Source organism: Lachnospiraceae bacterium JLR.KK002, assembly GCA_036941025.1.
In the GTDB taxonomy this organism is placed as follows: Bacteria; Bacillota; Clostridia; order Lachnospirales; family Lachnospiraceae; genus Petralouisia.
This window is the reverse complement of the sequence record JAYMNP010000001.1, coordinates 2,862,402-2,920,072: the sequence shown is the minus strand read 5'-3', so window position 1 is coordinate 2,920,072 and position 57,671 is coordinate 2,862,402. Positions and strand designations below refer to the sequence as shown.

The window sequence follows — 57,671 nt, the reverse complement described above, 5'->3', positions numbered from 1 at the left end:
CAGAGACATCTGTACCGGTTCCGGCTCTGTGGTCAGCCGGGAGGTACGCACACCAAGAAGACGGACAGGTTCTCCGTTCCACAGCTCGTCAAACAGAAGACAGGCATGATGGTACAGAATCTGTTCGTTGTCTGTGCTGACAGGAAGCTGCATCTGATGGGATACCCGGATAAAGGAGGCATAGCGGATTTCCGTACTGACCATGCCTGCGAGCTGGCCATAGCGTTTCAGCCGTCCGGAAACCTGATGGCAGAGGCTCTGTAGTACTTTTCTGGCGTCTGCGGAGGTTTCGGCGTCTCTGGCCAGGGTGGTGGAGTTCCCCACGCCTTTCAGTTCGCTTTCTTCTGTCTGTACAGGAGATTCGTCCAGCCCGTTGGCGAATTCCCAGATTAAACGCCCGTGGCTTTTCAGATGGCTTTCCAGAATGGAGACGTCAGTTCTGGCCAGGTCCCCGATGGTACGGATTTCCAGTTTGCTCAGAGCAGCGGCGGAGGATTTTCCTACCATAAATAAATCCCGCACGGGAAGGGGCCACATTCTGGCAGGGATTTCCTCCGGGAACAATGTGTGCACCTTATCCGGTTTCTGGAAATCAGAAGCCATTTTTGCCAGCAGTTTATTGGTGGAAATGCCGATATTAACGGTAAAACCAAAGGTATCCCGCACCGTGTCTTTGATTTGGACTGCGGCGGCCACAGGGCTTTCATAATTTTTCCGATAATCAGTAAAATCCATATAACATTCGTCAATACTGACCTGTTCAATGGCCGGGCAGAACGTTACCAGGAGTTCCATCAGCCTCTGGCTGCAGGCGGCATACAGGTTGTGATCCGGCGGCTCCAGCAGAAGGCCGGGGCATTTCCGGAGCGCGTAAGCCACAGGTTCCCCTGTGGAAATACCGTATGCTTTTGCAGGAATGGATTTTGCCAGAACCACTCCGTGGCGGCTGGCCATGTCGCCGCCGATAATGGCAGGAATTTCCCGCAAATCCAGCGGAGAGCCATTCTTTAACTTTTCCACCGCCGACCAGGAAAGGTAAGCGGAATTTACATCAATATGAAAAATAAGTCTCTGTTCCATAAATATTCCTCCTGAGGGGCCGGGCCCCTCCTGTCAAGCCTTCAGGACTCCTCCCGGCAGGCCGGGCCCCTCCTCAAGGCCAATTATACCAAATATATGTTCTGATGAAAAGATAAATCAGGAATTCCCGGAAATTGTCGAAATCCAGGCTATATTTCCCTTTGACAATATTTTAACATAGTGATATACTAAACAAGTGTACCATAGAAGAGACAGGTTCCTGCCTGGCTCAGTGTCCATGGGAATAAACAGAATAGAGGTGGAAAGAATGGCAGTACAACAGGCAGATATTAACAAAGTTCGTGCATCTGTTTCAGGACAGTTGGGTAACAAGGTCATGATTCAGTTGGACAGAGGCCGAAACCGGGTTGACATTCAGGAAGGTGTGATCAAAGGAGCGTATCCTTCTGTTTTTACCATACTGGTTGACGATGAAAATGAGAAAAATCCACCCCAGTTACTTTCTTTCAGCTATGCGGATGTCCTGACAAGAGACATAAGAATGAAATTGTGTTAATACAAGGAAAATGAATAAAACTCTTCAATTCGGAATAAAATGTACAAATATTCAGGATTGGAGAGTTTTTATTGTGGAATTATCAAAAAAATATATACATATGAATCGGGAAAAAGGAAAAGCTGCCACACAGATTACCCTGGATGATGATTTCAATGTGCCGGACACAAAACCGGATCTGATACGGATTATTCTGGATAAGGGAGAAATCCGGCTGGATGAAACCACCATCACCCAGGACCATGTGTGGCTGAAAGGCGTTCTGAAATTTTCCCTGTTATACCGAAGCGACCAGGAAGAAGGCCGGATTAACAGTATGAGCGGGGAAATTCCATTTCAGGAGAGCCTTGCCATTGACGGGGCCAACGAGTATGATACAGCCAAAATGCGGTGGGAAATGGAAGATTTGTCCATTGGCATTATCAATTCCAGAAAGCTCAGCGTAAAGGCGCTGGTGGCGCTGGAGGCGGAAATTGATGAGATTTACGATGAGGAAATTATAACAGGAGCAGAACGGGAAGGCGGCATCCAGCTTCTGGAACAGACCCTTTCGGCCATGGAACTGTTTCTGGCCAAAAAGGATACCTGGCGCTTTAAAGAAGAAATTCTGCTGCCCTCCAACAAGCCGAATATCCGGCAGGTTTTGTGGAAAAGCGTCCAGCTCCGCAGTGTGGAAATGCGCCTGATGGACAGTCAGCTTAACATTAAGGGAGAGGCCCTTGTATTTGTCTTATATGAAGGGGAGGAGGAAGAAGAACATTTACAGTGGATAGAGACAGCCCTTCCGTTTAACGGGATGATTGACTGCAATGGCTGCAGCGACGACATGGTATGTGATGTGTCGTACGATATTGCAGGAATTGAGCTGGAGGCGAAGCCCGATTATGACGGAGAAGAACGTATGCTCCATCTGGAACTGGTGATGGATCTGGAAATACAGGTATTTACCGAAGGCGAAGACCAGGTAGTGGCAGATTTGTATGCGGTAAATGAGAAACTGACTCCCGTTTATCAGGAGGCAGTCTTTGAAAAGCTGCTGCTGCGCAACGCTTCCAAATGTAAAATTGCAGAAAAAATGAGTCTGGACAAAAATCAGGAGCCCATACTGCAAATCTGTGCCAGCGAAGGGACTGCGGTGGTGGAACAGACAGAAATTGTGGAAGGAGGCATTCAGGTAGAAGGGACCCTTCAGATTAATATACTGTATGTGACAGCAGACGACCGGATGCCGGTGGCTTCCATGAAGGACATTCTGCCCTTCCATTATCTGATTGAGGTGCCGGAAATCAACCGGTCCTGCCGTTATCATTTGCAGACAGGAATCGACCAGCTTACCACGGTGATGACAGACAGCAGCCAGGTGGAAGTAAAAGCAGTGCTGAACCTGAACTGCATTGTGTTTGAGCAGCAGAATATTCATAAGATAAAAGAAGTGGAGGAAGAACCTCTGAATATGGAAGAACTTCAGGAAAGTCCCGGCATTATCGGCTATATTGCCAAAGAAGGCGACCAGCTCTGGAATATTGCCAGGGAAAATTATACCACCATTTCAGAAATTGTGAAAACCAACCAGTTGCCTTCCGAGCAGATAAAAGGAGGGGATAAAATACTGATTATCAAAACAGTGGGATAGGAAAAGGCCGAAAAAGGCAGCAAAAGCATGAAAAACTTTTGCTGCCTTTTTTGATACAAACGTTCTCCGGTTGCTATCATGGGAAGATGATGTTATAATCACTTTGTACAAAAAAATCATGACCAGTCGGCAGGCTGAGCGTGATGAGTTTACTCAGAAAGGAGATTTGCATGAAGTCAAAGAAGCTGGTGGCAGTATTGCTGGTAATTGTCATGGGAATTTCACAGTTTTCCATAGCGCTGGCGGACAAGAAGTCAGATGCGGAACAGAAGAAAAAGGAAGCGGAAGCGAATTTAAAGTCAAAACAGAATGAGATAAATCAGATAGAAAAACAGCAGCAGGAGCTGCGGGGCGAAATCGACAGGCTGGATGCGGAACTGGTTAATGTTATGATAGAGCTGTCCACGCTGGAAGAAGAACTGGCAGTGAAACAGGACGAGCTGGAACAGACAAAAGCAGACCTGGAGCAGGCCAAAGTGGATGAAAAGAACCAGTACGAGGCCATGAAGCTGCGGATTCGCTTTATGTATGAAAAGGGAAATTCCACCATGCTCACCAGTATTCTGGAATCCGGCAGCATTGCGGACCTGCTGAACCGGGTGGAATATGTCAACGAAGTTTACAAATATGACAGAGAACTGCTGACAGAGTATCAGAACACCAAAGACCAGGTGGCCATGTTAGAACAGCAGCAGGAGGAAGAGATTCAGGCACTGGAAGTAAAGCAGCAGGAATTTCAGGTGGCAAAGGAGAATTTCGAGACTACCATTGCCCAGAAAGAACATGAAGTGGATAATTTCAGCGGCATGATGGAGGAGGCCCGGACGCTGGCAGCAAAATATCAGGACACCATCAATGCCCAGAATACCATTATTGCTCAGGAAAATGAACGGATTGAGCGGGAACGTCGCGAAGCGGAAGAAGCTGCGGCAGCGGCAGCAGCGGCGGCCGCCAACAGGAACAGCAATACTTCCGGCAATTCCGGAAACAGCGGCGGCGGAAGTACGGCTGATAATACGGGAGGCGGCGGAAATAAAAATCCGGCTTTCAGCACCGGAGTAAGCGGAAGCGCTGTGGTGAACTATGCGTTATCCTTTGTGGGAAATCCCTATGTGTGGGGCGGGAAAGACCCTAACACAGGAGCGGACTGCAGCGGGTTTACCAGCTATGTCTATGGCCATTTTGGAATCAGCATCCCAAGCTATTCCTATTCCCAGCGTTCCGTGGGAAAAGAAGTGAGCTATGCCAATGCTCAGGCAGGGGATTTAATCTGCTATGCAGGACATGTGGCTATTTATATGGGAAACGGACAGATTGTCCACGCCAAAGGAACTGCGTACGGAATCGTAGGGTATGACAACGCAACTTACCGCCCGATTATTACTGTGCGGAGAGTTTTATAGAGACAGGAGGAATGACAGATGGAAATAAAAACATTGCAGAGTGATATGATAGCAGCCATGAAGGCGAAGGAGAAGGGGCGCAAAGACGCCATTTCCGCGCTGGTTTCCGCAGTAAAAAAGGCGGCCATCGACGAGGGATGCCGGGATGCCATTCCGGAAGCTCTGGTGGACCGGGTGATTTTAAAGGAACTGAAAACAGCAAAAGAGCAGCTGGATACCTGCCCTCCGGAGCGGACGGATTTGCTGGCGGAATATCAGCTCCGGTATGATGTGATTCAGGAATATGCGCCTGCTCTTATGTCAGAAGATGAGGTACGGACTTACATTACGGAGAAATTTGCGGAGATTGTGGCAACCGGGAATAAAGGCCAGATTATGAAAGCAGTAATGGCCGAGCTGAAGGGTAAGGCAGACGGAAAAGTGATCAGTCAGGTAGTGGCAGGTTTGTGCAAATAGGAGACGGAGAATGACAATACAGTTACCCGGAAAAGTGAAGTTTATTATTGATACCCTGACAGACGCAGGATGGGAGGCCTGGGCAGTGGGAGGCTGCGTGCGGGATTCTGTTCTGGGGCGGGTTCCGGGAGACTGGGATATTACCACCTCTGCTTCTCCTGAGCAGGTGAAACAGTTGTTTCCCAAAACCGTGGATACGGGCATTCAGCATGGAACCGTAACGGTTCTGGAAGGAAGAGAAGGGTTTGAGGTGACTACCTATCGGATAGACGGAGAATATCAGGACAGGCGCCATCCCAGTGAAGTAATCTTCACCTCAGATTTAATTGAAGATCTGAAACGGAGGGATTTTACCATCAACGCCATGGCCTATAACGAACGGGAAGGGCTGATTGACGTATTTGACGGTATCAGAGATTTGCAGGAAGGGAAAATCCGCTGTGTGGGGAATCCCGAAGACCGGTTCAGGGAGGACGCTCTGCGGATGATGCGGGCAGTAAGGTTTGCGGCCCAGCTTGGATTTACCATAGAGGACAGGACCAGGCAGGCGATTACCTCCCTGGCGGAGAATCTTGGAGCCATCAGCCCCGAACGAATCCAGACGGAGCTGGTGAAACTGCTGGTATCCGACCATCCGGAAGAAATGCGGACACTTTACGAGACCGGTATGACCGCCGTATTTCTGCCGGAATTTGACGCCATGATGGACACGCCCCAGAATAACCGCCATCACTGTTATAATGTGGGGGACCACACCATTGCGGCTCTTCAGAATATCCGGCCGGACAAGGTGCTCCGGCTGACCATGCTGTTTCATGATGTGGCGAAGCCGGTGTGTAAGTCCCAGGATGAGGGAGGCACCTATCATTTTTACGGCCATCCGAATATAGGCTCACGTATGGCAGGAGAGATTCTCAGGAGGCTGAAATTTGACAATGATACCATAGACAGAGTGACAGCTCTGATTGCCTGGCATGATCACAGGCCCCAGCTGAAGGAAGCAGCAGTCCGGCGGGCCATGCACCGGGTTGGGCTTCGCCAGTATCCGGATTTATTTGAGGTAAAGCTGGCGGATACCCTGGCAAAAAACCGCTACAAGCGGAAGGAGAAGCTGGATTATCTGGAAGAATACCGCCGGATTTATCAGGAAATTCTGGATAAAAACCAGTGCCTGACATTAAGGGAACTGGCCGTGGACGGGAAAGATCTGATTCAGGAGGGCATGGAGCCGGGAAAAGAGATGGGAGATGTTCTGGAACATCTGCTGGATCACGTGCTGGAGGTCCCGGAGGACAATACCAGAGAAAAATTGCTGGAATTGCTGAAAACTGAAAGAAAAGCTGAATAGAATCCGACCCTTTCACATATGATAGAAAGACACAGGAAATAAGCCTGTGAATATCATGGTGGAGGGGTTTATGTGTATAATCGAGAAAATCTGATTTTGGAACAGTATCCGTTTGAAGTAAAGCAGACGTCCAAAGGCAGAGGAGCATGGATCTGCGATACGAATCAGGGGTTGAAAATTTTAAAAGAATACAGAGGCTCCGAAGGAAGGGCAGATTTCCTGTGCGGTCTGTTAGAATTTTTAAAGGAACATGGACAAGAACGGATTGACTGTGTGGTCAGGACAGGAGAGGGCAAAACCATAGTGCGGGACGTGGACGGTACCGTCTATATGGTGCGGGACTGGTACGAAGGCAGAGAATGCGATACGAAGAGCAGAGACGATATTTTAAAGGCAATCCGGCAGCTTGCCGATATACATAATATTCTGAGAACATTTCCGGAAGAAATACCGGGCTATCTTCAAATCCGGAAAGATACTCTGTTAGAGGAAAATGAGCGCCATACCAGAGAACTGAAAAAAGTGCGTAATTTCATTTCCTCCCGGAAAAAGAAAAATGATTTTGAGATGGCATTTCTGAAAAGTTTCGACATGTTTTTCGGGGAAGCGCTGGAGGTGACCAGCATCCAGAAACAGGAACTGGAGAAAGAGAGCGGGGCCGGAGCAGGGATTTACGGTATCTGTCACGGGGATTACAATCAGCACAATGTACTGTTCACCAGGCAGGGAATTGCAGTATTGAATTTTGAAAAGGCCACCTATGATATTCAGGTGTCGGATTTGGGGAATTTCATGCGTAAAATTCTGGAAAAGCACAACTGGAATATGGGACTGGGCATGGATATGCTGAGCGCCTACCATAAGATACGGGCGCTGAGCCAGCAGGAAATGCGGCAGCTTTACATCCGCCTTGCCTATCCGGAGAAATTCTGGAAGATAGCAAACCATTACTTTAATACCAGCAAAGCCTGGGTATGCGGAAGAAATCTGGAGAAGCTGGATAAATTTATTTCCCAGAATGAAGCCAGGGAGAGTTTTCTGCACCTGATTGGAGATTTGCCCTGAGAAAAGGGAATGAATCGCGGGGCCGGACTTTCGGGGATATAAGGAGGAATAAGCGTGCAAAAGAAAAAAATATACCGGATAAGCTGGATTCTGCTGTTGCTTTTTATACTGGCAGGCTGCGGAACCGGCCAGAAGAAAATCACGGACGGAAGCGAAATCTATACCGGGAGACGGGATAACGAGGATCTTGGCCTTGAGGAAGTGGAGGTCCCCAAAGACGACGGCAAGCTGTATATTGTGACAGCCGTTGATTCGGAACGGAAAATCATGACGCTGCAGGACCGGGATACCACCCGTGAGAAACCTTTTAATTATACGGGGGCAACCTATATCAAAGGAAAATACGGGGATAATCTGACCATTGACCAGATTTCAGCGGGAGAACTGGTAACTATTGAGCGGAGAGGGGAGACCCTGACCAATGTGCAGATTTCCAGCACGGTATTTTCCTATGATGACCTGCATAATTTCACCCTGGATAAAGAAATGCAGACCGTGAGCGTGGGCGGCACCACATATTTCTTTGATGACAATGTGGGAATTTTTCACAATAACAGCAGGATTGCCCTTTCAGACATCAGCGAACAGGATACCATATGCCTGAAAGGCCTGGACAAACAGATTTATACCATTCAGGTCATGGCAGGCCACGGAACCGTAGCTCTGCAGAATACGGAAGTATTTCAGGGCGGTTATATTACCATCGGAAATCTCCTTTCCATGAAGATTACGCCTCAGATGCGGATTGAGGTGCCGGAGGGAAGTTATCTTCTTTCGGTTGCCAATGACGGATATGGAGGGAGCCGGGAAATTCAGGTGGAGGCCAATCAGGAGACTCTGGTAAATCTGGATGAACTGAAAGGCGAGGGGCCGAAATTCTGCCAGATTCGCTTTAAAGTGGAGCCGGAGAATGCGAAAGTATATCTGGACGGGAACCTGACAGATATCAGCAAGGCAGTGGAGGTGCGTTACGGAACCCACCGTCTGACTGCAGAGGCCGACGGTTATGAGAAATGGAGCAGAATTCTGATTGTCAATTCCAAAACTGCGGAGCTGACCATTAAGCTCAGTGATAAAAGTTCGGATGAGACCATCGCAACATCCAACAGCAATAACAATAATAACAATAATAACAATAATAACAATAATAACAATAATAACAATAATAACAACAATAACAATAATAGCAATAATAGCAACAATAACAACAATAACAACAGAAACAATGTAACGCCCGATAATGCTTCAGGCACCGGGAATTAGGAGACGGAACAATGTAACAGAGAAGCCGCAGGCTGAACTGTCTGTAACGATTCAGCCTGCGGCTTCATAGTTACTGAATCCGGCCTGTTCCAGTCTGCCTTCGGCAAAGAGGCCGGATTCTTCTCAACCATTACACATTCTCACAGACTTTGCAGCAGGCGCAAAGTCCTGGGCTGAACTGTTACCCTGAACTGTCAGTTTTTTCAAAAAACAGTTGAGAAATATCATTCCATGAAGTATGATAAAAGTAGCTTGATTCCGGAGAAAGGAAAAGCTGCAGAAAGGAAAACGAGGAGGATTAACATGGATCACAAGGAAATGTACCAGGAGTGGTTGAACAACCCATATTTTGACGAAGGGACCAAAGCGGAATTACAGAGAATCGCCGAGGATGAAAAGGAAATAGAAGAACGTTTTTACATGGATCTGGAATTTGGAACAGCAGGCCTTCGCGGCGTAATCGGCGCCGGTACCAACCGTATGAACATTTATACGGTGCGCAAAGCAACTCAGGGCCTTGCGAATTATATTGCCTCTGTAAACGGACAGGCCAAAGGTGTGGCAATCGCATACGATTCCCGGAGAATGTCACCGGAATTTGCAGATGAAGCGGCATTGTGCCTGGCTGCAAACGGAATCAAAGCATATGTATTCGAGTCTTTAAGACCTACGCCGGAACTGTCCTATGCAGTGCGCCGGCTGGGCTGTATTGCAGGTATCAACATTACTGCAAGCCATAATCCTCCGGAATATAACGGATACAAAGTGTACTGGGAGGACGGCGCCCAGATTACACCGCCCCACGACAAAGGTATTATGGATGAGGTAAAGAAAGTGACCGATTATGCCACAGTAAAGACCATGGACAAGGATGAGGCACAGAAGGCGGGACTTTACGTCACCATTGGAAAAGATATTGACGATCCCTATATTGAAGAGTTAAAGAGTCTGGTTCTGCGGCAGGACTGCATTGACGCAGTGGCAAAGGATATGAAGATTGTATATTCCCCTCTCCATGGAACCGGAAATATCCCGGTGCGCCGTGTGCTGAAGGAGCTGGGCTTTGAGCATGTATATGTAGTGCCGGAGCAGGAGCTGCCCGATGGAGAATTTCCCACAGTCAGCTATCCCAATCCGGAATCGGAAGAAGCCTTCCAGCTGGGCTTAAAGCTGGGAAAAGAAGTAGATGCAGATCTGATTCTGGCCACAGACCCGGATGCAGACCGCCTCGGAGTATATGTAAAGGACTCCAAAACCGGAGAATACCACAGCCTTACCGGAAATATGTCCGGCTGCCTGATTGGAGATTACGTGATCAGCCAGAGAAAGGAACAGGGAGGGCTTCCTGCAGACGGAGCTTTTATCAAATCTATTGTATCCACCAATATGGCGGACGCTATTGCGAAATACTATGGAATTGCTCTGGTGGAAGTGCTTACCGGATTCAAGTTTATCGGCCAGAAGATTCTGGAATTTGAAAATACCGGAAACGGAACCTACCTGTTCGGTATGGAAGAAAGCTATGGCTGCCTGACCGGAACTTACGCGAGAGACAAGGATGCGGTAGTGGCTTCCATGACATTGTGCGAAGCGGCCGCTTACTATAAAACCAGAAATATGACCCTCTGGGACGCTATGATTGCCATGTATGAACGTTATGGTTACTACAAAGACGATGTAAAGGCCATCACCCTGAAAGGAATCGAAGGGCTGGAGAAGATTCAGGAAATCATGAATACCTTAAGGGAAAACACCCCGGCGGAAATCGGCGGATACCAGGTTGTTTCCGCAAGAGATTATAAGAAAGGCACCATCCGGAATCTGGCAGAGGGACAGGAAGCGCCCACCGGACTTCCTTCCTCCAATGTGCTCTATTATGATCTGACAGACGACGCATGGGTGTGCGTCAGACCTTCCGGCACCGAGCCCAAGGTGAAATTCTATTATGGCGTAAAAGGCGCTTCCCTTGCCGAGGCAGATGAGAAATCAGAGAAACTGGGAAAAGAAGTGCTGGCCATGATTGATAAAATGCTGTAAATCCTCTGAAATGTGGAATTTTTCTTGACAAACAATATAAAAACAAGTATAAATATGTGTGTGGGTAATCCTGAAAAGGTATTTCATCCTGAAAGTGGGATAATTTTGCCCGTATCGGGCGGTAAAACAAATTCATTTTAAATCGGAAAAGAGAAAGCGCGATGTGTACCTGGACAGACCCGAACCATAATAAACAAGTAAGAATCCAGAGGAGGAATATTGTCATGAACAAAGCAGAACTGATAGCAGCCATGTCTGAAAAAGCGGAGTTGTCCAGAAAGGACGCAGAGAAAGCATTAAAGGCATTCACTGACGTAGTTACGGAAGAACTGCAAAAGGGAGAAAAAATTCAGTTAGTTGGATTCGGTACCTTTGAGGTTTCCGAAAGAGCAGCAAGAACCGGAAGGAATCCTCAGAGCGGTGCGGAAATGGTTATCCCGGCTTCCAAAGCACCCAAGTTTAAGGCAGGCAAGGCTTTAAAAGATATGATTAACGCATAATTAAGTTTATGACATTACGGAGGGCTTTCTCAGGAAAGCCCTTTTATTATTCTATAGGAAAGCCCTTGTCACGCTAACGCGTGAAAGTGCCTTTCTATAGAATAATAATTAAGATACGCACGCAAATGCAAAGGAAAGATATCGCCAGGGCGATACATTTGCGGCGCAGAATTTCGTAAAACGAAATTCGTTTTCTTTTACAGGAAATATTGTGTCACTGTGAAGTGTTAAAGTTCATGGATTTCCTATGAGATAAAGTCCCTCCGGGCCAGATGCCGTTACTGGAACACCCGCAGGGTGTGAACAGTAACTCTATTGCTACGCAATCCGCTCACGTGCGTTAAAATGTATTGACAATGTTAATACATTTTGTGTATACTATAGTTAAAGTCACAGGGAGGTGGAGCACATGGCAAAAACGGCAAATATTAATATTCGTATTGATCCTGAAACGAAATCCAGCGCAGAAAAACTGTTTTCCAGTTTTGGAATTACAGTTACAGATGCGATTAACATTTTTCTGCGCAAATCTATTATGGAAGGCGGTCTGCCTTTTGAAATGAAGCAGCCACGCTATAATGCCGAAACAGAATTGGCTATGAAAGAGACTGAAACTATTATGGCCGGGCAGTTACAGGTAAAAAGTTATTCCTGTGCACAGGAACTTTTTGAAGAGCTGGATGGGGAAAAGGATGATGAATGATGTTAAAATTAGTGACCACCGGACAGTTTCGGAAAGACTATAAGCGTGTAAAAAAGAGAGGCTATAATATGAAATTGCTGGAGAGAGTAATTGATGCTCTCCTGAGCGAAGAACACCTGGATGAATGTTACCGGGACCATGGATTGACTGGAAATTATGAGGGTTTTCGTGAATGTCATATTTTACCGGACTGGATTCTGATTTATGCAAAAGATAAAGAACATCTGATACTGACTGCATCCCGAACAGGAACTCATTCAGATTTATTTGCAAAGTAATATAATAACCAGGAAAGGAAAACAATTATGAGACTGGATAAATTTTTAAAGGTATCGCGTCTGATTAAACGCAGAACCGTGGCAAACGAAGCCTGCGACGCAGGACGGGTATCGGTAAACGGAAAAGTGGCCAAGGCATCCCTGGATGTAAAGCCGGGAGATGTGATTGACATTGGTTTCGGTACAAAAAATGTAAAAGTGGAAGTTCTGGCGGTGCAGGATACCAACCGGAAGGAAGAAGCAAAAGAATTATTTAAATATCTGTAAATATACGCATAAAACCATCCCTCCTTCATATATTTAAAAAGGACATCCATAGTCCCGGAAATATGGAAGGAGGTTTTTGAATGGAAGAAAAAGCGGCGGGAGGCAGCCATAAGATTGTAATATCCAACCGTAAGAACGGAGTGTTAAACGGAGTGATAGATGTGCTTTCCTTTGATGTGGGAGAAATTCTTCTGGAAACGGAGCTGGGTATGCTGATGATAAAAGGGAATGATCTTCACGTAAACCGTCTGACTCTGGAAAAGGGAGAAATCGACATCGAAGGAAAAATCGACAGTTTAACCTACTCGGATATGAAGCCCGCCTCCAGACAGGGTGAATCTTTTCTGGGAAGACTGTTTAAGTAATGCAGATAAGCGAAGGAATCTTAAAGGAAGCAGACGTATTGCTGGCCTCTTTCCTGACAGGAATGATACTGTTGTTTGTGTATGATCTGCTTCGCATTATCCGAAGGCTGGTTTCCCATAAATCCTGGATGACGGGGGCGGAGGACCTGTTGTTCTGGATTGGCAGCGCGGTGGCGCTGTTTGCCATGCTGTACCGGGAGAACAGCGGTTATATCCGGGGATTCGTAATTGGCGGAGTGGTGGCAGGGATGTTATGCTATAACCTGCTGTTCAGCCGCTGGGTAGTAAAAGGAAGCGTATTTCTGCTGGAAAAAATACTGTTTGCTGCAAGCCGGCCTCTGGTGTGGACAGCCCGTTTGCTGAAAAGGCCGGCAGGATTTGCGAAAAAGAGGGCGAAAAAAGTCCTGCGGTTTTTCAAAAAACAATTGAAAAAAATATGGAAAGCAGTTAGAATAGGAGTATGCAAATTATAGGCGGCAGTTCACCGGGAAAGATTGTTCCGAAACGGGAGCGGCTGCAGCCAGGGGAAGGTTATCGTATGGAAAAGCGTGAAAGAGCACGGAGGTCAGGTGCGGAGAGGACCAGGCTGCGCAGAAGAAGAAAACAGAATAAGTCCAGTATCATATGCATTTCACTGATTGTCTTTACCCTGATTGGCGTTATGTCCGTACAGATTGTATCCGTATATCAGCGGAATGAATCTTATAAGACACAGGAAACGGAACTTCAGGCTCAGCTTGAGACAGAGCAGGTCCGGCAGGGTGAACTGAAAGAATATGAGAAATATGTAGGTACCAGGGAATACATAGAACAGGTGGCCAAGACCAGACTGGGACTTGTATACTCCAATGAGATTATTTTCAAGGAGAAAACAGCAGAAGATGAATAGCTTTCCGGGGAATCTGTCCGTACAGTGATGAAGGGCAGCCATGAATTTCCTAAAAAGCATAAGCCCCTTAGAATCGCCATAAGCAGTGGTTCTAAGGGGCTTTTTGTCTAAAAGTTTTTGAAAACCTGTCCCTGGTTTGACAAACATTTCAGCCGCTCCTTTTTATAATAACTCCTGCACGTCCGGTACAGACAAAAGCCGGGCAAGAAGGAGGATGAGATATGAACGGAGCAAAAAGAACGGGAATGAGATGGAAAGAAATCGGATTGTACGGACTGGCCATGCTGGCGGCAAAAGGAGCATTCGCAGGATGTTATCCCCTGATACCGGGATTTTTCACTGCCTGCTATATGGAAGAAGTGAACCGTACGCTGCTTTTGATTTTCAGTATTTTCGGTATGGCGTTGTTTGTGCCGGTACAGGCGATGGCCAAATATACCATGATACTTCTGGTGACAGCAGTGGTAATACGGCTGGTGGAATGGGCAGGCAAAAGCTGCCGTACCTGTGTAGGGGCAGGAGCTGCAGGAATCAGCGTGTTTTTGCTTACCCTGGCGGGAGAACTGCTGCAGGTGCGCAACCGGGCAGTGGTGTGGATGGGGATTCTGGAATCCGTACTGGTGTGCGGTATGGTGCTGGTGCTGACGCCCATACTTCACGGTTTCCTGGAATGGAGTTTTTCCGGCGGGGAGGGGAAGCAGGGAGCCGGGCAGACCGCGCCGGAGCATGGAGAAAAGCTCCAGACCTATGCACAGTCCTTCAGCGGCCTGTCTCAGATATTTTCCCGGATGGAAAATTTCAAAAGTAATTTTGAGCCGGAGGAAATGGGAAAAATGCAGCAGGAGATTGCCGGGAAAATCTGTATGTCCTGCGACCAGTGCGCCATCTGCTGGCAGGAAGATACCAGTCCCATGTACGAGCTTTTTTTCCGGCTCTTTCATTCCCTGGAAAAAAGAGGCAGCGCGGAGGAAGAACTGCACCGGGAGCTGGCGGATCGATGTCCCTGGTCTGCCAGTATCATAGAAGAAGCGGTGGGGGTATTTGAAAAGGCAAAACTGAATCTGGCCTGGTATAACCGCCTGCTGGAGAACAGGGGGATTATTGCGGAACAGCTGGACGCCATGGCCTATATTATGGAAGACTGTGCCAGGGAATATAAAGATATCAGCAGGCAGGAGAATAAACTCCTGAATGCTGTAAAATACAGATTGAAAGAGCGGGGGATTACCGCCAGAGAAATCCATCTGTATGAGAGACAGAACGGAAAACTGTCCCTGCAGATGACTGCCGCCTCCAAATGGGGAAACTGCGTACCGGTAAAAGAGCTGGCCAGGGGAGTCAGCCAGGGGCTGCGGCGTGATATGGTTCCTGGAAAATACGTCCGTTCTCTGCTTGGAAAAGAAGAAAGTTTTCTGACTTTTGAGGAAGATACCCTGTATCATGCACTGCAGGGAGTAGCCAGGCTTACCAGAGACGGGGCCCAGGTGTCCGGAGACAGTTTTTCCTTTCTGGAGCTGGAAGGCGGGGAATGCGTTATGGCATTATCGGACGGAATGGGTTCCGGAATCAATGCTTGTAAGGAAAGTGAAATGGTGATAGAGTTAATAGAGAAGTTTCTGGAAGCGGGATTCCGGAAAGAGACAGCCATTCGTATGATGAATTCCGCCATGGTAATTCAGGGAGAAGAAGGGATGTTTTCCACGGTGGATCTGGCAGCCATTGATTTGTACACGGGAATCTGTGATTTTTACAAAATCGGCGCTGCCGCCACCTTCATCAAGCGGGGAGAAGAAGTAGAGTGCATTTCATCCGGCAGCCTTCCGGCAGGAATCTTCCAGCAACTTGAAATCGAGAAAATCAGCAGGCAGTTAAAAGACGGAGATTTTGTGGTGCAGGTGACAGACGGAGTTCTGGATGATTTACATGTCCCCGTGCCGGAGGATACCATGCAGGAAATTCTGGAAACCGTGGAGACAAACAATCCGGGCCAGATGGCCAAACAGATACTGGAACGGATTTTACTGTTTACTGCCGGAAAGGTGCCGGATGACATGACGGTGCTGGTGGCAGGAATCTGGGAGAAATAGATGCAAAAGAAAATTATGGCTTTTATGGAAGAACATCATATGGTGAAAAAGGGGGACTGTGTGCTGGCGGCGGTATCCGGCGGCGCGGATTCCGTCTGTCTGCTGCTGATTCTGCAGGAGATGGCAAAGGCCGGGAAAATCCGTCTGTGCACAGTCCATGTGGAACATGGAATCCGGGGAGAAGACAGCAGGCGGGACGCCCGATTTGTGGAAGAATTATGCGGACAGCGCCGGATTCCATGTAAAATATTCCATTGCCAGGCAAGGGAATACGCCAGGGCACATAAAATGACAGTGGAGGAAGGAGCCAGAACTCTGCGGTATGGATTTTTTGCACAGGCAGCCGAAGAATTTGAGGCAGACAAAATTGCAGTGGCCCATAATCAGAACGACTGTGCGGAAACCGTGCTGTTTCATCTGGCGCGGGGCACAGGGCTTAAGGGCCTGTGCGGAATCCCTCCGGTGCGGGGCAATATTATCCGTCCCCTGCTGTGTGTGGAGCGAAAAGAAATCGAAGGATTTCTGACGGAAAAAAAGCAGCCTTTCTGTCAGGACAAAACCAACCGGTCAACGGAGTATACCAGGAATAAAATACGTCATCAGATTTTGCCGGTGCTGGCAGAAATCAACTCCCAGGCGGTGGCCCATATGAATCAGGCGGCCCTGCAGGCGGCAGAGGCGGAGGGGCTGATTCAGGAACTGGCGGAAGAGATAACAGACAGATATATTTACCGGGATACACAGGGAATCTGTATTTCCGGGAAGCTCTGTAAGGAAAGGCCGGTTCTGCAGAAAGCCCTCCTGCACCGGGCCCTGGCGGAAGCAGCAGGCAGCAGCAGGGATATTTCCGGACTCCATGTGCAGAATCTGCGGGAATTGTTTGAGAAACAGACGGGCAGGAGTATTTCTTTTCCCTGCGGAATCACGGGAGAACGGACGTATGAAGGGGTGGTGCTGAAAAACCGGCAGGAAATGTCCGGGGAAATATCCGGCACGGAGGACGCCTGGATACTGCCGCCGGAGGGGATTTTGAAAATTTCTTTCCTGGGATATGAAATACACACCCGATTGCTGGAAAATAATCTTCAAAATGAAGAAATTCCCAAAAAGATATATACGAAATGGCTGGACTATGATAAAATAAAAGGCACCATGCTATTAAGAACACGTCGGGAGAAGGATTTTCTGATCATCAGCCCGGAGGGCGGACGAAAAAAACTGAAAAAGTTTTTCATTGATGAAAAGATACCGGGGCCGGAGCGGGAGCGTATACTGCTTCTCACGGACGAAACCCATGTAATCTGGGTGATAGGCAGCAGGCTTGGCGAAGATGTAAAAGTGACAGAGGACACCAGAAGAATTCTTGAGATACGGGTATATGGAGGAAATATTTGTGAGTGAGAAAGTTCGTGTGCTAATTTCAGAAGAAGAAGTGGAAAAAAGAATCTGTGAGATGGGAAAAGAAATCAGTGAATATTATAACGGGGAGGAAGTTCATCTGGTCAGCGTGCTCAAAGGCGGAGTGTTTTTTACCTGCCAGCTTGCAAAAAGGCTGACGGTGCCGGTCTCCCTTGATTTTATGTCCGTTTCCAGCTATGGCAATCACACCAAATCCAGCGGTGTGGTAAAAGTCATCAAGGATCTGGATGAAGCCATTGAAGGAAAGCATGTACTGGTGGTGGAAGATATTGTGGACTCCGGCAGGACGTTAAGCTATTTACTGGAGAATTTGAAGAGCAGGAAGCCCAAAAGCCTGAAACTGTGCACATTACTGGATAAGCCGGAACGCCGGGTGACAGATGTGCATGTGGATTATACCGGATTTGAGATACCGGATGAATTCGTGGTGGGCTATGGCCTTGATTATATGCAGCATTACAGAAATCTTCCCTATGTGGGAGTAGTAGAAATAAATGATTAAAAAAGACAGTCAATGAGAGAGGAGGCATAAGAAATATGAATGCACAGAAACGCAACCGGGCGTTTGGATTGTATCTTGCAGCCATCGCCGTTCTGGCGCTACTCTGGATTCTGCGGGACAGTTCCTCCGGTTTCGGGCAGAATGGCCTGTATACTTATGCACAGTTTGAACAGGATCTGAAAAGTGAAAATGTGGTGTCAGTGGTGGTTTCCCAGAACCGGGAAGTACCCAGCGGCCAGGCGGATGTAACGCTGAAAGGAGATTCCGGCAAAGGCGGCGGGAAAGTGCTGTATGTATCGGATATCAATACATTGCAGGAAACCATGAAATCCTATGATTTTGCAGATTATGTGGTGAAGGAGATGCCGGAGGAAAACTGGCTGATTTCCATACTTCCCACTCTGATTTTGTTTGCTGTACTGTTTGTTTTCTATATTATGATGACCAATCACGCATCAGCGGCTTCCGGCGGCGGAAGTAAAATGATGAATTTTGGCAAGAGCCGGGCCAAAATGACCACTGACGAGAATAAAAAAGTAACGTTTGGAAGTGTGGCAGGCCTGAAAGAGGAAAAAGAGGAACTGGAAGAACTGGTGGATTTTCTGCGGGCGCCCAGAAAATATACGAAGCTGGGAGCCAGAATTCCAAAGGGGGTTCTTTTGGTAGGGCCTCCGGGAACCGGTAAAACGCTGCTGGCCAAGGCTGTGGCCGGAGAGGCAGGCGTGCCCTTTTTCAGCATTTCCGGTTCTGATTTCGTGGAGATGTTTGTGGGCGTGGGTGCGTCCCGTGTCCGTGATTTGTTTGAGGAAGCCAAGAAAAATGCACCCTGTATCGTATTTATTGATGAGATTGACGCAGTGGCCAGACGCCGGGGCACCGGAATGGGCGGCGGACATGATGAACGGGAGCAGACCCTGAACCAGCTTCTGGTGGAAATGGACGGTTTTGGCGTCAACGAAGGAATTATTGTGATGGCGGCTACCAACCGTGTGGATATTCTGGATCCTGCCATTATGCGTCCCGGCCGGTTTGACCGAAAGGTTCATGTGGGAAGGCCGGATATTGGCGGACGTGAAGAAATTCTTAAGGTCCATGCGCAGAACAAACCCCTGGGCGATGATGTGGATTTGAAACAGATTGCCCAGACTACTGCCGGGTTTACCGGAGCGGATCTGGAGAATCTTCTGAATGAGGCGGCAATTTATGCGGCAAAAGAAGACCGGGGATATATTATCCAGGGAGATATCCGGAAATCCTTTGTAAAAGTAGGAATCGGCTCGGAGAAGCGGAGCAGGATTATTACGGACAAGGAGAAACGGATTACAGCCTACCATGAGGCAGGCCATGCCATTCTGTTCCACGTGCTGCCGGATGTGGGCCCGGTGTATTCCGTATCCATCATACCCACCGGCGTGGGAGCGGCAGGCTATACCATGCCTCTGCCGGAGCGGGAAGAGATGTTTAACACCAAAGGACGGATGCTGCAGGAAATTATTGTGGATCTGGGCGGCAGAGTGGCGGAAGAACTGATTTTTGATGATATTACCACAGGAGCTTCTCAGGATATCAAACAGGCTACCAGTGTGGCAAAAGCCATGGTAACCAAATACGGTATGTCAGAGCATGTGGGTCTGATTAATTACGACAACGAAGACGACGAAGTGTTTATCGGAAGGGATCTGGCGCATACCAGATCTTACGGAGAAAATATTGCCGGAGTCATTGACCAGGAAATCAAGCGCATTATTGACGAATGCTATCAGAAATCCAGAGGTATTCTGCTGGAGCATGAGAAGATTCTCCACAAATGCGCGGATCTTCTTCTGGAAAAGGAAAAAATCAGCCGGGATGAGTTTGAAGCCTTATTTGAAGGGTAAATTGTGCAAAATTACTATGGAATTCCAGAGGGATAGGCAAATGGTACTGTACAAATCTTATAAAAACAGGTTGCAATTTTTGTGAAGTTTGTGCACACTTATTGGAGGTTTTATGGTACTATAATTACTGTAAAAACCCCCCAATACATTATATAGTTTTTGCTACACCCCATAGTAAAAATACCTTCTCCTAAAAAAGGCAGCCGTGAAAAAGCTGCCTTTTTTACATAACAGGAAATCTTTCGGATTTTCTGTATCAGATGAAATAAAACCATGGTAGGAAACTCGTGAAACATTGCCGATTATGATAAAAAAGAGGTAGAACCATGAGCAAATATTCCATTTATGAACTGAACCAGAGACAACAGTATATGATGCAGATGCGTCCCCTGCTGCGAAAACATGCATTGTTTTCTGACGGTACCAGGGATTACAGAAATCCGCCGGAACCCGGAGTGAATGAAAAAGTTACTCTTACGTTCCGTACAGCAAAAAATAATGTGGACATTGTCTGGCTGTGCACGGAACAGGGAAAGGTTCCCATGGACAAAGAAGAAACAAGAGGAGAATTTGACTATTACCGCACCCAGGTGCAGCTTGAGACAGCAGAATACCGGTACTATTTTGAGATAGCGGCAGGTATGCTTCACTGCTATTATGACCGGATGGGGGTGACCCCGCAGGTGCGCCCGGAATATGCTTTTGCCATTGTGCCTGGATTTTCCACACCTGACTGGGCAAAGGGAGCCGTAATGTATCAGATACTGGTGGATCGTTTTTGCAATGGAGATACTTCCAATGATGTAAAGACCAATGAATACTACTATATCAAGGTATACAGTCAGGGTGTGGATGACTGGGATAAATGTCCGGAAAATTTTGGCGTGGGCGAATTTTACGGCGGCGACCTGGCGGGAGTTATGAAAAAACTGAATTATCTGCAGGATCTTGGCGTCGAGGTTCTGTATTTCAATCCCCTGTTTGTCTCGCCTTCCAACCATAAATATGACATACAGGATTACGACTATATTGACCCTCATTACGGTGTGATTATTGAAGACGGAGGGGAAGAACTGCCTCCGGGGGAAACAGATAATGCAAAGGCCACCAGGTATATTAAGCGAGTTTCTGACGTTAAGAATCTGGAGGCCAGTAATGAGTTGTTTGCCTGTCTGGTGGCAGAGGCTCACAGACGGGGTATGCGGGTGATACTGGACGGCGTATTCAATCACTGCGGCTCCTTTAATAAATGGCTGGACCGTGAACTGATTTATGAAAAGGAAGTGGGATATGCCACCGGTGCTTATATTTCCGAGGACAGTCCTTACCGGAATTTCTTTCAGTTCCATGACGAAAACTGCTGGCCTTACAATAAAACATATGACGGCTGGTGGGGGCATGATACTCTGCCTAAGCTGAACTATGAAGGTTCTCAGGAACTGTATGATTATATTCTGGAAATCGGAAAGAAATGGGTATCTCCTCCTTACAATGCAGATGGCTGGCGTCTGGATGTGGCGGCAGATCTGGGCCATTCTGTGGAATTTAACCATCAGTTCTGGCGGGATTTCCGGAATGCGGTGAAGGAAGCCAATCCGGAGGCCATTGTGCTGGCGGAGCATTACGGTGACCCGGTGGAGTGGCTGCGGGGCGACCAGTGGGATACGGTAATGAATTACGACGCCTTTATGGAGCCTCTGACCTGGTTTCTCACCGGTATGGAAAAGCACAGCGACGGATACCGGCAGGATATGCTGGGGAATTTCCAGAATTTTGAGGGCGCCATGAATTATTATATGACACGTTTTATGACCCCCTCACTGCAGTGTGCCATGAATGAGCTTTCCAACCATGACCATTCCAGATTTCTGACCCGTACCAATCACAAGGTAGGACGTGTGGACGCCCTTGGCAGCGCTGCAGCAGGAGAAAATATCAACAAGGGCGTGATGAAAGAAGCGGTGGTGGTGCAGATGACCTGGCCGGGAGCTCCCACTATCTATTATGGAGATGAGGCCGGAGCAGTGGGATTTACAGACCCGGATAACCGCAGAACATATCCCTGGGGCCAGGAAGACCAGGAACTGCTGGAATTTCATCGGGATATCATCCGGATTCATAAGCGGTACGAAGCACTGCGTACCGGCTCGCTGAAATTTCTGGGCGGAGATTATCAGGTTATGTGTTATGGAAGGTTTAACCGTTATCAGCAGTTTGTTGTTGTCATAAATAATGACTATGTGGCCCGTGATATGGAATGGAGAGTCTGGCCCGTCGGACTGGACAGGGAAACCAGACTGGAGCAGATTATGTTTACCACGCCGGAAGGCTATTCTACTGCTTCTGTGATTCATGAAGTCCATAACGGGCGTATTAAGCTGAATCTTCCGCCCAACTGTGCGGTGATTCTGAAAAATCTGTAGTATAACAGGCTATAAACGGGCTGAACAGTAACGATCTGTTACATTTTTATAAAGATATTTTCAGATTAATCTTGCATGTGGAAAAATCATATGCTATAATACATTATTGTCAGGACAGGCAGCATTGCAAATCCTGCACAATATGGATGGATTCCCGAGTGGCCAAAGGGGGCAGACTGTAAATCTGTTGGCAACGCCTTCGAAGGTTCGAATCCTTCTCCATCCATTATTTTTAAATTTGAATAAGAAAAGAATAGTATTTTGCCGCAGTGGCGGAACTGGCAGACGCGCAGGACTTAAAATCCTGTGGTGGCGACATCGTACCGGTTCGATTCCGGTCTGCGGCATTTGTAAAAAGGCTTATTTCACGGTATGATAAGTCTTTTTTTATTCTCCTGCACTCTGTTTTGATTCGCGCGAAACGGACATCCACAAAATATCCGGCGTCCCTCAGGATTGAGGAATTCAGGAAGTTGAAGTGGGAAATGTATCAAGGATGAAGTAAAGAGTAAAGAGTCGTAAAAGCATAATTGAAACAGAAATTGAAATGTGGTAGTATAAGAGAAAAGAAAGGCAGTATATAATAATGGAAAAGGAGAACCGTGAATATAAGGACAGTCTTTTCGTGGATCTGTTCTATCAGGATGAGACAGCAAAAAAGAATCTGCTGAGTTTATATAATGCATTGCATGATACAGAATATCAGGATGAGAAAGTAATCCGGAAAGTAAAAATTGAGGATGTTCTGTATAAGAATTTTAAAAATGATATTTCCTTTGAAGTAAATGGTCAGGTGCTTGTTTTGGGGGAACATCAAAGTAGCGTGAACCCGAACATGCCGCTCAGATGCCTGTTATATGTGGGAAGGGCGTATGAACAACTGATTGATAAACAAGCCCGTTACAGGACAACACTGGTCAGGATACCTACACCAGAATTTTATACGTTCTACAATGGACAAAAGGAACAGCCATTAGAGCAGGAATTGAAATTGTCAGATGCATTTATAAATCCAGCAGGGAACAATTCTGTGGAATTAAAAGTGAAAGTCATCAATATTAATTCTGATAAGGCGCATGAACTCCTGAAAAAATGTGACGTATTGAGAGAATACAGCCAGTTTATTGACACGGTGAGGGGGCATTCCGGTGAAGAAAGCGCAATTAAGAATGCGATCAGGGAATGTATTGCTCACGGAATACTGGCGGATTATCTGAAACGGAAAGGAAGCGAGGTCGAAAACATGTTGATTGCGGAGTACAGCTACGAGGAAGATATCCAGGTGAAGCAGCAGGAAGCGGAACAGCGGGGAAGAACAAAAGGGAGGCAGGAAGGAAGACAGGAAGGAAGACAGGAAGGATTGATTCTGTCTGGAAGAATTTTTCAGACAGTGAAAAGCAATCCGGAGCTTACAAATGAGCAGATCGCGGCAGAAGTCGGGTGCAAGTCAGAAGAAGTAGAAAGCATAAGAAAAATGTTTGGAATATAAAAATATGTACAAATTAACGTGTCGCGTGAGACAGTGAAAAATCAGGAAAATAAAGTGAGGCATCGGCATTTGGCCGGTGCCTTTTTCCGTTGCTCTTATATCCTGTGGTGACCGTATTAAAAAATTATTTTTACGACAGAATTCCAGGTAATGTTGAAAAGAGAAAGATTGTATGTTAGTATTAAGAAAAATCCAGTGGATTTGAATCATTTTTATATGGGAGGCAGTACTGATGGGTGAAATGAAAGAGAGACTGCATACCGGGGAGCTGTATTTACCGGGGGATGAAGAAATTATAAAAGAGCAGGTTGTCTGTCAGGATAAGCTGTGGGAATATAATCAGACCAGACCATCGGAATCGGAGAAACGGGCCGAAATACTGAAAGACATTTTGGGAGATTGCGGCGAGGGTGTTTATATAGAAGCGCCTTTTTATGCAAATTTCGGCGGAAAGCATTGTCATTTCGGAAAGATGGTCTATGCAAATTATCACCTGACCTGTGTGGATGATACCCATATATACATTGGGGATTATACCATGTTTGGGCCGAATGTTACCATTGCCACAGCAGGGCACCCCATATTGCCGGAACTCAGGGAACAGCTTTACCAGTATAATATGCCGGTGCATATCGGCAGAAATTGCTGGATTGGGGCCGGAGCAGTCATTATGCCCGGAGTCAGCATTGGTGACAATACCATAATCGGCGCCGGAAGCGTGGTTACCAGGGATATTCCTTCCAATGTGGTTGCAGCAGGAAATCCCTGCCGGGTGATGCGGGGAATCAATGAGCATGACCGGGAATATTATTTTAAAGACCGGGAAATCCCCTGGGAGGAGCTGAAGCAGGACAGGTAACGCACAGGGATTTTACAGAGAGAGGAAAGAAGATGGGAGAGCTGGAACAAAAGCAAAAGCAGGAAAACCTGAGAATACAGAAGACAGAATGGATTTACAGCCAGATTCAGAAGCAGCGGGAGGCGGAGGACGCACTGTTTGAGCAAATCCGGCAGGAACAGGACGTGCTGGACAGGCTGAATCAGTCCATTGAGAATAATATGGAGCGGACCAGAGAGGCCCGGAAATATAATCAGGAATTTCAGGAACATATGGACGCTCAGGTTTATGCCATGTACGGTATCACAGAAGATAAACTCCAGGGAATCCGGGAATACCGCAACGCCTATTATCAGGGCTGTGCATTTTCTCTGTTTCTGCTGTCTGTGGTACTGGTGGTATTATGCGGTATTCTTCATGGATTTCAGTCGCAGATCTGTCTGTTTATGATTGCATTTTCCGGAATTGAAGGCGCATTGCTGACACAGGAGAAAAAAAGAGGAAAGCTGCTGGATTTGCTCTGCAGAATCCTGTATCTTCTGATGTTTCCCCTGATGATGGTGGTATTCGTCTGCTTTGAGCTGGAATATCCGGAATACCATATGCTGCTGCCGGTTTTGGCCCTGTTCGGTCTCTGTGTCCTTGTGATGGGAACAGCAGCTTATTTCTGTTATAATCCCTATCGGAAAGAGAAACGGAAGGTGGGCGTAGCTAAAGATACCTTGCGGGAAATTGAAAAGACTGCCAGAAAAGAAGTGCGGAAAAATCAGAAGTCCAGAGTGAAATCAGAGAAACAGCAGAAAAAACTGCTGGAAAAAGAAGCGGCAAAACAGCAGAAACTGCTGGAAAAAGAAACAGAAAAGCAGCAGAAGCTGCTGGACAAAGAAGAAAAAAGACAGCAGAGACTTCAGGATAAATCAGAAAAACAGCAGGCACTGCTGGAGAAAAAAGAGACGTTTCTGACAAAGTTCCGGAAAACAGAGAAACATCCGGCCGAAGATGAATGGATGTCGAAGGAGGAAATAACACCGGAGCCGGAAGAAACTGAGAGAATGGAAGAAGTGCGGGAGCCGGAAGAAACTGAGAGAATGGAAAAAGTGCGGGAGCCGGGAGAAACTGAGAGAATGGAAGAAGTGCCGGAACAGGAAGAAACTGCCGGAGAACCGGACAGGGAGACAGAAACTGCAGCTAAGGAGGAACCTGAGACAGTGGAAGGCGAAGTCCCGGAAGAGGCCGCTGCAGAACCGGATACAGAAGGAAAATAAATGCAAACCCCATGGAACATGCAGACGCTGCGTGTTCCGGGGTTTTTGATTATTAATGCGGCAGGTTCAGAGTATACAGGTCATAGAATACCATAATTTTACAGTTTTGGAATTACAGAAAAAACAGATACTAAAAACCGATATGACAGAAGTATTTGAAACTGAGGTGATAAAACTGAGAAATCATTTAAAAAATCAGACAAGTCCCTATTTATTACAGCATTCCTGGCAACCGGTTGACTGGTATCCCTGGTGTGAGGAGGCTTTTGCACGGGCAAAAGCAGAAGACAAGCCGGTTTTTCTGAGTATTGGCTACAGCACCTGCCACTGGTGCCATGTGATGGCCAATGAGAGCTTTGAAGATAAAGAGGTGGCGGAAGAACTGAACCGGAATTTTATTTCCATAAAAGTGGACCGGGAAGAGCGGCCGGATATTGACAGTATTTATATGGATGCATGTGTGCTGTTTACCGGAAACGGCGGGTGGCCTGCCAGTATTTTTCTGACGCCGGAGCAAAAGCCCTTTTATGCGGGGACGTATTTTCCCAAACATGGCTCTTATGGAAGAATTGGGTTTCTGGATTTGCTGCGGGCGGTAAATAGTCGCTGGCGTCAGGAGCGGGAGAAGTTGCTGCAGTCAGCGGACGTCCTGAACGGACAGCTCCGGGAGGAACAGAATGTGCGGGACTCAGAGTTGTCCTGGCAGCATTTGTCCCTTCACGCCGTTCGGTGGTTTAAGAAGAATTTTGATGAGAGTAACGGAGGATTTGGAGACGCGCCGAAGTTTCCCATGGCCCATAATCTGATGTTTCTGATGGAATATTACAGGGTGAACCGGGACAGGAGGGCCCTTGAAATGGCGGAAAAAACCCTGATACAGATGTATCGGGGCGGAATTTTTGACCATATCGGCGGCGGGTTTTCCCGGTATTCCACGGATAAATATTTTCTGGTGCCCCATTTTGAAAAAATGCTGTATGACAATGGGCTGCTGCTTATGGCGTATACCCAGGCCTATTCTCTTACCGGAAAAGAAATCTACCGGGAAGTGGTGCGCAAAACAGCCCAGTATATTCAGCGTGAAATGACGGATTCCCACGGGGGATTCTATTCTGCCCAGGATGCGGACTGTCAGGGAGTGGAAGGAAAGTACTATGTATTTGCCAGCGAGGAACTTACGTCGCTGCTGGGGGCTTCTGCCGGGAAAAAATTCAATGAATATTTTAATATTACTGCAGAAGGGAATTTTGAAGGAGGAAGTATTCCCAACCGTCTCGGGGATGATCTGGAAGAAGAAACAGGGAAAGGCGCAGAAAGCGATTATTCTCATACGGAGCCGGAGCGGCTTCTGCCCAAGGTGTATGCTTATCGGAAGCACCGTCACAGCCTGTTTCTGGATGACAAAATCCTCACATCCTGGAACGGGCTGATGATAGGGGCCTTTGCCAGAATGTACCGGGTGTTCGGACAGGAAAGTTATCTGCGTCAGGCAAAAGCAGCTCTGGCATTTCTGGAAAAACAGAAGTCCGGATTCGATACCCTGTTTGTAAGCTGCCGTCAGGGAAGCTGTCAGGGCAGGGGATTTCTGACCGATTATGCCTTTTATATTTTCGGGCTTATTGAACTTTACGGCGGAGCTCTGGAGCAGAATTATCTGGAGCAGGCGGAACGGTACTGCCGGAAGGCCCTGGAGCTTTTTGCAGATCATGAAAAGGGGGGATTTTATTTCTGCGGATTAGAGAATGAAAGGCTGATTGCCGATTTTAAGGAGACATATGACGGAGCCATTCCCGGCGGCAATTCTGTGATGGCGTATAATCTGGTGAAACTGTGGCAGATTACCGGGAGAGAACTCTGGAGGGAAGAAGCCGAAAAACAACTGAAGTTTCTCTCTGCTTTTGCGGAAAGGTATCCGGCGGGCCAGTGCTTTTCTCTGCTGGCCGCATTGCTGTATCAGAATCCGCCGGAGCATATCACATGCGTGCTGAAGGAAGAAGAGGATTTGAAAAAGCTGCAGAAACTCTATGGCAGAGACGCGGACATAGTAGTTCTGTGGGAGGAGAGCAGGGAATATGAGAGAATCAATCACCGGGCCACTCTGTATATTTGCCGGGACGGAAGCTGCAGACCTCCGGTGAATCTGTGAGAATGAAGACAGAATAGCAGGTTTTACACTCTTGTTATGGGATTTCCAATATGTTACTATGATATAAACTGAAAAATGTATGAATTTAACCATAGCAGGGAGGATTTTATGGTAGACAGAAATATATTCATGGAGATTCTTCGTTCCGTACAGGAGATAGCAAAGACTGCTCCCCTGCCAATGTCACGGGAAGAAATACAGGGTTATTTTAAAGATATGGAATTGTCGCCGGAGCAGCAGGAAATGATTTATCAGTATCTGCAAAAGCAGCAGGAAAGTCCGGGAGATACCGAGGAAGAAACGGAAAAGCCTTCCGGAAAATCATCCGGACAAAGTTCCGGAGGCAGCAGAAAGAAACCGTTCCATTCCCGTCATTTTCAGATGTATCTTAACGAAATCAGAAAAATCCCGGATTTGCCGGAAGAAAGCAGAATGGATTTGTACCGGAGACTGCTGGCCGGAGAACGGGATGCAGTTTCCGATATTTCCGCCCAGTGGCTGAAACGGATTGCGGAGATTGCCGGGGAGTATGTGACAGGCAGGGTGCTGGTGGAAGATCTGGTACAGGAAGGGAACATGGGCCTTTTGCTTGGAATGGAAGAACTGCTGGGGGCAGAAAAGCAGAGAGGCGAACTGCTGTCTGACTGTCACACCCTGGAGGACAGGCTGGAATCCTGTGTGCGGGAATCCATGAAGCAGTACCGGCAGGAGACGGAGGGTATGGACAACGGTGAGAATACCATTCTGGCCAAAGTCAATCTGCTTCATGAGGCGCGGAAGGTTCTGGCAGAGGAGAACGGAACCATTCCGGCCATGCAGGAACTGAGCGATTATACCAGAATTCCCCTGGAAGAAGTACGGGATATTATGGCATTGTCCAGGAAGAGAGGAGAGGAATCATGAATTTTGGACCAATAGAATATACGGTGGCGCGTATTGACGGAGATTATGCTTACCTTCAGCAGGAGGACAATCCTCAGGAAGAACTGAAATGCGTGGCACGGGCACTGCTTCCGCCGGAGATTGCAGAGGGCTCCGGGCTCCATTATGAAATGATGGAATATACGCTGAAAAGTATGTAATCTGACCGGTAAAGGCTGAAAGGGGTGTGAAACCGGTAGATGAGAAGAAAAAACTTCCGATTGGGATTGAAAAGTTTGAAAAAATCAGAAAAGAAGGATTTTATTACACGGATAAAACAGGCTTAATCCGGGAACTGCTTCAGAACTGGGGAGAAGTCAATCTGTTTACCCGTCCCAGAAGGTTCGGAAAGTCTTTGAATATGAGTATGCTGAAAAGTTTTTTTGAACTGAACGGAGAGAAAGAGATTTTCCAGGGGCTGGAAATTTCCGCTGAAACAGAATTGTGTGAGAAATATATGGGGCAGTTTCCGGTGATTTCTGTTTCTCTGAAGAGCATCAATGGAGAAACCTATGAGGCGGCATACCGTATGGCAGTTCAGCTTATTCAGGCAGAGGCCAGAAGATGTCAGTATCTTTTCGACAGCAGGCAGCTTACCAGGTACGATAAAGAGGCTTTTTCCAGACTTCTGCAGGAGGATATGGAAGAAGGGACTTTGTGCTGCAGTTTGAAACTTCTGTCAGAACTGCTCCAAAAGCATTACAAAAGACAGGTAATCCTTCTGATTGACGAATATGATGTGCCCCTTGCAAAAGCCTTTGAGCAGGGATATTTTGACCGGATGGTTCTTTTGATCCGCAACATGTTTGAGCAGGTGCTGAAAACCAATGACTGTCTGCAGTTTGCGGTGCTGACCGGGTGCATGAGGATTTCCGGAGAGAGCATTTTTACCGGACTGAATAATCTGAAAATTCTGTCCATCGAAGACGTGCGTTTTGACGAATATTTTGGATTTACGGACAGAGAGGTGCGGGAACTGCTGAATTACTATGGATTGTCTGAGAAATACGGACTGGTCAGGGAATGGTATGACGGATATCAGTTTGGCAGCGTGCAGGTGTACTGTCCCTGGGATGTGATCAATTACTGCGATTTGCTCCGGGCAGATTCGGAAGCACAGCCCCGGAATTAGTGGTCCAATACCAGCAGCAATGATGCGGTAAAGCGTTTTATCCGGACATCAGACAAGGGCTCCACAAAGCGGGAAATTGAACGCCTTATTGCCGGGGAAGTTATCACAAAAGAAATCCGCCCGGAGCTTACATACAAAGATATGTACAGTTCCATGGAAAATCTGTGGAGCCTTTTATTTACTACAGGATACCTGACACAGCGCGGGAAACCGGATGGAAACTGTTATCATCTGGCCATCCCCAATCTGGAAATTCGGAGTATTACACGGAGAATGTTCCCGGACCTTTTGTCACCAGCGGAACCGCTGCTGCCGGAAGACCAGCAGCAGTCCCCGGACGCACAGTTCCACGCACATGGCGAACCAGACTCCCGGAAGGCCCCATTGTCCCACCAGCAGGACAGACAGAGTCAGCCGGACGCCCCAGATACTGGCAAGGTTCAGCAGGCATGGAATCAGAGAGTCCCCTGCGCCGCAGAGGGCGCCGGAGGCCACGATGGAAGCGGCAAACAGAGGCTCAGCAAATAATTCAATCCGCAGTACCTCTGCTGCAAGCTGCTGAACCTGAATATCCGGCGTCAGCATTCTGAAAATAACCGGGCACAGGAAATACATCAGGATTCCGGCCCCCGTCATAATCAGACAGCCCAGCAAAATGGACAGGTTGGAGAAGCTCCTGGCCAGATGCTTTTTTCCTGCTCCAATGCTCTGACCCGTCAGGGTGGTTGCTGCAGCGGCAATACCGTAGCCGGGCATGTAGCAGATGCTTTCGGCTGTTACAGCAATGGAATTTGCCGCAATGGCTACGGTACCCAGGGGAGCAATAATACGTGTAGAAGCAATCATGGCGCCGCAGATGGCCATGTGCTCAAACCCCATGGGAAGTCCAATCCGAACCGTACGCTGCAGGATGCTTTTCTGAAACGGGCAGGGCTCTTTCTTACGGATATGCAGAGCGGAAGAACGGAATGTGACAATCCACAGCTTTGTGACGCAGATGACGAGAGTGGCAAGGGCAGTGCCAAGAGCCGCTCCGGGTACGCCCCAGAGCCAGATAAACAGCAGGTTGAACAGCACGTCAAGACCGCACATCACCGCATCCAGAATGGCGGGAGTTTTCATATTTCCGCTGCACTGCAGCATGGAGCCGGCCAGGCTGTTTAGCTGAAAGGCCGGAAGGGAGCAGGCGTAAATCAGAAAATAGCCGGAGGCATTTTGCCGTATGTCTTCTCCTGCGCCAAGCCACAGAGGCAGAGAACCGCTGACTGCAATACCTGCTGTCATCAGTATTCCGGAAAAAATCAGTGCGGTAATCAGTGCGTGTTTTAGAATGTTACGGGCTTCCTGTTCCTGTCCGGCTCCGATTTTCTGGGCAGCCTGGACAGAGAAGCCGGTGGAGAGGGAACTGCACAGGCCGTTCAGCAGCCAGGTAGTGGTGGAAACCAGGCCGATGGCCGCGGAAGCTCCTGCGCCCAGATTACCCACCATGGCAGTGTCGATGTACTGCATCATAATAGAGGTAAGCTGGGCCAGAATGGCCGGGATACTCAGGCGCCACACCACGGATAATTTCTGCGTCCGTCCAGGTTCTTCCTGCTGCCCCAGTATGGCAGCCAGTAATGTTTCATTATCTGCATTCTTTTTCATATCTGTATAGTATTCTTTTCTTTCTGAAATTTTTCCGATATAGTTTCATTATACATAACTGAGACAGATAATTCAAACCTTTATCGCATTCAGTCCGTGGGGGCTGCGGATGACCGGCTGAATCTGCCTGCCGGAAAGGGCGCAGTCGATAGTTTCGGCCAGAAGATCCGTAAAAGCAGTCATGGAATTGGGTTTCGCCTGATAATCATCCTGTCCGAAGGGGACGAAATAGATGTTTTTGGTATTCAGTAAAATGCCTATATTTTTCAGGTTCATGCCAAGAGCGTCATTGGTGGACAGGGAGAGTACCAGAGGCCTGTTGTTGCGCAGGTGGGATTTGGCTGCCATCAGCACCGGAGTGTCGGAAATTCCGTTGGCCAGTTTGGACAGAGTATTTCCCGTGCAGGGGGCGATAACCAGAATATCCATCAGTCCTTTGGGGCCGATGGGCTCCGCGCCCGGAATGGTGGTGATGGGCTCTTTACCGGTGAGGGCGCGGGCACGCTCCAGAAAAGAAGCGCTGGTGCCGAATCTGGAATCCAGACTGGAAGCATTTGAGGAGAATACCGGAAGCAGGCTGGCTCCGGTGTTTTTCAATTCTTCCAGTGCAGCGAAAATTTTTTCGTAAGTGCAGAAGGAACCGGTAAAACCGATACCAATGGATTTATCATGAAAATCATAAGACATAATCTGTAATCCTTTCTAATATTTTTCCGATAAGCTGTCCGGAGGTGACAGGAGAAAACCGTCCCGGAAGGCCCGGAAGGCGGAAACAGGGCAGCAGGTATTTTTCTGTCATATCATCCGGAAAGCCAAAGGGCGGGGAAGCAATATCGAAAATATGGCAGGAACCGGGAAGTTCCCGGATTTGTTCCGGCATAAGAACCCATGCCGGGATAGTGTTGATTACTATATTACAATGGGGCAGCACCGTGGAAAAATCTTCTTCCTGAATGGGGCAGATTCCCTTTTTTTCGGCAAGTATCTGCTGTTCCCGATCCTGTTCCAGCACATAAATGCTGCGGCACAGGGGATGAAGAAGGGCTGCGATGGCAGAGCCGCAGCAGCCGTATCCCAGCAGGAGAATCCGGGCGGAAGCCAGTGAAAAGGGGGTATAACGGATAAGCTCCCCCAGAAGCCCCTCTGCTGTGAGCAGAGCGTTTTCTCTGGCAAACAAAGGCAGCCGGGAGAACTGGCATGCCTGACAGCGGCTTTCTTCCAGCAGATGGGTCTGCTCCGGAGAAAGGCTGTATGCTGCCACAATCTGGCCGGAATGCAGAGAAGCCCACAGTTCTTCCAGGAGGCAGGGAGGTTTGCCGGTGTCTGCCTGGAACAGAGAGGTTCCGTCTTTGGATACAGGTGTGGGCAGCAGTATGATATCTGCCTCCTGTAAGGCCTGAGACAGAGAATGTTCCGTTATAATATTGGAATCGCAGGGGAAATCCGGGGTGTGGAAGCAGGTTACGTTCCATCCGCAGGAATGAAGATATTCTGCGGTATAACACTGACGCAGGTCGCCGCCCAGGATTGCAATGGATAATATTGCCATATGCTTCCTCCAATTTGCGTTATCCCTACAGTATATGAGAAAGGCAGAAAATGGTGTATGCACTGAGCGGATGAAAGAAATAGGTAATTGCGAAACAAGTTCAAAATCTTGATTCCAATAGGGCAAAAGCCCGGTTGAGCCGGGCTTACAGGAGGTGGATGTGGATAACAAGAGTTTTAAGACATGAAAACAAAGCAGATAAGGTTATCTGCCCGTGAAATGGTATGCGGTATGTAAGGTTATGCAATCAGAGGTTTTAAACTGCGGATATATTGATGCCTGTGCAGTTTATCAGCCACCATTACTGTAATAAGCTGGGTAATCCCGGCGAGAAGCAGGTCAGCATGAAGCGTTTTTTCATTCTGCGTTTTACGCCCGGCAACACAGAAGCTGTCCTTGAAATGGTTGATTGATTTCTCAACAGTTACCCTGATCTTATAGGTGGAATCCCATCCGGCCGTACTACGGAGCGTACCGGGATAGGCGCGCAGGTTTTTCTCGGGATAAATATAAAACATCCTGCCGCAGGGGGATTCCGTACAGGGATTTTCACAGTGGCAGACGCGTTTGCTTTTACCGGTTGATTTATCATATTCCCATTTCATTTTCGGGCATACAAACTTCATGGTTGGCAGTCCGCAGCGGAGATGGGATTTGCTTCCTTCCCGTTTCATTGGAAGGGATGGGTCTTTGGGGCAGCAGGGGATGCCGTCCTTATTCAGCGGGCAGTCGGATTTTGGAAGGGAGATTCTGCCGTTGAGGGGAATGTAAGCCTGCTCAAAGGAAGCTTCCTGTAACAGGTATTTGTAGATTTCAATGGAATCAAATGCGGCGTCTCCCAGAAAAGTTTTCGGATTGATAAGCGGATGCTTGCGAAAGAAATCCTTTAAAGTGGGAATCAATGCCCTGGAATCGGCAAGACTCTTATCTTCATCCGGGGAATCAGATTTTTTTCCAACAATGATGTCAGGATGAGCCGCAAGAAAGTCCTTGTTATAAAAGGAAATATCCCGGACAATGCCGAGTCCGTTGGTAATAATGCCGAATTTATAAGCATAACAGAAATGCCCGTTAATGTACATCTGCTGAATGGCTGGACTGGCGGCAGCATGGGAAGGCATGGAGCCGTAGGCGGCTTTATAAGGGTCAAAGGAATCGGCCATCCCTTTTGCTTTTTTGAAGGCTTTCAGCTGTTTGATGATACGGTTGGCATATTTGGGATTGTTTTCTGTAACCCATGCCTCAATGCCGGAGGTGTCAAAGAGAAGCATGGAAGCTTTCTGTGTATCAATACAATGGCAGATTGGTTCGGTCAAGTCAACAAGATGATCGAACATGGATTGTAAGTCCGATAAAAAATCCTGTTTGAACCGGGTGAATTTAGAGGCGTCCGGGACAACGTCAAACCCGCAGAAGTCCCGCAGTTCCTGAGAGTATTTCAGGAATACGATCAGCAGGGATGTTGTTGGGATTGAGAAGATAAGCTGTAGTAACAGAGCCTTCAGCATTGGGTAAAGCAGATGCCTGCGGGGTCTGCCGGTGGCAGCATGAAAATGAGAAACAAAAGACACCGGAACAATTTCATCAAGGTTGATGGTTTCATCGAGTATGGAAAGAAACGCATATTTATCGTTATCAAATTTATTTTGGCAATCGGTAAAAATATCTGCCAAAGAGAGCTGTTTATGTGTTATCATATAGATACGACTCCTTTACTGGTGGATATGGATAATTGTTACTGGACATTTCAATTATACCACAGACCAGTGAGGAGTTGTTTTATTTTGTAACAAAGAGAATCCCGTATTTATGTGGGTTCTGGTGTTTCGCAAATGCCTAGGTATTTATGACAGAGAAAGGAGATGTTCTGACGGTGACGCTGCAGCAGATGAAGAATATTCTTATCATTGCCAGAGAAGGCTCTATAACCAGAGCTTCCCGTGTTCTGTTCCGTGCTCAGTCCAACCTGAGCAGTATGGTGCGGGAGGTGGAAGAAGAACTGCATATTACAATTTTCGACCGTACGCCTTCCGGCGTAAAACTGACACTGCAGGGAGAACAGTTTGTGGCCTGTGCGGGAGACATTGTGGCAAAAATGGAAAAACTGGAGCAAATCGGCAAAAAAACAGAGGAAGTATATTCCATGGGCCTTTCGGTCTGCCGCGCGTCTTATTGCGTGCGTGCTGCGTCGGAATGGATAAATCATACCTTTGATTCAAATCAGAAATTATCTCTGCGTCTGCATGAAACCAATGCAGATGAAGCGATAGAACAGGTTCTTTGCGGAGAAAGTGCGCTGGGGATGATTCGGCTGCCTGTGTTTTACGAGAATTATTATCTTCAGAAGCTGGAACAGAAAGGCCTCTGTTCCGAGCGGCTGATGGAATTTACAATGATGCTTATTATGCGTGGCGATCATCCCATGGCCTCCCTTCCCGTTATCCGTCAGGAGGATTTGTACCGTTATACGGAAATTGTGCATGGAGATCAGCAGAGTCTTGCCCTGAGCATGGCGCGTATTAATCCTCTCCTGCGCGGCACGCCGCCGCGCAGGATTTATGTATATGACAGAGGCAGTCAGATTGACCTTCTGCAGCGTCTGCCGGGAGCTTATATGTGGGTATCACCGATTCCTCTTGATATGGTGGATTCCTATGGCATGTGTATTCGAAGCTGTTCCCTGTCCACAGTGGTAAATCTGGATCTTCTGATCTGGCGCAGGGAAATGATGGAACAGCCGGGAATTCAAAACTGCGGGGAGTTTCTGCGCCGGTATGCCGCCCGGCTGCAGGACGCCACAATCCGGAGGCTGGAGCATCAGTGTATTTGGAAAAATTCGGCTGTCCGGAAAATACATGGTACGGAACAGGGATAATTATTTTGACAAGCTGTTTTGTTATCGGTATAATAATCACGTATCAGAAGGCTTATGATAAGAAGAGCAGGACAGGAATATGAAAACGAATATGGAGACATATCAGTTGACAAGAAGTAAACGCAAGAGCCTTTCCATTGTAATCGGAAAGGATGGAAACATACAGGTGAAGGCGCCCAACTGGCTGCCCAGACACCAGATAGACCAGTTTATCCATCAGAAATCAGACTGGATTGAGGAAAAACGCGCGGAACTCCATACGCGCAGGCTGAAGAAACCGGTCCACACCTTTCAGGAAGGGGACTGTTTTCTGTTTCGAGGGGAAACCTACCGGCTGGCAGTTCAGGAAGTTTTTCCGTCCGGACTGCAGCCGGGAAGAAAATCAGGAATTATTCCGGACTTCGGGGAAAGAATTCTGGTGACGGAAAGGGCAGCTCCGGAACAGGTAAAGCAGAAACTGGAGGAATGGTATATCCGGCAGGCCAGACAGATATTTTCCGGACAGGTAAGTTTATATTATCCGCCGGTATTTCAGCTGGCGTCGGAAGCGGGGAAAGAAATCGGGCCGGTAAACCGCATTGCCATCCGTAATCAGAAGACCCGGTGGGGAAGCTGCAGCAGCAGGGGGAATCTGAATTTTAACTGGAGGCTTGTGATGGCTCCGGAAAAAATACTGGATTATGTGGTGGTGCATGAACTGTGCCATCTGGCATATCTGAACCATTCCGGACAGTTCTGGAAGCTGGTGGAACAGATACTGCCTGACTGCCGGGAACGCCGGAGCTGGCTGAAAATGAACAGTATGCTGCTGGACTGGGAGGAGGAAACATGAGAGAGACAATTTTGTTGTTTCATTTTTCAGATAAAGACAGACGGAACAAACTGACCAGGGCCCTGCTTCCCCTGCGCATGAAAATCAGGGAAGTGGCCCTGGAAGATTATCTGCAGCCGGCAGGTTATCTGGCGGGAAATAAAGAGATTCAGCCGGTGGAGGAAGTTTATACCGGAGAAGGACTGCCGGGAGAAATGATTCTGATGGCGGGACTTTCCGGTTCCCAGGTGGACGAGGTGCTGAAGGCAATCCGCAAATCCGGAATCGGCCCCGTACCTTATAAGGCAATACTGACTCCGGCCAATCAGGAATGGAATGTGCTGAAGCTGTTTCAGGAAATCAAATCCGAACACGAGCAGATGGAAAAGAGGGAATAAGGTGGAATGGAAAAGGCTGCTCTGCGATGACAGAGTGAGAAATTACAAAGGCTCCGGCTCCGGTGATTTTCGGACGGAATATGAGAAGGATTACCACAGGATTATCGGAAGCGCTTCCTTCCGGCGTCTGCAGGATAAGACACAGGTATTCCCTCTGGATAACAGCGATTTTATCCGCACCCGCCTGACCCATTCTCTGGAAGTTTCCTCTTTTGCAAAATCTCTGGGGCAGAATATCAGCAAACGTCTGCTGATGGAGCACATGGACGGGGAGTTTCTGCCGGAATATCAGAACGCTCTCTGCGATATTCTCCAGTGTGCCGGACTGCTGCACGATATGGGGAATCCACCCTTCGGGCATTTTGGAGAAACGGCCATCCGGGACTGGTTCCGGGCAAATCTGCCCCGGATTTTCTATGAGAAGGAGAACGGAGAAGTGCAGCCCCTCAGCCAGATTCTGACGGAACAGATGCAGCAGGATTTTTACCATATTGAGGGAAATGCCCAGGCCCTCCGGCTGGTGGCCAGGCTCCATTATCTGGTGGATGAAAATGGCATGAACCTGACAAAAGCGTTGCTGGGCACCATCATCAAATATCCGGCTTCTTCTCTGGAAATCAAAAAGGATTCTCATATCAGATATGATAAATTGGGTTATTATTATGCGGAGCGGAAGCTGTTTGCAGACTTGCAGGAAAGCCTTGGCACCTGCGGAAACCGGCATCCTCTGGCTTTTGTTCTGGAGGCGGCGGACGATATTGCCTATAAAACTGCCGATATTGAGGACGCGGTAAAAAAGGGCTGCCTGTCTTACGGGGAGCTGGCGGCAGAATTGGAGCAGGCATCGGAGAAACTGCCGGAAAATCAGCGGGAAAGTTTTCGTAAGATGACAGACAGCCTGAAAGGGAAATATGAGCGGGCAAAACAACGGGGCCTGCAGCAGCCCGGTGTGAATGCGGTGCAGAACTGGACAGTCTATATTCAGGGCTGGATGATTAATGCTGTCACCGACAGCTTTATCCAACATTACCGTGAGCTGATGGCAGGTACTTACGGAGCCCATGGGGAGGATTTGCTGACAGGCACAGACGGGGAACCCATGATGGATGTGCTGGGGGATATTGCGTATCGGTATGCCTTTCAGATAAAGCCCATTCTGAAGCTGGAGATTGCGGCCCAGTCGGTGTTTGATTTTCTGCTGGAACATTTTGTGCAGGCAGTTCTGTATTACGATACTCAAAAAGACCTGACCCAGGTACAGCGGAAAATGATGGCTCTGGTGTCCGATAATTATAAAGCCATTTATCACCGTTTTGCCAGGGAGGCGGAAGAGTCTTCCCTTACGAAAGAGGAAAAGGAGCGGGAAAAATTATATCTGCGTCTGCTGCTGGTAACGGACCATATCTGCGGTATGACAGATAGCCATGCAAAGCGGCTGTATCAGGAGCTGAGCGGGATTGACTGAGGAAACAACTTTACCTCATCTGATGTCGGTTAAGGCATCCTGCATTGTCTGAATATTCATCGCACGATAAGGCACTCAGTACAAATATGTACTGGGTGCCTTTGTTCATTATCCACAAAAACATTCCGGCATTTTTGTGAATTGTTTTGATTGAAAATGACCGAAAATGATGGTATCATAAAATTACAATCAAAAACAACCACAAACAATCAAATCCAATCAAACGAGGAAACAAAAATGCTGTTGGAAAAAAGACTGGAAGAAATACTGAAATTAGTGGAAAAGAATGGCAGCGTTACGGTTCAGGAGCTGACAGAACATTTGCAGGCATCCGAGTCTACCATCCGCAGGGATTTGTGTCTGCTGGACGAAGAAGGAAGGCTGAACAAGGTGCACGGAGGAGCCACTGCTATCAATGCTTATTACGCAAGCGGCAAAGATGTGGAAGTGGAATACCGCAAGAATCTGAACCGGGAGGAAAAGACAGCCATAGCAAAATATGCGGCTTCCCTGATTAAGGCGGGAGATCTGGTATATCTGGATGCAGGAACCACCACAGAGCGGATGATTGATTTCATTACGGAAAAAAAGGCGATGTATGTGACCAACGCTGTCAGCCATGCCAGACGGCTGGCGGAAATTGGCTGTGAAGCCCATATCCTGGGCGGAAAGTTCAAACTGTCCACAGAAGCTATTGTAGGAATCGAGACCGTATCCGAGCTGGAAAAGTTTAATTTTACCGCAGGTTTTTTCGGAACCAACGGAATCAGCCGCACCGCGGGATTTTCCACTCCGGACATTGAAGAAGCCATGGTAAAACGCAAAGGGGTTATGCAGTGCCGCCGTCCCTATATTCTGGGAGATTCCGCCAAATTCAATCAGATATCGCCGGTCACCTTTGCAGGAATTGAGGACGCGGAGCTGATTACCACAGAAATCCGTCACGACAGTTTTCGGGATTTGAAAAATATCATTGAGACCACAGTAAAATAAGAAACAGGTAATTGCGAAACTCAATAATTGTATTAATTTCATGTATAATTTGGAAAGTTTGAGTGCAAATATTTTCTCATACAAAAGGTAAGAAATGCATTTCAGCACCATGGAAGCAAGACTCAAAGAAGCATGGAAGCCTCTGCTGAACATGATTCTCTGTATTCAGAGGCTTGCTGAAATGTTCGGTGCGTCTGGCATTTCGGGCTTTTGTATGATGAAAATATTTAAGAAAACTGTGGTAATTGTACATAAAATTTTAATAATTGAATCGTTTCGCAATTACCTGAAATAAGAAAACCGGAAAGGAGAACAAAATGATTTACACAGTAACCTTTAATCCAAGTCTGGACTACATAGTAAGTGTGGATGATTTTACCCTGGGACGGGTAAACAGAACTACAAAAGAGCTGGTATACCCCGGCGGAAAGGGAGTGAATGTTTCACTGGTGTTAAAAAACCTTGGCATGGAAAATACCGCTCTGGGATTTACCGCAGGATTTACCGGCACAGAAATAGAGCGGGGCCTGAAAGAATGGGGCTGCCTGACGGATTTTATCCGGATTCCCCAGGGCATGTCCAGAATCAACATGAAGCTCCGTTCCAGAGAGGAAAGTGAGATTAACGGCCAGGGGCCTGAGATTTCAGGAGAAGCGCTGGAGGAGCTTTACCGTAAGCTGGACGCCATGAAAGAGGATGACGTGCTGGTGCTGGCAGGAAGTATCCCAAACAGTATGCCGGATTCCAGTTATGAGCAGATTCTGGCCAGAGTACAGGATAAAAAGATTCGCTCCGTAGTGGACGCCACCGGGGATTTGCTGGTAAATGTGCTGAAATACCATCCGTTTCTGATAAAACCCAACAACCATGAGCTGGAAGAAATTTTCCATGTGCCCATGGACAGTCAGGAAACCATTGTGGCACATGCCGGGAAACTGCAGGAGATGGGAGCCAGGAACGTGCTGATTTCCATGGCAGGAGACGGGGCCATACTGGTGGCCGAGGACGGAAGCGTACAGGAAAGCCCGGCCCCCCAGGGAACCCTGGTAAATTCCGTCGGAGCCGGAGATTCCATGGTGGCGGGATTTATTACCGGATATTTAAAAAGTAAAAGCTATGAAGAAGCGTTCCATATGGGCATTGCCGCAGGCAGCGCCAGCGCATTTTCAGAACGTCTGGCCACTCAGGAAGAAGTGGACGGGATTCTGGAGCAGATGGGATGGAAATAGCAGAAAACGGTGCAGAGTAGAAATGCAGTCTTTCCGTAACAGGAAATAGACGTAACAGGGCAGCCTGGCTGAACTGTTACAAATAAATGAGGAGGTTCAGGATGAAAATCACAGATTTACTTGTAAAAGAAGGCATTGAACTGAACGGGCAGGCAGATTCCAAAGGAGAGGCCATAGATAAGATGGTGGATCTGATGGCGGCCACCGGGAAACTTGCCGATAAAGAAGCCTACAAAGCACAGGTGCTGCGCAGGGAAGAAGAAGGAACCACGGGAATCGGAGAAGGAATCGCCATTCCCCATGGAAAATGCGATGCGGTAAAAGCACCGGGACTGGCAGCCATGGTATTAAAAGACGGTGTGGACTATGATTCGCTGGACGGAGCGCCGGCAGACCTGATTTTCCTGATTGCAGCGCCCAATACGGAAGATAACGTACATCTGGACGTATTAAGCCGTTTGTCCGTACTTCTGATGGATGAAGAATTTACCGGAAAGCTGAGAAGTGCTGAAACTACTGAGGAATTTCTGGGTTATGTGGACGCGGCGGAGCGGGAAAAGCTGGCGGAGGAAGAAGAAAAGGCAGCGCCGGTGCAGCAGGAGACAGGGGATAAGAAAGGGCTGAAACTGCTGGGAGTCACCGCCTGTCCTACGGGAATTGCCCATACCTATATGGCGGCGGAAGCACTGGAGAAAAAAGCGAAAGAACTGGGCTTTTCCATAAAAATAGAGACAAGAGGTTCCGGCGGGGCCAAAAATGTGCTGACAGATGCAGAAATAGCGGCGGCAGACTGTATCATTGTCTGTGTGGATACCAATGTGCCCATGGATCGTTTCGACGGGAAAAAAGTGATTGTGCGGCAGGTATCGGACGGGATTAACAAAGCGGAAGAACTGCTGCGTCTGGCAGAAAGCGGAAATGTGGAAATCTATCATTCCGGAAATAAAGCATCCGCCGCTCCTTCCGGCGGAACCGGGAAAGAAAGCGCCGGACACCGGATTTACAAACACCTGATGAACGGAGTTTCCCATATGCTTCCCTTTGTGGTAGGCGGCGGAATTCTGATTGCCATTGCCTTTCTTATTGACGGTATGAGTGTGGATTTATCCGCCCTTTCACCGGAAGAACGGGGGAATTTCGGAACCATTACCTCTGCGGCAGCATTATTCAAGGGAATCGGTGATACAGCCTTTGGATTTATGCTCCCCATTCTGGCCGGATTTATTGCCATGAGTATTGCAGACCGTCCCGGACTGGTGGTTGGATTTGTGGGCGGCTCCATTGCAGCCGGCGGAAAAAGCGGATTTCTGGGAGCTCTGGTGGCCGGATTTCTTGCAGGTTACCTGATTATCGGCCTGAAGAAATTACTGGAAAAGCTGCCGGAGAGTCTGGACGGAATCAAAACCATACTGCTCTATCCGCTACTGGGCGTGTTCTTCATGGGAGTGATTATGAATTATGTAATTGAGCCTCCGGTGGGCGCATTGAATACACTTCTGAACAACGGACTGTCCGGTATGAACGGTACCAGTTCCGTCCTGCTGGGAGTGATTCTGGGAGCCATGATGGCGGCAGATCTGGGCGGCCCCATCAATAAAGCAGCCTATGTGTTCGGCACCGCTTCCATTGCGGCAGGAAATTACAATATTATGGCGGCAGTTATGATTGGCGGAATGGTACCGCCCTGCGCCATTGCCCTGGCAACACTGCTGTTTAAGAAGAAATTTACCGAAGAAGAACGAAAATCCGGACCTACCAACTTTATTATGGGACTGTCCTTTATTTCCGAAGGAGCCATTCCCTTTGCGGCCTCAGATCCGCTCCATGTGATTCCTGCTCTGGTGGTGGGGTCCGGTGTGGCAGGAGCTGTTTCCATGGCTTTCAACTGTACCCTGATGGCGCCTCACGGTGGAATCTTCGTGTTCCCGGTAGTGGGCAATACCGCCATGTACCTGGTATCTCTTGTAATCGGAACCATCGTGGGAGCCATACTTCTGGGACTGATGAAAAAAGAAGTGGCAAACCCGTAAACAGAAGCCAGACTGAAATAAAACACAATTCGGGCGCCGGACACAGCCGGCGCCGGGATTCAAATAAAAACCAAATCAGAAAAGGAGAATAAGAATATGAAAACATTTGAGTACACCATCACAGATCCCGAAGGAATCCACGCAAGACCGGCAGGACTCTTTGTCAAAGAAGCAGGAAAATTTGCCAGCAAAATTACCATTGCCAAAGACGGCAAAGAAGTGGACGCAAAGCGGATTTTCGGCATTATGAGCCTTGGGGTGAAAAAAGATAACGTGGTAACTGTGAAAATCGAAGGAGAGGACGAGGAGACAGCCTGCAGCACTCTGGAAGCATTTTTTAAAGAAAATCTGTAAACAGTAAGGGGTGGCAAAATGATAACATTCAGTGGAAGCAGCGTATTTGGCGGTGTAGCTGCAGGCAGGCTTTTTATTTTCCGGAAAAATGAAAACCAGGTGGAACGACGTCATATTGAAGATGCAGAGCAGGAAATCGCCCGGTTTGAGCAGGGGAAGGAGCTGGCTTTGAAGCAGCTCCAGGAATTATATGAGAAAGCACTGAAAGATGTGGGGGAAGCCAATGCCATGATTTTTGAGGTGCACCAGATGATGCTGGAGGATTTGGATTATCTGGATTCCATTCACTATATGATAAAAGAGCAACAGATCAATGCGGAGTTCGCAGTCGCCCAGACCAGCGATAATTTTGCGGAAATGTTTGCGGCCATGGACGACGCCTATATGCAGGGACGGGCTGCGGATGTGCGGGATATTTCCGAGCGGCTGATTGCCATTCTCAGCGATACCCAGAATAATACATATGCTTTTGAAGAGCCGGTGATAATTGCGGCGGAGGATCTGGCTCCCAGTGAGACCGTGCAGTTTGAGAAAGATAAACTTCTTGCCATTGTGACCCGGCAGGGTTCGGCCAATTCCCATACAGCCATCCTTGCCAGAACCATGGACATTCCGGCGGTGATTCAGGCCAACATTGTTCTGGAGCCGGAATACCATGGGGCATATGTGATTGTGGACGGTTTTACCGGAGAGATTTATCTGGACCCTGACGAAGAAACCAGGAAGAAGATGGAAGTGAAAATGGCGGAGTGCAGGGCGGAGAAAGAGCTGCTGCAGGAACTGAAAGGCAAAGAGGATGTGACACTGGACGGTAAGGAACTGAAACTTTACGCCAATATCGGCAATCCTTCTGACGTAGCCAATGTGCTGCGGAACGACGCCAGGGGAATCGGCCTGTTCCGAAGTGAATTTCTGTATCTGGAAAGCAGTGATTTTCCCACGGAGGAAGAACAGTTTAAGGCTTACCGGGCCGTGGCGGAAAATATGGCGGGAAAGAAAGTGATTATCCGTACGCTGGATATCGGAGCAGACAAAACCGTGGATTATTTTAACCTGGAGAAAGAGGAGAATCCGGCTATGGGATACCGGGCCATCCGGATTTGCCTGAAGCAGCCGGAAATTTTCAAAACCCAGCTCAGAGCCCTTTACCGGGCGTCCAGCTATGGCCAGATTGCCATTATGTTCCCCATGATTACTTCTGTGGAGGAAGTAAGGAAAATTAAAGAAATTGTGGAGGAGGTAAAGCAGGAGCTCACAGAACTTTCCGTTCCATTTAAAGAAGTGGAGCTTGGTATTATGATTGAGACGCCGGCAGCGGTGATGGTCAGTGATGAACTGGCAAAAGAAGTGGACTTTTTCAGTATCGGAACCAACGATCTGACCCAGTATACCCTTGCGGTGGACCGGCAGAATGCAAAACTGGGAGACTTCTACAATCCTCATCACAGAGCGATTCTTAACATGATTGAGATGGTGGTGAAAAATGCCCATGCAGCAGGTATCTGGGCCGGTATCTGTGGAGAACTGGGGGCTGATTTAAGCCTGACGGAGACATTTCTCAAAATGGGTGTGGATGAACTGTCGGTGTCCCCGGCCATGGTACTGCGGGTAAGGAAAATTGTACGGGAAACCCGTACGGAGTGATAAAAAAAGACTGCTGCAGAATCTGATTTTTGCAGCAGTCTTTCTTTTGTCATTTTCTATAACAGAGGAATACCGTGTTTTTCGGTTTCCTGAATTACCTCTTCCTTCCAGAGGGAGGACTGTACCTCGCCGATATGGGCTTTCCGCAGGAAAAACATACAGATACGGGACTGGCCGATGCCGCCGCCGATGGTAAAAGGAAGTTCTTCCTGGAGGATTGATTTCTGGAAAGGCAGTCCGGCCCGTTCCGGACAGCCTGCTTTTTCCAGCTGTTCCAGAAGCGCCTGGCGGTCTACCCGGATTCCCATGGAGGAAAGTTCCAGTGCAATGTCCAGAACCGGATAATATACCACAATGTCGGCATTCAGCGCCCAGTCATCATAGTCCGGCGCCCTGCCGTCGTGGGGTTCTCCGGAAGCCAGCCTGTCGCCAATCTGCATAATGCATACAGCCCCTTTTTCTCTTGCAATCAGCAGTTCCCGTTCTTTCGGACTGCATTCCGGGAACCGGTCTTCCAGTTCCTGAGTAGTGAGAAAGAAAATGTCCTGAGGAAGGATTTCCTCTATGTAATCATAGCGGATGGCCATGTATTTTTCCGTTTTCCGAAGGACTTTGTATACATTTCGGACGGTTTCTTTTAAATATTCCATATTCCGGTCTTCTCTGGAAATGATTTTTTCCCAGTCCCACTGATCTACGAAAATAGAATGGATATTGTCCGTTTCCTCGTCCCGCCGAATGGCGTTCATATCGGTGTAAAGCCCCTCTCCCATGGAAAAACCGTATTTTTTCAGGGCATAACGCTTCCATTTTGCAAGAGAATGCACAATTTCAGCAGGCTTTTCATTCTGCTCTTTAATACCGAAAGTCACCGGGCGTTCCACACCGTTCAGATTGTCGTTCAGACCGGAATCCGGGTCCACAAACAACGGGGCGGAAACACGCTGCAGATTCAGACGTTCCGACAGCAGATTCTGGAAGAAATCCTTCACCGTCTTGATGGCAACCTGGGTATCGTGCAAATCAAGCTGAGGCTGGTAATTGTCAGGTATAATCAAATGTTTCATAACTGTCTCCTTATATGAAGTTCTTTTCAGATCCGAGTATTATTATATGCCTGCAAAAGGATTTTTTCAACAAGGTTGTGGAAGATTTACCATACTTATTTGTGAAGAGTTGGCTGCCCAATACAAAAATCAACAGAACCGGGACACGATCAGGGTATGTTTCTTTCCTTTGCAGAGTTAAGAATTGGTTATAATTTTGTCGGGGAACTGTAAGTCGTTTCCGTATTTCCCATTTCCTGAAAATTTGTTTTTAGTGGCATTTTGCAGGAAAATATGATAAAATTTAATAGAAGAAGGAGATATATACAAGATGGAAGTTGATATCGTAATTGATAAAATTACGGACTGTCTGATAGATACCCGAACGGGCAGGGAAGTGGAAACAGAATACCGAATGCGTGAAGTACCAATCAGACCGAAGGATTATAAAAGGTGGAAATTTAACTGGAGTACTACAGAGAAAAACGGGTATAGTATATATGAGCTGTTTGTAAAAAATGATGATACGGTTCAGGGCAGGATTTCTTTGAAAATTGATGGTGGTGTAGCTGATGTGGAGATTGTTAAAACAGCACCGTATAATTACAGTCATAAAGGCATTTGTGCAGGCGTTGGTGCACATTTATTTGCCATAGCCTGTCAGGTAAGCCTTGATGCAGGGTGGACGGGGTAGTGGCGTTTTACATCTAAGAGCGATTTGGTGGGATATTATATGGAAAAATTAAACGCAGTGGAGATTATGCCAGGAAGAATGGTTATTTTTGAAAATGCTGCACAGATATTGTTAGATAAATATATGAGAAAGTAGGTGGTGGTATGTTGGCAATGGAACGAAAGCTGGTAGATTTTACACATGATATTTCTTATTATGCAAAAGACAGCAGGCTAACGGGAGAACCGGACGGTAAGCGCTATAAATGGAAAGAGATGATCGAAAAGTTCAAGCTGTTGGGCAGACCTCTTGCAGACGAAGAAGCAGAGGAATTTAGAATAAGATAATTAAAAACATCAATCAGGGAGCAGAGATTCGAGAGAGTCCCTGCTTTTTGTACGCAAAATGAAACTTATCACCTGACAATGTTGCACAGATTTGCTGAAAACCGGAAAAAGGTGTGATATAATTTGCCTTGAGAAGGAAGGAGGGCCATTATAGTGTTGATGGATTTCGTACAGCAGATGGAATGGATGGCGAGAATTTTACTGGCAGGCTTCTGCGGAGGCCTGATTGGTTATGAGCGGGAAAGCCGGAAGAAAACAGCGGGTCTCCGCACCCATGTGATTGTGGCCGTTTCCTCAGCATTGATGATTGTGCTGTCCAAATACGGATTCCAGGACGTGGTAGGGCAGTATGTGCGGGTGGACCCGGCCAGGATTGCGGCGGGGGCAGTGGCTGCCATTGGATTTCTGGGCTCCGGGGTTATCTTTTCCCGTAATAAAAATGTGAGCGGAATCACCACATCGGCCGGAATATGGGCTACGGTAGGCGTGGGAATGGCAGTGGGAGCCGGTCTGTATGTAATCGGAATCTGTACTACGGTCATTGTGGTTCTGGTGGAAATTTTTCTGGGACGCCAGGGCAAACTGTCCCATATTATAAAAGATGTGTACGAGGTGGAAGTGGAGTATATCTTTACTACGGATGCCGGGAGCCGGATTGGCGGAGAGATAAAAAGAGAGCTGGAAGAGGTGTACAAATGCCGGATTTTAAAGTTCCGCACCAGGAAGAAAGGGAACCGCATCCGGCTGGAAATGCTGGTACGGACGTCTCATGGGAAAGAACTGTTCCACCTTACGGAATTTGCGGAAAAATATCCGGAAATCAAAAGAATTGAAATATAGGATCAGGTGAAAATATGGCGCAGATTATGACAGAAAATTCAACAGAAGCAGCAAAGATAAAACTGGAACATTTAAAACAGAATCTCAGAGAGCCGGGAAGGGTGGCAATCGCTTTTTCCGGCGGCGTGGACTCCACTTTTCTGCTGAAAACAGCTCAGGAAGTTCCCGGAGTGCAGGTACTTGCAGTTACGGCCAGGTCTGCTTCCTTTCCCGGACGGGAGCTGGAAGAAGCCAGGGAATTTTGCCGGAAAGAGGGAATCCGCCAGATTGTGTTTGCATTCCGGGAACTGGAAATTGAAGGATTCCGGCAGAATCCGCCCAACCGCTGCTATTTTTGCAAAAAGGCATTTCTGGAACAGGTCAGGGAGATTGCCGCAGAACAGGGGATGGCTTATGTGGCGGAAGGCTCCAATGTGGACGACGAAGGGGACTACAGACCCGGTATGCAGGCAGTGGCAGAACTTGGAATCAGAAGCCCTCTGCGGGAAGCCGGACTGACCAAACAGGAAATCCGTCTGCTTTCCAGAGAGATGGGGCTGGATACCTGGGAGAAACCTTCCTTTGCCTGTCTGGCTTCCCGGTTTCCTTACGGGGAAGTTATCACAGAAGAAAAACTTGCCATGGTGGAGCAGGCGGAACAGCTTCTGATGGAGCTGGGCTTTGCCCAGTTCCGGGTACGGATACATGGAACCATGGCCAGAATCGAAGTGCTGCCGGAAGATTTTGAAAAACTGTTTCCGGAAGAAATCAGGAGAAGAATTATCGGGCAGTTCCGGGAATACGGATTTACTTATGTGTCTGTGGACATGGAGGGCTACCGTACCGGAAGCATGAACGAAATCCTGTAAAAAAACTTTACAAATGAAGATGTCAATGGTAATTTAGTACATATGATATAGTATGTTACTTATGAAAGATAAGGCATTAACTATGCATAAATATTTTGGATGTTTATGTGTGTTAGTGCCTTTTTTTCTTCTATAAGGACCAGGGTGTCAGAAGCACCTGAATTTTATTAAGGCCCTCATGCACATACTCCGGATATTTAAATATAAAAAAGGAGAAGAGATATGAAAGACAAAATTTTTGGTGTGTTGCAGTATGTGGGAAGATCCTTCATGCTCCCGATTGCGATTCTCCCGGTAGCAGGACTTTTGCTGGGAATCGGCGGTTCCTTTTCCAACGAGACCATGCTGGAGACCTATGGCCTTCTGGACGTGATGGGGCCGGGAACCGTATTTAACGGTATTTTCAAAATCATGAGCGAAGCGGGCGATATCGTCTTTGCCAATCTGCCCATTATTTTTGCCATGGGCGTTGCCATCGGTATGGCCAGAAAGGAAAAAGATGTGGCCGCTTTGTCTGCGGTGGTGGCGTTTTTTATTATGCACGCCTCTATCGGAGCGCTGATTAACATCAACGGCGGGCCGGAAAATATGCTGGATTCCCAGTCTGGCGCTGGACAGGACAAAATCCTTATCCTCCACGCCGGTAAGCATGATTACCGGTATGTCCGCCATATCATCCATCCCACGTATTTCCTGCAAGGTTTCAATACCGTTCTTTTGCTCCATCTGAATGTCCGGCAGAATCAGGTCCGGCTTCTCCAGTTCCAGATACTTCAGAGCACGTATTCCTGAATTGACAGTGATTACGTCATAATCATTTTGCAGGGTATTTGAAATTCCTGTTAAGACAATAGCATTATCGTCTACCGCTAAAATGCGCTTTTTGGAATCGCTGCATTCTGTTTGACTCATTTGACTTCCTCCTCTTTTTTGAGTATGCTCAGAAGCTGACTCAGCAAATCTTCCGCGTTGTCATCTTCATATAATCTCAGTTGATCCCGTATCTGCAAAAGACGTTTTCCGATGTCTTCCGGCAGTTCATGAAGCAGCATTCTGTCCACTCGTTCCGCACATTGCCGGGAACGGAAATGCTTCAGTTCTTCCAGAGCTGCCGCAGTCTGTTCTGTCAGCTCCTGAATGGGCAGACCGGGAAGTTTTTCTGCCCCGTCATTCTCCTGTCTGCGTCCTTCCAGAAACTGTTCGATATTTGCCAGAAGGGTTTCATATTCTGCCATCAGCACTGGAAACTGCTCCGTGATAAATGCCCGGTCTCCCTGTGCGGCGGCATTTTCCTGCGCACGGGCCAGAGCTGAGACGTCCATGGCTCCGATATTGGCAGATGCGCTTTTAAGTCCGTGCAGTTCTATCTGATAGCGTAAAATATCTGAATCCACAAGCTCATGCAGAAGTTCTGTTTTGCGCTTGCCGTCCATGCAATAAAGCTCCAGCAGATCCACAAAGCTGTCTTCGTCGCCGGAATAATATTCCATGGCGGCGTCCATGTCCACTCCGTCAATCTGGAATTCCGACGGGGCCAGAGGTTTGGAAATGAAATCCTGAAAACCGCATTTCAGAAAATGCTCCCGCATACCTTCCATGGCATTGGCGGTCAGTGCAACCATAACAGGCGCGGTTCCGTTTTCCCCGCAGTCTCTGCGGATAATCTCCGCCGCCTCAATGCCGTCCATGCCGGGCATCATATGATCCATAAAGATAATATCATATCGGATATTGCGCACCAGCTCAATGGCTTCCGGTCCGCTTTCTGCTTCTGTCAGATCAAAGGCATAATTTTTCAGAAATCCTCTGGCAACCTTGCGGTTGATGACATTGTCGTCCACAATAAGCACCCGGATACCGGGGGCGGTAAAAGTATCTGTGATTTTCTGTTCTGTCTGCGGAAGTTCCGGCATCTCCGAAATCGGGCGTCTGTCCACGATTTTCTGGGGAACAGTAATTGTAACGGTGATTCCCTTACCATAGGTGCTTTGTAAATCAATGGTGCCTTTCATCAGTTCCACCAGATGTTTTACAATGGCAAGTCCCAGTCCCGTACCCTCTGTACTTCGGTTCCGTCTGAAATCCACCTGACGGAAATCTTCAAATATTTTCTCAAGGTCTTCTTCCCGGATACCGCATCCGGTGTCTTCCACGCAGAAGGTAAGCAGTTCCTTATACTCATTTACACCTGGTTTTCCGGTTATATATACCCGTACGTATCCTTTTTTCGTGAATTTAATGGCATTGTTGAGAATGTTAATCAGAATCTGTTTGCTTCTTCCGTCGTCACCGTTGTAGTGGCATGGAATCGTCTGGTCGCATTCATATTTGAGGATAATTCCCCGTTGGGAAGCCGCCATATCCATAATTCCCACAATCTCGTTTGCGATAACTTTTATGTAGTAATCTTCGTACACCAGTTCCGTTTTACCGGCTTCCACTTTGGACAGGTCCAGAATGTCATTGGTAATTGCCAGCAGATTTTTTGCCGCAGACTGCACGTCTTTGGCATGGGCATAGATTTCCGTGTCTCCGCATTCTTCCATGATAATATCATTCAGACCGATAATGGCGTTCATGGGAGTGCGTATCTCGTGGGACATATTGGCAAGAAATTCACTTTTTACAATGCTGGCTTTTTCTGCCTGCTGGCGTACGCGTTTGATTTCATTGATATAGGCTTTTGTATCAGTCATATCCAGAATTAAAATAGTACAGCCCTGTATCCTGCCGTTTTCATCTACAATATGTCTGCTGTGGCTTTCATAATGCCGCTCATGGATGGAAAAGCTTTTTCATCGAGCATTTCCTCCTGAAAATCTTTCACCACCCGGATGTTTTCTCCCAGTTTATGAGCAGGCAGACGGGTGAAAATTTCTGCCGCTGCTTTGTTATAGCTCACCAGCCGGTCATGGTCGTCCAGCGTAATTACGCCGTCGCCCAGACTTTCCAGAACTTTTGCCGCCGCCAGATGGCGGAAATCATAATTACGCCGGCTCCAGACCACGATGACTACCAGAGACATGGAAATGGTCAGTGTTACCGGTGTGAAATCGAATATTTTCACCAGTTTACAGATATAGGCTATCAGCACAATAACAGGGAGGGTGGAAATTCCAAGAATTGTCCAGTACTGCCGGTTGACCTGCCGATCGGACCGTCCGCGGATGGCGCTCAGTAATGTGAAGATACAAAGCGCATGGGGAATGATAATACGGCTGAACAGAAAAAACACATACAGCGGGCCGTAGGTAATACTGACATAATGAAATCCATCCGTATCTGCCAGCCACCGGACGTCCTGATAGAAAAGGCCGTTCCAGTTAAAAAAGACCGTGGGCAGAATAAAGAAACTGATTACGCTGAGAACATTTAAAAGTGTCTTCGGCGGAGTGATATAACAGTAAATATAGATAAACCAGCAATAACAAAGAGGAACAAAGGCAGAACCCAGATTTTCCACAGTTACTGCCGTCATGGCAGCTTCCACCGTAGGCGCGGTCAGCTCCAGCAGATAGCCCGCGTTCTGTACCAGTGAACCGCACAAAATAAAGATTAACAGTTTTTGTTCTCTTGCGCCATCTCCGTTCAGGAGAAGCAGCAGCGCTATTATAGTCAGGCAAATGCCAAAACATTCCACAAAAATAACAAAATTTACCATGTGATGTTTACGTCCTCCTGCCGGTGGCAAACCCGGAACGGATATCCGGCGGATGCCCCGGAATATTTTACCCCAAACATACAATATTACAATTTTGTCCCGGTGCCAAGAAATAGCGTATAACGGTTCCTTAAAATAAGTAATAACCGAAATTACAGCCCTGGCAGCGTGCTTTCCGGTTCCCTGTTCAGCAGAAACAAATTCTTTTGTAAAAGGAAAAATACCTGTTGAAATTCTCTTTAAAAGAGAATAAAATAAATGCTATATACAGGATGGAAAGAATGATGAGGAAGACATATGATTACATATACATGCAGAAACAGGAATCAGGAAACGGGTGAACCCCTGCCCTGCACCAATGCCGAATGCGAGACCAGCGTCTGCCCTTCCTGCGGCGGCAGGGCGGAAGCGGTGTCGGAGATTTACTGGTGCGACTCCTGCCGGATTCCCCTTTACGAAAGCCGGTGCAGTCTGTGCGGCCGGGAAGGAAGGCGTCTGACTACGGATATCCGCCCGGTGTTTCCGGAGGAACGTCTTCTGGTGGAAATTATTTTGGGGAAGCCTTTTGCATACCTGGAAGGGTCTGTGTGGAATGGGGCCGGGAACCATTATTTTGTAAACGGACATAAGATTCCTTTTTCAGTGGGCGGTCTGAAAGACAGGGACTGCCGCGCCATCCGGAGTCAGTACGAGGAATTAAAGCATCGGAATTCGGAAGAGTATTTTGAGACATACCGGCAGCGTTTTGTGAGGGCAAACCGTTCCAGATATGAGAAGATTCTGGAAGAGGCAGGTTCCTATATCCGGGAAAAGGCCGGGAACACACCCATATTGGACATGTTTGTATCTTTCAGCGGCGGTAAGGATTCCACGGTTACCTCCGATCTGGTTATCCGGGCCCTGGGACGTCCGGAACTCATGCACATTTTCGGAGACACCACGCTGGAATTTCCTTTTACGTATGAATATGTAAAACGGTTCCGGAAAGCGCATCCCAGAACACCCATGGTTTCCGCCCGGAATAAGGAAAAAGATTTTGAGACCCTCTGCAGGCTCACAGGGCCGCCCAGTCGGGTCATGCGCTGGTGCTGCACCGTGTTTAAAACAGGTGTGATTCAGAAGAAAATCCGGGCTTTGTTCCGGGAAAAAAATCAGATTCTTACTTTTTACGGAATCCGGCGCAGTGAGTCGACCAGCAGAAGCAAATATGACAGGGAATCGGACAGTCCCAAAATTACCAAACAGAGAATTATTTCTCCGGTCATTGACTGGATGGATTTTGATATCTGGCTGTATCTTTTTACCAGAGAGCTTGATGTTAATGAGGCGTACCGGCTGGGGTATTCCAGAGTAGGCTGCTGGTGCTGTCCCAACAACAGCGAATGGTCGGAATTTCTTTCCTCCGTGCATATGCCAAAGCAGTCGGAACGGTTTTACAGGCTGCTGGTGGAATTTGCGGAAAGTATCGGCAAAGAAGATGCGCAGGATTATGTGCGGGAGGGAGGCTGGAAAGCCAGACAGGGCGGGAACGGTGTGGCTTACGCAGAAAAATCGGTGGTGTCTTTCCGGCCCTGTGCCACGGAAGAAAATACCTTTTATTATGATTTGCAGCGTCCTGTTTCCGAGGAACTGTACGAGCTGTTCCGGCCTTTCGGCTATCTGAATTCTGATATGGGCCGCGCCGGAATGGGAGAAGTATATGTGCTGAGCGCAAACGGAGAGGTACTCTTAAAACTGCAGGGACGTCCGGGTTCCCGGAACTTAAAGGTGACGATTCTGAATGTCAGGATTGCAGGAGCCAGAGATTTGAAATCCGCAGAGGAACGTATAAAATGCCAGCTTACCAAGTATCAGATGTGTATGGGCTGCCTGGCCTGCGAGAGTGTGTGCAGATACAACGCTCTTTCGGTCAGAGAGAAAAAGACAGGCGGTACGGAATACCGCATTTCAGACGAAAAGTGCCTGCGGTGCGGCGCATGTGTGAACCATTTTACCGCAGGATGTTACATGAGAAAAGTGCTTTCCATCAGAAGAACATGAGGAGACAGAAAATGAAGCATTCCGTTCGTTTCAAAGGACATGAAAGTTTTATTATAAGAGAAGGATGGCTGAATAAAGGGCTGCGGGAGGTCAAAAGAAATCCCAGAGTCTTTTTTGAAAATTATGGTGCGGATGCTCTGGGCGTAGGGCCCAATATGGCAAAATCCATTCGGTACTGGCTCAAATGCAGCGGACTCTCGGATGAGAGCGTCCGTACGGTGGTCAGGCTTACGGAGCTGGGAGAAATGATTCTGCAGAAAGACCCGTATTTTGAGGAAATGTTTTCTCTGTGGATTGTTCACTGCAATATTGCCAGGAACCGGAGTCAGGCCACTGCCTGGCAGTTGTTTTTCAATGAATTTGGCTATGGGGAATTTACCGGAGAAGAACTGGAGCGGAGAATGATGGAACTGGCAGGAACCGCAGCAGGGGAACAGAAGGTGTCCGCCCGCTCTGTGAAGGACGACTGCGACGCCATTTTGCGTATGTACGGGCGGAAGGCCGCCAGAGGCAGCAACCCGGAGGAGAAGAACGTCAGTCCTTTTGGGGCGCTGGAACTGCTGAAACAGACAGAAGAAGGATATGAGAAAGCCCAGCCCCGGCTGAACAGGCTCCCGGCGGAAATCGTGCTGTATCTTATGGCCGGCCGGGCCAGAGCAGAGAGAGGAATTCATATAGAAGATTTGCTGACGCAGGAAAACGGTCCGGGAAATATACTGAATCTGAAGCGTACCGGCCTGATGGAACTGCTGGAACAGCTGGAATGGGCCGGGAAAATTGTTCTGAACCGCACCGCCGGGCTGGATATGGTATATCTGCCGGGGATGACGACTCCGGGCCAGGTACTGCAGGAGCACTACTACGGGAACTCCGGCAGCAGAAAAGGCAGGCTGCCGGGTCATGGCAGATAAGGGCAATCAGAGGCCGGAGGGGAAAGAAAACATGGAATACTTAAAAAAATATATCAGTATCAACAGCCGGTTTCAGAAATCTGTGAACCTGAGCCTGGATCTGGGAAATGCCCTGCGGATTGGAAGTTACATTCCCACCCGTGCTTCTCTGCAGATTTTGAAGTATTATCTGAACAATATTCTGGAAAATACGGGAGAAAATGCAACCGTTCTGATTGGGCCGTACGGAAAAGGGAAATCCCATCTTCTGTTGCTGCTGCTGGCTTTTCTGCAGGGGGAACAGTCAGGGGTCCTTTCGGTACTGTCACGGACAGAGCAGACGGACAGGGAAGCGGCAGAGATGATACGCCGCATCTATCGGGAGAAAAAACGCTTTCTGCCCGTACTGGTATCAGGAAGGGGAACAGATTTGAACCACTCTTTTCTGTACGGACTAAAGGAAGGGCTGGAGCGGGAGAACCTTAAGGATTTGATTCCCGAAAATAATTACTCGGAAGCACTGAAAACCTTAAAGCTGTGGCGGCGGGAGTATCCGGAAGTTTACCTTCAGTGGGAGGAATTTCTGGCAGACCGGGGAGAGACGTCTGTGAATGTGAGAAAAGGGCTGAACAGAATGGATGAGAGAGCCATGGGTCTGTTCCTGGAGTGTTACCCCCGTCTGACAGCAGGAAGCCGGTTTCTGCCCATGTTCCAGTCAGACGCCATGAGCGTTTACCGGCAGGTGGGAAGAAAGCTGACGGAACAGTATGGCTATGCAGGGATTGTGATGGTTTTTGATGAGTTCAGCAAGTATATGGAAGGCCACGGAACAGAACATTTTGCCAGAGACATGAAGACACTGCAGGATATGTGCGAGCTGGCCAACAGCAGCGGAGAGCAGAACCTGCACCTGATACTTGTGGCTCATAAGAGTATACACGAGTACGAAAAAGGTCTGGACAGACTGATACAGGACACATTCCGCGGCGTGGAGGGACGCCTCCGGGAAGTGAGATTCCATGACTCTGCCAGAACACATTATGAGCTGATTGCAAATACTCTGTGTAAGAAAGAGCCGGAATTTTCAAAGGAATTTTCAGAATATAAGAAAGAAAGCGGATATCAGGAAATTCTGGAACAATCTTATGGTCTGCACTGGTTTTCCTCCATGTTTCCGGAATATGAAGGATACGAACAGGTGATGGGAAAGGGATGTTTTCCTCTGACGCCTGTGTGCGCCGCCATTCTTCTGCACATCAGCGAGCGGGTGGCCCAGAATGAACGCACTGTATTCACTTTTCTGGCCGGACGGGAGCGGGGAAGTTTGCCGGGGCTTCTGGAGGAGTCGGCAGAATACTGTGTGGGAGCAGATGCCGTATATGATTATTTCAGACCTCTGTTTCGGGAGAGCAGCGACCAGCCCAGAATCCATAGCGAATGGCTGAAAGCAGACTATGCTTTAAAGCAGACGCAGGATCCGGCGGAACGGAAGATTATCAAGGCCCTGGGGCTGCTTCGGATGATTCATCAGGAAGAGGAACTTCCGGCAGTGGAAGCTGTCATATGTCCTGCACTGGGAATGAGAAAGGATACCTGTCAGAAGGCCCTGGAATCTTTGAGGCAGCAGGAACTGATCCTGTTTCGGAGCAGTCTGGGCGTCTATGGATTTAAAAATCATACCGGACTGAATATAGACCGGGAGATTGAAGCGGAGATGGCAAAACAGCCGGAAAAATTTCCGGTCTGCAGTTATCTGGATCGTATCTCGGATTTGGAATATGTCCTGCCCAGACAGTATAATCAGGAGCGGAATATGACCCGGTATTTCCGGTACGAATTTTTAGCGGCGGAGGATTTTTTCCGGATGGAAACAGTATCTTATCTGTTTGAGGAAGCGTTTTCAGACGGGAAAATACTGGCTCTGGTCAGTGAAGAAGAAATGAATTGGGAGAAGGTCAGAGAGAAGACGGAGAGCCTTCAGGATGACAGAATTGTGGTGCTGGTGCCGGAACATGGGTTTGATATGGTAAAGCACATACGGAAACTGGCAGCAGTTTACAGTCTGAAACAGCGGGCCGCATCTGCAGAAGAACATAAGGTGCTGCTGCGGGAACTGGAGCTGTATGAGGAAGATATTGTGTTTGAAATCAATGCTTCCCTGGAACGGAATTTTGTGCCGGGGTACGGAAAGTGCGGCGTAGCCCGGAAAGGGGAGCCGGTACGCACTTTTGCAAGGGAGATGGATTTTAACCGGATGCTGAGTGAAATCTGTGAGCAGTATTACGCTTTTTCTCCTGTTGTCAATCATGAACTGTTGAATATCCAACATGTGTCCGGCCAGTATCTGCGGGCCAGAAATAAAGTGGTAAATGCTCTGCTGCGGGAACAGGCAGAAATATTCCGGCAGGGGACTGCTCCGGAACATATG

The 57,671-nt window shown here is 47.8% G+C and carries 49 protein-coding genes, 2 tRNA genes and 4 pseudogenes (2 of these 55 cut by a window edge); 46 read left to right on the top strand and 9 right to left on the bottom strand.

The window, feature by feature from the left end; all coding sequences use genetic code 11:
- Positions 1 to 1,080 carry the 5' portion of a DNA polymerase IV gene (locus VSQ32_14225; protein ID MEH2943983.1) on the bottom strand. It extends 99 nt beyond the left edge of the window, so the window shows 1,080 of its 1,179 coding nt (coding positions 1–1,080); it begins with the start codon at positions 1,078 to 1,080; its stop codon lies beyond the left edge, outside the window.
- 268 nt (positions 1,081 to 1,348) lie between these two features.
- Here VSQ32_14225 and VSQ32_14220 point away from each other — a divergent pair, with 268 nt between their 5' ends.
- The 29 genes and pseudogenes from VSQ32_14220 (at position 1,349) to VSQ32_14080 (ending at position 30,167) form a co-directional block, all read left to right on the top strand.
- Positions 1,349 to 1,597, top strand: coding sequence for a Veg family protein (locus VSQ32_14220; protein MEH2943982.1), 249 nt, complete (start codon positions 1,349 to 1,351; stop codon positions 1,595 to 1,597).
- A gap of 73 nt (positions 1,598 to 1,670) precedes the next feature.
- Positions 1,671 to 3,230, top strand: coding sequence for an SPOCS domain-containing protein (locus tag VSQ32_14215; protein ID MEH2943981.1), 1,560 nt, complete (start codon positions 1,671 to 1,673; stop codon positions 3,228 to 3,230).
- A 170-nt stretch (positions 3,231 to 3,400) separates the two neighbouring features.
- The gene (locus tag VSQ32_14210; protein ID MEH2943980.1) at positions 3,401 to 4,633 is read left to right on the top strand and encodes an NlpC/P60 family protein; all 1,233 of its coding nucleotides are present in this window, start codon (positions 3,401 to 3,403) and stop codon (positions 4,631 to 4,633) included.
- An 18-nt stretch (positions 4,634 to 4,651) separates the two neighbouring features.
- Entirely contained in the window at positions 4,652 to 5,089 is a 438-nt protein-coding gene (locus tag VSQ32_14205; protein ID MEH2943979.1) for a GatB/YqeY domain-containing protein, read from the top strand.
- Between the two features lie 10 nt (positions 5,090 to 5,099).
- Positions 5,100 to 6,437, top strand: coding sequence for a CCA tRNA nucleotidyltransferase (locus tag VSQ32_14200; GenBank protein ID MEH2943978.1), 1,338 nt, complete (start codon positions 5,100 to 5,102; stop codon positions 6,435 to 6,437).
- Between the two features lie 72 nt (positions 6,438 to 6,509).
- A complete protein-coding gene (locus tag VSQ32_14195) occupies positions 6,510 to 7,502 on the top strand; it encodes a CotS family spore coat protein (GenBank protein MEH2943977.1) in 993 nt (330 codons plus the stop codon).
- Between the two features lie 54 nt (positions 7,503 to 7,556).
- The gene (locus VSQ32_14190) at positions 7,557 to 8,765 is read left to right on the top strand and encodes a PEGA domain-containing protein (GenBank protein MEH2943976.1); all 1,209 of its coding nucleotides are present in this window, start codon (positions 7,557 to 7,559) and stop codon (positions 8,763 to 8,765) included.
- A gap of 303 nt (positions 8,766 to 9,068) precedes the next feature.
- Positions 9,069 to 10,802: a phospho-sugar mutase gene (locus VSQ32_14185; protein ID MEH2943975.1), complete on the top strand. Its 1,734-nt coding sequence runs from the start codon at positions 9,069 to 9,071 to the stop codon at positions 10,800 to 10,802.
- Positions 10,803 to 10,963: 161 nt separating this feature from the next.
- Positions 10,964 to 11,302, top strand: coding sequence for an HU family DNA-binding protein (locus tag VSQ32_14180; protein ID MEH2943974.1), 339 nt, complete (start codon positions 10,964 to 10,966; stop codon positions 11,300 to 11,302).
- A gap of 409 nt (positions 11,303 to 11,711) precedes the next feature.
- Positions 11,712 to 12,005: a type II toxin-antitoxin system RelB/DinJ family antitoxin gene (locus VSQ32_14175; GenBank protein MEH2943973.1), complete on the top strand. Its 294-nt coding sequence runs from the start codon at positions 11,712 to 11,714 to the stop codon at positions 12,003 to 12,005.
- Positions 12,005 to 12,283 (top strand): type II toxin-antitoxin system YafQ family toxin, encoded by a 279-nt coding sequence (locus VSQ32_14170; GenBank protein ID MEH2943972.1) that lies wholly within the window; start codon positions 12,005 to 12,007, stop codon positions 12,281 to 12,283. Before VSQ32_14175 ends, VSQ32_14170 begins: the two co-directional genes overlap by 1 nt.
- Positions 12,284 to 12,310: 27 nt before the next feature.
- Positions 12,311 to 12,550: an RNA-binding S4 domain-containing protein gene (locus VSQ32_14165; protein MEH2943971.1), complete on the top strand. Its 240-nt coding sequence runs from the start codon at positions 12,311 to 12,313 to the stop codon at positions 12,548 to 12,550.
- A gap of 80 nt (positions 12,551 to 12,630) precedes the next feature.
- Positions 12,631 to 12,915, top strand: coding sequence for a sporulation protein YabP (gene yabP, locus VSQ32_14160; GenBank protein MEH2943970.1), 285 nt, complete (start codon positions 12,631 to 12,633; stop codon positions 12,913 to 12,915).
- Entirely contained in the window at positions 12,915 to 13,388 is a 474-nt protein-coding gene (yabQ, locus tag VSQ32_14155) for a spore cortex biosynthesis protein YabQ (protein ID MEH2943969.1), read from the top strand. The genes yabP and yabQ overlap by 1 nt, the downstream gene beginning before the upstream one ends.
- The gene (locus tag VSQ32_14150) at positions 13,376 to 13,804 is read left to right on the top strand and encodes a septum formation initiator family protein (GenBank protein MEH2943968.1); all 429 of its coding nucleotides are present in this window, start codon (positions 13,376 to 13,378) and stop codon (positions 13,802 to 13,804) included. Before yabQ ends, VSQ32_14150 begins: the two co-directional genes overlap by 13 nt.
- A 221-nt stretch (positions 13,805 to 14,025) precedes the next feature.
- Positions 14,026 to 15,891, top strand: coding sequence for a SpoIIE family protein phosphatase (locus VSQ32_14145; protein ID MEH2943967.1), 1,866 nt, complete (start codon positions 14,026 to 14,028; stop codon positions 15,889 to 15,891).
- Complete coding sequence (gene tilS / locus VSQ32_14140; protein MEH2943966.1) at positions 15,892 to 17,292, top strand: tRNA lysidine(34) synthetase TilS; 1,401 nt, start codon at positions 15,892 to 15,894, stop codon at positions 17,290 to 17,292. It begins immediately after the preceding gene.
- Entirely contained in the window at positions 17,285 to 17,812 is a 528-nt protein-coding gene (gene hpt / locus VSQ32_14135) for a hypoxanthine phosphoribosyltransferase (protein ID MEH2943965.1), read from the top strand. The genes tilS and hpt overlap by 8 nt, the downstream gene beginning before the upstream one ends.
- Positions 17,813 to 17,847: 35 nt before the next feature.
- Positions 17,848 to 19,689, top strand: coding sequence for an ATP-dependent zinc metalloprotease FtsH (gene ftsH / locus VSQ32_14130; protein MEH2943964.1), 1,842 nt, complete (start codon positions 17,848 to 17,850; stop codon positions 19,687 to 19,689).
- A gap of 326 nt (positions 19,690 to 20,015) precedes the next feature.
- Positions 20,016 to 22,112 carry a glycoside hydrolase family 13 protein gene (locus VSQ32_14125; GenBank protein ID MEH2943963.1) on the top strand — a complete coding sequence of 699 codons (2,097 nt, stop codon included), beginning with the start codon at positions 20,016 to 20,018 and terminating at the stop codon, positions 22,110 to 22,112.
- A gap of 144 nt (positions 22,113 to 22,256) precedes the next feature.
- Positions 22,257 to 22,338, top strand: a tRNA-Tyr gene (locus VSQ32_14120).
- Positions 22,339 to 22,375: 37 nt separating this feature from the next.
- Positions 22,376 to 22,459 (top strand) — tRNA-Leu (locus VSQ32_14115).
- A gap of 239 nt (positions 22,460 to 22,698) precedes the next feature.
- Complete coding sequence (locus VSQ32_14110) at positions 22,699 to 23,601, top strand: Rpn family recombination-promoting nuclease/putative transposase (protein ID MEH2943962.1); 903 nt, start codon at positions 22,699 to 22,701, stop codon at positions 23,599 to 23,601.
- 232 nt (positions 23,602 to 23,833) lie between these two features.
- Positions 23,834 to 24,460 (top strand): sugar O-acetyltransferase, encoded by a 627-nt coding sequence (locus tag VSQ32_14105; GenBank protein ID MEH2943961.1) that lies wholly within the window; start codon positions 23,834 to 23,836, stop codon positions 24,458 to 24,460.
- Between the two features lie 32 nt (positions 24,461 to 24,492).
- Entirely contained in the window at positions 24,493 to 25,704 is a 1,212-nt protein-coding gene (locus VSQ32_14100; GenBank protein MEH2943960.1) for a hypothetical protein, read from the top strand.
- Positions 25,705 to 25,846: 142 nt separating this feature from the next.
- The gene (locus VSQ32_14095; GenBank protein ID MEH2943959.1) at positions 25,847 to 27,850 is read left to right on the top strand and encodes a thioredoxin domain-containing protein; all 2,004 of its coding nucleotides are present in this window, start codon (positions 25,847 to 25,849) and stop codon (positions 27,848 to 27,850) included.
- A gap of 108 nt (positions 27,851 to 27,958) precedes the next feature.
- Complete coding sequence (locus tag VSQ32_14090) at positions 27,959 to 28,753, top strand: hypothetical protein (protein ID MEH2943958.1); 795 nt, start codon at positions 27,959 to 27,961, stop codon at positions 28,751 to 28,753.
- Positions 28,750 to 28,932, top strand: a complete 183-nt coding sequence (locus VSQ32_14085) for a chorismate--pyruvate lyase (GenBank protein MEH2943957.1) — start codon at positions 28,750 to 28,752, stop codon at positions 28,930 to 28,932. The genes VSQ32_14090 and VSQ32_14085 overlap by 4 nt, the downstream gene beginning before the upstream one ends.
- Before the next feature lie 26 nt (positions 28,933 to 28,958).
- Positions 28,959 to 30,167: pseudogene (locus tag VSQ32_14080) on the top strand (AAA family ATPase).
- Between the two features lie 27 nt (positions 30,168 to 30,194).
- Here VSQ32_14080 and VSQ32_14075 read toward each other — a convergent pair.
- The 4 genes and pseudogenes from VSQ32_14075 to VSQ32_14060 all read right to left on the bottom strand — a co-directional run bounded on the left by VSQ32_14075 (position 30,195) and on the right by VSQ32_14060 (position 34,796).
- A complete protein-coding gene (locus tag VSQ32_14075; protein ID MEH2943956.1) occupies positions 30,195 to 31,550 on the bottom strand; it encodes an MATE family efflux transporter in 1,356 nt (451 codons plus the stop codon).
- Positions 31,551 to 31,622: 72 nt separating this feature from the next.
- A complete protein-coding gene (locus tag VSQ32_14070; protein MEH2943955.1) occupies positions 31,623 to 32,237 on the bottom strand; it encodes a dipicolinate synthase subunit B in 615 nt (204 codons plus the stop codon).
- Positions 32,227 to 33,099, bottom strand: coding sequence for a dipicolinate synthase subunit DpsA (locus tag VSQ32_14065; GenBank protein ID MEH2943954.1), 873 nt, complete (start codon positions 33,097 to 33,099; stop codon positions 32,227 to 32,229). Before VSQ32_14065 ends, VSQ32_14070 begins: the two co-directional genes overlap by 11 nt.
- Before the next feature lie 301 nt (positions 33,100 to 33,400).
- Positions 33,401 to 34,796, bottom strand: a pseudogene (locus VSQ32_14060) (transposase).
- Between the two features lie 149 nt (positions 34,797 to 34,945).
- On the opposite strand from VSQ32_14060, the gene VSQ32_14055 reads away from it, so the two are divergent.
- From VSQ32_14055 to ptsP, 9 genes are all read left to right on the top strand, one after another.
- Complete coding sequence (locus tag VSQ32_14055; GenBank protein ID MEH2943953.1) at positions 34,946 to 35,974, top strand: LysR family transcriptional regulator; 1,029 nt, start codon at positions 34,946 to 34,948, stop codon at positions 35,972 to 35,974.
- A 79-nt stretch (positions 35,975 to 36,053) separates the two neighbouring features.
- A complete protein-coding gene (locus VSQ32_14050; GenBank protein MEH2943952.1) occupies positions 36,054 to 36,806 on the top strand; it encodes a SprT family zinc-dependent metalloprotease in 753 nt (250 codons plus the stop codon).
- Positions 36,803 to 37,183 carry a DUF3783 domain-containing protein gene (locus VSQ32_14045; GenBank protein ID MEH2943951.1) on the top strand — a complete coding sequence of 127 codons (381 nt, stop codon included), beginning with the start codon at positions 36,803 to 36,805 and terminating at the stop codon, positions 37,181 to 37,183. The genes VSQ32_14050 and VSQ32_14045 overlap by 4 nt, the downstream gene beginning before the upstream one ends.
- A 1-nt stretch (position 37,184) precedes the next feature.
- A complete protein-coding gene (locus VSQ32_14040) occupies positions 37,185 to 38,648 on the top strand; it encodes a deoxyguanosinetriphosphate triphosphohydrolase (GenBank protein MEH2943950.1) in 1,464 nt (487 codons plus the stop codon).
- 237 nt (positions 38,649 to 38,885) lie between these two features.
- A complete protein-coding gene (locus VSQ32_14035) occupies positions 38,886 to 39,641 on the top strand; it encodes a DeoR/GlpR family DNA-binding transcription regulator (GenBank protein MEH2943949.1) in 756 nt (251 codons plus the stop codon).
- A 317-nt stretch (positions 39,642 to 39,958) separates the two neighbouring features.
- Complete coding sequence (gene pfkB / locus VSQ32_14030) at positions 39,959 to 40,870, top strand: 1-phosphofructokinase (GenBank protein ID MEH2943948.1); 912 nt, start codon at positions 39,959 to 39,961, stop codon at positions 40,868 to 40,870.
- Positions 40,871 to 40,971: 101 nt separating this feature from the next.
- The gene (locus VSQ32_14025) at positions 40,972 to 42,900 is read left to right on the top strand and encodes a fructose-specific PTS transporter subunit EIIC (GenBank protein MEH2943947.1); all 1,929 of its coding nucleotides are present in this window, start codon (positions 40,972 to 40,974) and stop codon (positions 42,898 to 42,900) included.
- A gap of 96 nt (positions 42,901 to 42,996) precedes the next feature.
- Positions 42,997 to 43,254 (top strand): HPr family phosphocarrier protein, encoded by a 258-nt coding sequence (locus tag VSQ32_14020; protein MEH2943946.1) that lies wholly within the window; start codon positions 42,997 to 42,999, stop codon positions 43,252 to 43,254.
- Positions 43,255 to 43,272: 18 nt separating this feature from the next.
- Positions 43,273 to 44,898: a phosphoenolpyruvate--protein phosphotransferase gene (gene ptsP / locus VSQ32_14015; protein MEH2943945.1), complete on the top strand. Its 1,626-nt coding sequence runs from the start codon at positions 43,273 to 43,275 to the stop codon at positions 44,896 to 44,898.
- A 56-nt stretch (positions 44,899 to 44,954) separates the two neighbouring features.
- Here the strand turns inward: ptsP and asnA are convergent, their stop codons facing one another.
- Positions 44,955 to 45,965 carry an aspartate--ammonia ligase gene (gene asnA / locus VSQ32_14010; GenBank protein ID MEH2943944.1) on the bottom strand — a complete coding sequence of 337 codons (1,011 nt, stop codon included), beginning with the start codon at positions 45,963 to 45,965 and terminating at the stop codon, positions 44,955 to 44,957.
- Between the two features lie 310 nt (positions 45,966 to 46,275).
- On the opposite strand from asnA, the gene VSQ32_14005 reads away from it, so the two are divergent.
- The 5 genes and pseudogenes from VSQ32_14005 (at position 46,276) to VSQ32_13985 (ending at position 49,249) form a co-directional block, all read left to right on the top strand.
- A complete protein-coding gene (locus tag VSQ32_14005; protein MEH2943943.1) occupies positions 46,276 to 46,638 on the top strand; it encodes a hypothetical protein in 363 nt (120 codons plus the stop codon).
- 143 nt (positions 46,639 to 46,781) lie between these two features.
- On the top strand, positions 46,782 to 46,964 hold the full coding sequence (locus VSQ32_14000) for a hypothetical protein (protein MEH2943942.1): 183 nt from the start codon (positions 46,782 to 46,784) through the stop codon (positions 46,962 to 46,964).
- Positions 46,965 to 47,120: 156 nt separating this feature from the next.
- Positions 47,121 to 47,804, top strand: coding sequence for an MgtC/SapB family protein (locus VSQ32_13995; GenBank protein MEH2943941.1), 684 nt, complete (start codon positions 47,121 to 47,123; stop codon positions 47,802 to 47,804).
- 26 nt (positions 47,805 to 47,830) lie between these two features.
- A complete protein-coding gene (gene larE / locus VSQ32_13990) occupies positions 47,831 to 48,652 on the top strand; it encodes an ATP-dependent sacrificial sulfur transferase LarE (GenBank protein ID MEH2943940.1) in 822 nt (273 codons plus the stop codon).
- A 222-nt stretch (positions 48,653 to 48,874) separates the two neighbouring features.
- Positions 48,875 to 49,249 (top strand): annotated as a pseudogene (locus VSQ32_13985) (PTS transporter subunit EIIC).
- A gap of 48 nt (positions 49,250 to 49,297) precedes the next feature.
- Here the strand turns inward: VSQ32_13985 and VSQ32_13980 are convergent.
- The 3 genes and pseudogenes from VSQ32_13980 to VSQ32_13970 all read right to left on the bottom strand — a co-directional run bounded on the left by VSQ32_13980 (position 49,298) and on the right by VSQ32_13970 (position 52,313).
- Positions 49,298 to 49,564, bottom strand: a pseudogene (locus VSQ32_13980) (response regulator).
- Entirely contained in the window at positions 49,561 to 51,348 is a 1,788-nt protein-coding gene (locus VSQ32_13975) for an ATP-binding protein (GenBank protein ID MEH2943939.1), read from the bottom strand. Before VSQ32_13975 ends, VSQ32_13980 begins: the two are co-directional and overlap by 4 nt.
- 44 nt (positions 51,349 to 51,392) lie before the next feature.
- Positions 51,393 to 52,313 carry a histidine kinase N-terminal 7TM domain-containing protein gene (locus VSQ32_13970; GenBank protein MEH2943938.1) on the bottom strand — a complete coding sequence of 307 codons (921 nt, stop codon included), beginning with the start codon at positions 52,311 to 52,313 and terminating at the stop codon, positions 51,393 to 51,395.
- Between the two features lie 297 nt (positions 52,314 to 52,610).
- Here VSQ32_13970 and VSQ32_13965 point away from each other — a divergent pair, with 297 nt between their 5' ends.
- The 3 genes in view from VSQ32_13965 to VSQ32_13955 are tightly spaced (at most 31 nt apart) and all read left to right on the top strand, a layout consistent with a single transcriptional unit that may run on beyond the window.
- Positions 52,611 to 54,353 carry a phosphoadenosine phosphosulfate reductase family protein gene (locus tag VSQ32_13965; protein MEH2943937.1) on the top strand — a complete coding sequence of 581 codons (1,743 nt, stop codon included), beginning with the start codon at positions 52,611 to 52,613 and terminating at the stop codon, positions 54,351 to 54,353.
- Positions 54,354 to 54,364: 11 nt separating this feature from the next.
- Positions 54,365 to 55,264: a DUF4007 family protein gene (locus tag VSQ32_13960; GenBank protein MEH2943936.1), complete on the top strand. Its 900-nt coding sequence runs from the start codon at positions 54,365 to 54,367 to the stop codon at positions 55,262 to 55,264.
- 31 nt (positions 55,265 to 55,295) lie between these two features.
- Positions 55,296 to 57,671, top strand: partial view of a hypothetical protein gene (locus VSQ32_13955; protein ID MEH2943935.1) — the 5' portion only. The gene runs 1,200 nt beyond the window's last position; 2,376 of the gene's 3,576 nt are visible here — the first part of the coding sequence; its start codon is at positions 55,296 to 55,298; the stop codon falls past the right edge of the window.

Bases quoted from the DNA above. Each gene is read 5' to 3' on its own strand.
- VSQ32_14220 (MEH2943982.1), top strand. From the start codon at position 1,349: ATGGCAGTACAACAGGCAGATATTAACAAAGTTCGTGCATCTGTTTCA.
- VSQ32_14210 (MEH2943980.1), top strand. From the start codon at position 3,401: ATGAAGTCAAAGAAGCTGGTGGCAGTATTGCTGGTAATTGTCATGGGA.
- VSQ32_14205 (MEH2943979.1), top strand. From the start codon at position 4,652: ATGGAAATAAAAACATTGCAGAGTGATATGATAGCAGCCATGAAGGCG.
- VSQ32_14200 (MEH2943978.1), top strand. From the start codon at position 5,100: ATGACAATACAGTTACCCGGAAAAGTGAAGTTTATTATTGATACCCTG.
- VSQ32_14185 (MEH2943975.1), top strand. From the start codon at position 9,069: ATGGATCACAAGGAAATGTACCAGGAGTGGTTGAACAACCCATATTTT.
- VSQ32_14180 (MEH2943974.1), top strand. From the start codon at position 10,964: ATGTGTACCTGGACAGACCCGAACCATAATAAACAAGTAAGAATCCAG.
- VSQ32_14175 (MEH2943973.1), top strand. From the start codon at position 11,712: ATGGCAAAAACGGCAAATATTAATATTCGTATTGATCCTGAAACGAAA.
- VSQ32_14170 (MEH2943972.1), top strand. From the start codon at position 12,005: ATGTTAAAATTAGTGACCACCGGACAGTTTCGGAAAGACTATAAGCGT.
- VSQ32_14165 (MEH2943971.1), top strand. From the start codon at position 12,311: ATGAGACTGGATAAATTTTTAAAGGTATCGCGTCTGATTAAACGCAGA.
- yabP (MEH2943970.1), top strand. From the start codon at position 12,631: ATGGAAGAAAAAGCGGCGGGAGGCAGCCATAAGATTGTAATATCCAAC.
- yabQ (MEH2943969.1), top strand. From the start codon at position 12,915: ATGCAGATAAGCGAAGGAATCTTAAAGGAAGCAGACGTATTGCTGGCC.
- VSQ32_14150 (MEH2943968.1), top strand. From the start codon at position 13,376: ATGCAAATTATAGGCGGCAGTTCACCGGGAAAGATTGTTCCGAAACGG.
- VSQ32_14145 (MEH2943967.1), top strand. From the start codon at position 14,026: ATGAACGGAGCAAAAAGAACGGGAATGAGATGGAAAGAAATCGGATTG.
- tilS (MEH2943966.1), top strand. From the start codon at position 15,892: ATGCAAAAGAAAATTATGGCTTTTATGGAAGAACATCATATGGTGAAA.
- ftsH (MEH2943964.1), top strand. From the start codon at position 17,848: ATGAATGCACAGAAACGCAACCGGGCGTTTGGATTGTATCTTGCAGCC.
- VSQ32_14125 (MEH2943963.1), top strand. From the start codon at position 20,016: ATGAGCAAATATTCCATTTATGAACTGAACCAGAGACAACAGTATATG.
- VSQ32_14110 (MEH2943962.1), top strand. From the start codon at position 22,699: ATGGAAAAGGAGAACCGTGAATATAAGGACAGTCTTTTCGTGGATCTG.
- VSQ32_14105 (MEH2943961.1), top strand. From the start codon at position 23,834: ATGGGTGAAATGAAAGAGAGACTGCATACCGGGGAGCTGTATTTACCG.
- VSQ32_14100 (MEH2943960.1), top strand. From the start codon at position 24,493: ATGGGAGAGCTGGAACAAAAGCAAAAGCAGGAAAACCTGAGAATACAG.
- VSQ32_14095 (MEH2943959.1), top strand. From the start codon at position 25,847: ATGACAGAAGTATTTGAAACTGAGGTGATAAAACTGAGAAATCATTTA.
- VSQ32_14090 (MEH2943958.1), top strand. From the start codon at position 27,959: ATGGTAGACAGAAATATATTCATGGAGATTCTTCGTTCCGTACAGGAG.
- VSQ32_14085 (MEH2943957.1), top strand. From the start codon at position 28,750: ATGAATTTTGGACCAATAGAATATACGGTGGCGCGTATTGACGGAGAT.
- VSQ32_14075 (MEH2943956.1), bottom strand. From the start codon at position 31,550: ATGAAAAAGAATGCAGATAATGAAACATTACTGGCTGCCATACTGGGG.
- VSQ32_14070 (MEH2943955.1), bottom strand. From the start codon at position 32,237: ATGTCTTATGATTTTCATGATAAATCCATTGGTATCGGTTTTACCGGT.
- VSQ32_14065 (MEH2943954.1), bottom strand. From the start codon at position 33,099: ATGGCAATATTATCCATTGCAATCCTGGGCGGCGACCTGCGTCAGTGT.
- VSQ32_14055 (MEH2943953.1), top strand. From the start codon at position 34,946: ATGACAGAGAAAGGAGATGTTCTGACGGTGACGCTGCAGCAGATGAAG.
- VSQ32_14050 (MEH2943952.1), top strand. From the start codon at position 36,054: ATGAAAACGAATATGGAGACATATCAGTTGACAAGAAGTAAACGCAAG.
- VSQ32_14045 (MEH2943951.1), top strand. From the start codon at position 36,803: ATGAGAGAGACAATTTTGTTGTTTCATTTTTCAGATAAAGACAGACGG.
- VSQ32_14035 (MEH2943949.1), top strand. From the start codon at position 38,886: ATGCTGTTGGAAAAAAGACTGGAAGAAATACTGAAATTAGTGGAAAAG.
- pfkB (MEH2943948.1), top strand. From the start codon at position 39,959: ATGATTTACACAGTAACCTTTAATCCAAGTCTGGACTACATAGTAAGT.
- VSQ32_14025 (MEH2943947.1), top strand. From the start codon at position 40,972: ATGAAAATCACAGATTTACTTGTAAAAGAAGGCATTGAACTGAACGGG.
- VSQ32_14020 (MEH2943946.1), top strand. From the start codon at position 42,997: ATGAAAACATTTGAGTACACCATCACAGATCCCGAAGGAATCCACGCA.
- ptsP (MEH2943945.1), top strand. From the start codon at position 43,273: ATGATAACATTCAGTGGAAGCAGCGTATTTGGCGGTGTAGCTGCAGGC.
- asnA (MEH2943944.1), bottom strand. From the start codon at position 45,965: ATGAAACATTTGATTATACCTGACAATTACCAGCCTCAGCTTGATTTG.
- VSQ32_14005 (MEH2943943.1), top strand. From the start codon at position 46,276: ATGGAAGTTGATATCGTAATTGATAAAATTACGGACTGTCTGATAGAT.
- VSQ32_14000 (MEH2943942.1), top strand. From the start codon at position 46,782: ATGTTGGCAATGGAACGAAAGCTGGTAGATTTTACACATGATATTTCT.
- larE (MEH2943940.1), top strand. From the start codon at position 47,831: ATGACAGAAAATTCAACAGAAGCAGCAAAGATAAAACTGGAACATTTA.
- VSQ32_13975 (MEH2943939.1), bottom strand. From the start codon at position 51,348: ATGACTGATACAAAAGCCTATATCAATGAAATCAAACGCGTACGCCAG.
- VSQ32_13970 (MEH2943938.1), bottom strand. From the start codon at position 52,313: ATGGTAAATTTTGTTATTTTTGTGGAATGTTTTGGCATTTGCCTGACT.
- VSQ32_13965 (MEH2943937.1), top strand. From the start codon at position 52,611: ATGATTACATATACATGCAGAAACAGGAATCAGGAAACGGGTGAACCC.
- VSQ32_13960 (MEH2943936.1), top strand. From the start codon at position 54,365: ATGAAGCATTCCGTTCGTTTCAAAGGACATGAAAGTTTTATTATAAGA.